The sequence below is a fragment of the Nocardia sp. NPDC050630 genome, assembly GCF_044457245.1.
GTDB lineage: Bacteria > Actinomycetota > Actinomycetes > Mycobacteriales > Mycobacteriaceae > Nocardia.
Genome location: NZ_JBITGN010000017.1, coordinates 57,618 through 115,288, shown reverse-complemented (window position 1 = coordinate 115,288; position 57,671 = coordinate 57,618). Strand labels below are relative to the sequence as shown.

Below are 57,671 nucleotides of genomic sequence, written 5' to 3'. Positions count from 1 at the left end.
CAGCCGACCGAAATGGGTGTCGACCGTAATGCCGGGCACCCCGAACGCATTGCCGAGGATGACATTGGCGGTCTTGCGGCCGATGCCGGGCAACTGCACCAGTTCGTCGAGGGTGTGAGGCAATTCACCATCGAAGCGTTCGACCAGTGCCTGCCCGAGTCCGATGAGCGCACTGGTCTTGTTGCGGAAGAAGCCGGTGGGCCGGATGTATTCCTCCAGCTCCGCGCGGTTTGCCTCGGCGTAGGCGCGGGCGTCGGGGTACTTGGCGAAGACCGCGGGTGTGGTCAGATTCACCCGTTCGTCGGTGCACTGCGCGGAAAGTATTGTCGCCACCGCCAATTCGAGCGGTGTTGTGAAGTCGAGCTCACAGTGCGCGTCCGGAAAGGCCACCGCGAGAGTGCGGTTCATCCGGCGGGCCCTTCGGGTACGACCGAGCTGGGTTTCCGCTTGTCGCGCTCGGGATTTGCGCTTCGGCGCGGGGACCGCGGCAAGTTGCGCATCGGTCGCCTCGACGGCAGGCGCAGGCCCGCTCACGGCAGCATTGGAGGGGGAGACACGCACGCGTCCACCATACGGAACCACCCCACAACGGTGCCCTCCTAGATCTCTTGCCGTGTTCCATCTGAGACCTAGACCGTGTTTACTGCTCGTCATGCAAGGACTCGCTGTGGTGCTCTTCCCAGTGGTGCTGATGTTGTTTGCACTGGGCATGGAGCGGGTCGAGAATCGGCTCCGCAATCTTCTCGAACCCGACGAAGAGGTTCAGCAGTACCTGGACAAGGCAAGCAACGCCGAAGTGAAGGAGCTGACGAAGCTCGGACTGCCCGCTGCGGTGGCACGGATGCGCAGGCGCCGTTCCCGTAGCGAAGAGCTGGACGTCGCACGCGCCAGCTGAATCCCCTACCGACCAGTACCTGGTACGCCGCGCAATCCACTCGTTACGTGGTGTCTGTCACTACGCTGCCGTAATGCCGCGTAGACTGCGCTGTTGGCCGATTCGCTTCGGTCCAGGACAGAGCCATTTCCCATAAGGAGCACATTCGTGGACGAGGCCCTCGCCAGAGCAGGCATCTTCCAAGGCGTAGAGCCCACCGCGGTGGCGGCCCTCGCCAAACAACTGCAGCCCGTGGATTTTCCGCGCGGCCATGTCATCTTCAACGAGGGCGAACCAGGCGACCGGTTGTACATCATCACCTCCGGAAAGGTGAAGATCGGACGGCGTTCCCCGGACGGCAGGGAAAATCTGCTGACCATCATGGGCCCGTCGGACATGTTCGGCGAGCTGTCGATCTTCGACCCCGGTCCGCGCACCTCGACCGCTACCACCGTGACCGAGGTCCGTGCGGTCACCATGGACCGTGACGCCCTCAAGTCCTGGATTGACCAGCGACCCGAGATCGCCGAGCAACTGCTGCGCGTCCTCGCCCGCCGCCTGCGCCGCACCAACAACAACCTGGCCGACCTGATCTTCACCGACGTTCCCGGCCGGGTCGCCAAGGCGTTGCTACAGCTCGCGCAGCGGTTCGGCACCCAGGAGGCCGGTGCGCTGCGGGTCACCCACGACCTCACCCAGGAAGAGATCGCACAGCTGGTCGGCGCCTCCCGCGAGACCGTGAACAAGGCTCTGGCCGACTTCGCGCACCGCGGCTGGCTGCGGCTGGAGGGCAAGAGTGTGCTGATCTCCGACTCCGAGCGGCTGGCCCGCCGCGCGCGTTGACGCTCGAACCCATCGGCGACCGGAGAACCCGGCCGCCGACGAGACGCGGCGCGACAGGCGGACGCCGCGGCATTTGAACGCAAAAGCACGCTGAGTTCAGCTCGAATGAACTCAGCGTGCTTCGGTGTTCGCTAGTTCTGCTCTGCGCGCAGGTACTCCAACTGCGCCTGCACCGAACTACGCGCGGCAGGCCAGAGCCGCTTGTCGACGTCGGCGTAGACCTTGCGCACCACCGACATCGCGCCCGCGTTCGGCCCGAGTACGCGCAACGCCTCCCGTACCTGAGCGAGCCGCTCCTGGCGGTGCGCGATGTAGTACCGCGCGATCGGTTCCAGATCGGGATGATCCGGACCGTGTGCGGGCAGCAGCGCGCGGCCCGCGCCCGCCTCGACCAGCTTGTCCAGCGATGCCAGGTAATCGGCGAGGGCGCCGTCGGTGGAATCGAGCACTGTGGTGCCGAAGCCGAGGATGGTGTCACCGGTAAGCACCGCGTCGTCGAGTACGAAACTCACCGAATCCTTGGTGTGGCCAGGTGTGTCCAGGACGGCGATCCGTAGTCCGGCGGCCTCGATCACCTCACCGTCGACCAGCGGCGCATCGGAATCACGCAGGAATTCGGCGGTCCTGGCCCGCACCGGCGTACCGGTCAGCTCGACCAGCCGATCGATGCCGCCGGTGTGATCGTGGTGCCGGTGGGTGATCAGGGTGAGCGCGATATTGCCATCGGTGGCGCGGGCGATCGCCTCGCTGTGCGCCTTATCCTTCGGTCCCGGATCGATGACGACGTATTCCGAATGTCCCGGCGCGCGCAGCAGCCAGGTGTTGGTGCCCTCCAGCGTCATCTGGCCGGGATTGTCCGCGAGTACGACCGCCGCGGTCGGCGTGACCTGCCGCAGCTGGCCGTATGCGGGATGGGTGAGCGTCATCGAACCTGTCTAGCGCACTTCGGCGATCAGTTCGACTTCGACGGGGGTGTTGCGGGGCAACTCAGCGACGCCGACCGCGGAGCGTGCGTGCACGCCCGCATCACCGAAGACCGCACCGAGCAATTCCGATGCGCCATTGATGACCTGCGGCTGATCGGTGAATCCCGACGCGGAGGCGACGAATCCGACGACCTTGACAATGCGCACCACCGCATCGAGCCCGACCAGATCGTGCACCGCGGCGATCGCGTTCAACGCGCAGAACTTGGCCGCCTCCTTGGCTTGTTCGAGCGAGACCTCCGCGCCGACCTTGCCGGTCGCCGAGAGCTGCCCGTCGACGAACGGCAGCTGGCCGGAGGTGTAGACGAGCGAACCGGTGCGGATCGCCGGAATGTAGGCGGCGACCGGGGCAACGACCGGCGGCAGGGTCAGGCCGAGCTGGGCGAGGTTCTTCTCCCATTGGGTCATAGGTGCAAGTCCCTTCGATTACTTGGGGCGCTTGAGGTAGGCGACGTGCTGCTCACCGGTCGGACCGGGCAGCACGGTCACCAGTTCCCACCCGTCGGCACCCCATTGGTCCAGGATCTGCTTGGTCGCATGCGTCAGCAGCGGAACGGTGGCGTACTCCCACACCTTCGAATCACTCATGAGAGTAACTTTGGCAGCGTCTTCGGCGCTGCGTGTTCGCGGCCCCCTGGTGTCTCTCGTAAAGACTCGCTCCGTGGTGGTCGGTGGAGTAGGCATCTCGCCTTTCGGCAAACTCTGGATCCCGCCGTCTGGGACAGAATCGCTGAAAAATGAGGCGCTGACCATATCGCTGGGACGCGGTCTCAGAACGGGTTATAGGCTCGCGATCGTGGGAGTACCAACAGCAGTGCCTATTTCGGCGGAGCCGGGGCTGGAAACGGGTTGGCCGGAGCGCGCGGATAGGGCCCGCCTGCACTATGTATCCGGCAAAGGGGGAACCGGCAAGTCGACGGTCGCCGCCGCGCTGGCGCTCGCGCTGGCCGCGGGCGGGCGGCGAGTGCTGTTGGTCGAGGTGGAGAGCAGACAATCCATCGCTCAGCTTTTCGATCTTCCTCCGCTGCCGCCGACCGAAACCAGGATCGCCACGGCGGATGGCGGCGGTGAAGTAGTCGCGCTCGCACTGGATATCGAGCACGCCTTTCTCGAATACCTGGATATGTTCTACAACTTGGGCTTCGCCGGGCGGGCGATGCGCCGGGTCGGCGCCATCGAATTCGTCACCACGATCGCACCGGGTCTGCGCGATGTCATCTTGACCGGCAAGATCAAGGAATGCGCTGTCCGAGTGGATAAACAGGGCAAGCACGTATTCGACGAAATCGTGGTCGACGCACCGCCGACCGGCCGCATCGCCAGCTTTCTCGATGTCACCCAGGCCATGGTCGAGGTGGCGAAGGGCGGGCCGATCGCCTCGCAGGCCGAGGGCGTTTCACGGCTGTTGCACTCCGATCAGACCATGATCCATCTGGTCACCCTGCTCGAGGCACTGCCGGTGCAGGAAACCGCCGACGCGGTCGCCGAACTCAGCGCCAATGACCTGCGGATCGGCACCGTCATCGTGAACCGGGCGACCAAGGGCCAACTACCCGCCGACGTGCGAAATAAGGCCGCGCAGGGCGATATCGACCGCGATGCCATTCGCGCCGGACTGACCGAGACCGGAATTTCCCTATCGGACCAGGACTTCCAGGGGCTCATCACCGAAACCGTCGAGCATTCGGCCACTTTGCGGGCACAGGACGACAGCGCCGCCGAACTCGCGAAAGTGGATGTATCGCGGATGTATCTGCCCGCACTCGCCGACGGCATGGATCTCGGTGGCATCTATGAACTTGCCGAACATCTGAGCAAGCAGGGGGTCCGATGAGTACCGCCGCGCCACTGGATATTTCGAGCATTATCGCCGACCGCACCGCGCGCGTGGTGGTCTGCTGCGGGTCCGGCGGCGTCGGCAAGACGACCACCGCGGCGGCCATCGCATTGCGCGCGGCCGAACAGGGGCGCAAGGTTGTGGTGCTCACCATCGATCCGGCACGTCGGCTGGCCCAGTCACTCGGCGTCGCCGATCTGGACAACACTCCGCAGCGGGTGGCGCTCGGTCCGGAGGTCAAAGGCGAGCTACACGCCATGATGCTCAATATGCGGCGCACCTTCGACGATATGGTGCTCGAGCACACCAGTCCGGAGAAGGCGGAGCAGATTTTCGCCAACCCCTTCTATCAGACGGTCGCCTCCTCCTTCGGCGGTACGCAGGAGTACATGGCGATGGAGAAGCTCGGTCAGTTGGCCGGGCACAAGGAGTGGGACCTGATCGTGGTCGACACTCCGCCGTCGCGCAATGCCCTCGATTTCCTCGATGCGCCGAAGCGGCTCGGAAACTTCTTGAACGGCAGGATGATTCGGGTCATCATGGCTCCCGGTCGCGGCGTCACCCGATTGGTGACCGGAGCGATGAGCCTGGCCGTGCGCGGTGTTTCGACCATTGTCGGTGGCCAGATGCTCAAGGACGCGTCGAATTTCCTGCAGTCGCTGGAGTCGCTGTTCGGTGGGTTCCAGGATCGCGCGGACCGCACCTACGGCATGCTGTCGAAGCCGGGCACGCACTTCCTGGTAGTCGCGGCCGCCGAACCGGATGCGCTGCGCGAGGCATCGTTCTTCGTCGACCGGCTCAGCACCGAGCGCATGCCGCTGGCCGGACTGATCTTGAACCGAACCCATCCGGTGCTCAGTTCACTATCGGCCGATCACGCGGTGACCGCCGCCGATCAACTGGCCGATTCCGATCCACTGACCGCCGCGGTGCTGCGCATCCACGCCCAGCGGGTCGCCACCGCCAAGCGCGAGCAGCATCTGCTGCACCGGTTCACCGGTGCGCATCCGCGGGTGCCGATCACCTCGGTGACCGCGCTGCCCTTCGAGGTCTCCGATCTCGAGGCGCTGCGTGCCGTCGGTGCACAGCTCGCCGATGCGCACGAGGTCGAGGTGACCGCCTGAGCCGAAATCGACTGAGCGACGGTGTCATTCTGATGTCGGTTTGATATAGAGCCATTAACGAAGCCGAGCCCGCAATCGCGGGCTCGGCTTCATTTCCAGGGTTAGATTGCGATTTGATGCTGACGCTGGGCCTGGAAAAAGTCCGCCCAGGAGGTCACCTCCGGGTGCTGCTTGAGCAACGCACGACGCTGCCGTTCGGTCATACCACCCCACACGCCGAATTCGACTCGATTGTCGAGCGCATCGGCCCCGCACTGCATCAGCACCGGGCAGTGCCTGCAGATCGTCGCCGCCTTGCGCTGCGCCGCGCCGCGGACGAACAGTTGATCAGGGTCTACTTCCTTGCATCGGGCCTGGGCTACCCAGGCGATCCTTGCTTCGGCCTGCTCTACGTCCAATCGAGCGATGGGGGTTGTCATTTGCATTTGGTGTGCCCCTTTGCAGTCCGAACACCGGGTCAACGGCGCTCCAGAATCGCGTGTCAGTGTCGCAGCAACCCAAACCCCGCTGCGAACTGCACCACATTCCACTTTGAGTGTTAGCTCTATCACACTGGGTTCTCAATCTAGGTAAAGGTATGGCCTCTGCGCAAGACCGTCCCGAGACTTTTTGGTACGTCCGTCCCTGCAACCGTGATCCAGAACCGGGCGGTCGACTCCACCCGCGGCCCGCCCCCCTCGCGACACGCCGGAATCCGTCCCGCGACACGCCCAATCGGGCCGGGCTGCCCCTCGCTGCTGCTCGGCTCCGCCATCTCCTGCGGGGCGGTGTCCATTGCTGACTCGCTCGAGAACTCCAGGATCCGGGCTCCTCGCAAACACACCCGAAAGCGCGGAATCGGCACCCCGTAGTCTGGGGCTCGTGCCGATCACACATACGCTCGCGAGGCTGGCCGGCAGCTGCGCGCTGGCCGCCGTGCTCGTCGCCGGGTTGTTGTTCCCTCTCGCAGGCGGTTTCGGGTTCGTCTCCAACCGCGCCGCCGACGCCGTCGACAATGTGTCCGCGGAGTTGGTGGAGGGCACCGTCCCCGCCGTCTCGACCATGGTCGACGCGAACGGAACGCCCATCGCCTGGTTGTACGAGCAGCGCCGCTTCGAGGTCCCCAGCGACAAGATCTCCAACGATATGAAGTTGGCGATCGTCTCCATCGAGGATCGGCGCTTCGCCGAGCACGCGGGTGTCGACTGGACAGGCACCATGCGCGCCTTCGTCACCAATACCAGCAGCGGCGAGGTGCAGCAGGGTGCGTCCACCCTCGATCAGCAGTATGTGAAGAACTTCCAGTTACTTGTCGTCGCGAAGACCGACGCCGAGCGCCGGGCCGCCATCGAGACAACGCCCGCGCGCAAACTGCGCGAGATCCGGATGGCGCTCACCCTGGACCGGGAGCTGACCAAGGACGAGATCCTCACCCGATACCTCAATCTCGTCCCGTTCGGTAACTCCTCCTATGGCATCCAGGACGCGGCGCAGACCTACTTCGGCATCGATGCCGCGAATCTGAATGTGCCGCAGTCGGCGATGCTGGCGGGCATGGTGCAGTCCAGCTCGAAGCTGAATCCCTACACCAATCCCGAGGGTGTGCTGCAGCGGCGCAATACCGTGTTGGACACGCTGATCCAGAACATCCCCAGCCGCGCCGAGGAATTCCGCAAGGCGAAGTCCGAACCGCTCGGCGTACTGCCCGAGCCGAAGGGGCTGCCGCGCGGCTGCATCGCCGCCAACGATCGCGGCTTTTTCTGCGACTACGCGCTGCAGTATCTGGCCAATGCCGGTATCAGCCGCGAACAAATCAACACCGGCGGCTACACGATCAAAACCACGCTCGATCCTGCCCTGCAGGATTCGGTGAAGCGTTCGGTCACCGAGGCCGCCAACCCGAACCTGGACGACATCGCCCAGGTGATGTCGGTGGTCGGTCCGGGACAGGATTCGCATCCGCTGCTCGCCATGGCCAGCAGTCGAACATACGGCCTGAACCGCGATGCCAACGAAACGGTGCAGCCACAGCCGTATTCGATGGTCGGTGACGGCGCGGGCTCGATTTTCAAGATCTTCACCACGGCCGCGGCCATGGAAAAGGGCCTCGGCATCAACGCCCAACTCGATGTGCCGGGCCGATTCGAGGCCAAGGGCATGGGTAACGGTGGTGCGCGCGGCTGCCCGCCCGCCACCTACTGTGTGCAGAACGCGGGTAACTACAAGTCGCCGATGTCGGTGACCGAGGCGCTGGCCACCTCGCCGAATACCGCGTTCGTCAAGCTGATCCAGGCCGTCGGGGTGACCCCGACCGTCGATATGGCGGTGCGCCTCGGCATGCGCTCCTACACCGAGGCGGGCAGCTCGGGTCACGGCAACCAGAGCCTGGCCGACATGATCAAGGAGCAGAACCTCGGCTCGTTCACCCTGGGCCCGGTCGCGATCAACCCGCTCGAACTGTCCAATGTGGCCGCCACCTTGGGTTCCGGCGGCCGATGGTGCCCGCCCTCGCCGATCAAGGAGGTAGTCGACCGCTACGGTAAGACGGTGCCGCTGACCCAGCAGGCATGTGAGCAGGTCGTCGATCCCGGGCTGGCGAACACCCTGGCCAACGCCCTCAGTAAGGACGATGTCAGCGGTACCGCGGCCGGTGCGGCACAGGCCACCGGCTGGAATCTGCCGCTGTCGGCCAAGACGGGCACCACCGAAAGTCACCGTTCCTCGGCGTTCCTCGGCTTCACCAATTCGCTTGCGGCCGCCGCTTACATCTACGGCGACAGTCCGACACCCGGTGAGATCTGCTCTTTCCCGCTGCGCAGCTGCGGCGACGGCAATCTGTTCGGTGGTAATGAACCTGCTCGCACCTGGTTCAACGCGGTCAAACCGGTGATCGGCAACTATCCACCGCCCGGACTGCCACCGCTGGACGACAAATATGTGCGTGGCTCCAATCAGGCCCAGGTCCCCGATGTCGCGGGCATGACGCAAGGTCAGGCGACGGCCGCGCTGGTGGCCGCGGGCTTCCAGGTCTCGCCGGTGAACGGCGTCGGCGCGCCGCCGAAGGGGACGGTAATGGGGACAGCACCCAATGGGTCGGCGATACCAGGGTCGGTGATCACGATCTATATCAGCGATGGGACCGAACGGGCACCCGCACCGGCACCTGGACCGGCACCGGCGCCCGGACTTCCGATTCCGGGCATACCCGGCATACCGGGATTGCCGAGTATTCCGGGATTCCCCGCACCTCGATAGCGCTCCGACAATGCGAAAGCCGCCGACCCGGATCCCGGATCGGCGGCTTTCGTATATGTATGGCTACAGCCGCGCCTTAACGGCGGCCGAGATCCGGGAGCCGTCGGCCTTACCGGCGGCGATCGCGGTGGCGGCCTTCATGACCTGACCCATTTGGCGCATCCCCGGCCGTTCGCCGAGTTCCTGAGCGACCTGCGCGATCGCGGTATCGGCGACATCGGCGACCTCGGCGTCGGTCAGCTGCGTCGGCAGATATTCATCGATGACGCGCGCCTCGGCGTGTTCGTTGGCGGCCAGGTCGCCACGCCCGGCCTGGGTGTAGACCTCGGCCGACTCGTTGCGCTTCTTCGCCTCTTTCTGCAGTACGGCGATGACCTCGGCGTCGGAGAGCTCACGCGCCTGCGTCCCCGCGACCTCCGCGGTCTGGATCGCGGCGAGCAGCATCCTGAGGGTGGCGAGGCGCAGCGTGTCCTTGGCTTTCATCGCGGCGGTCATATCCGCACGCAGCTGCGATTTGAGTTCCGACATGTGCCACACGGTAGCCGTTTCCCGGTTCCCGGCCCACTACATTCGGCGCTCGTCCCGAATTCCCCGCACTCCCCGTAGTGACTGCTCGCAGGTCGCTCGAAACGGCCAGCCGACCGCTTGTGCGGAAACACACTCGGCGATCCGGACCGAGGTCACCTATGCTGGGCAAATGCCCGTAATCTCGACCTCCGCCATCCGACGAACCGCGTTGGGAGCCGCCGGGGCCGCGGTGGCCGGTATCGGCTACGCCTCGCTGATCGAACGAAATGCCTACGTACTGCGCGAGGCCACGATGCCCGTCCTAGCGCCGGGCTCGTCGTCACTACGGGTGCTTCACATCAGCGATCTACACATGATGCCTGGTCAGAAGCTCAAGCAGCAGTGGCTGCGGGAGCTGGACCGGCTGGAGCCGGATCTGGTCGTCAATACCGGGGACAATCTTTCACACCAGAAGTCGGTGCCTGCGGTGGTGCAGGCCCTCGGCGGATTGCTTTCCCGCCCGGGCCTTTTCGTTTTCGGCAGCAATGACTATTTCGCGCCGGTGCCGAAGAATCCGGCGAAATACTTCAAGAAGGATCACCGCCGGGTGTACGGCGCGCCGCTGCCGTGGAAGGATCTGCGCGCGGCATTCACCGAGCGCGGCTGGCTCGATCTGACCCACGTCCGCCGTGATGTCGAGGTCGCGGGCATTCGCATCGCGAGCGCCGGCGTCGACGACCCGCACCTGCAGCGCGATCGGTACGACACCGTCGCGGGTGCGCCGAATCCGCTCGCCGTGCTGAGCATCGGACTGACCCACTCCCCCGAACCCAGGGTGCTGGACCGTTTCGCCGAGGACGGCTACGACCTGGTCATGGCCGGACATACCCACGGCGGCCAACTGTGCCTGCCCGGATACGGTGCGCTGGTCACCAACTGCGGTATCGATCGCTCGCGGGTGAAGGGCTCGTCCAAGTGGGGCGCGCATACCCAACTGCACGTCTCCGCGGGTCTGGGCACCTCGCCGTGGGCGCCGTATCGGTTCTGCTGCCGCCCCGAGGCGACGCTGCTGACCCTGGTCGCCGCACCGCCGAAGCGTCCCAATGCGGAGAGCGGACAGGGCGTCTCACCCTCGGAAGCCATCGCTCGCTGAGTTCCGCTGAGAGTGCATCTCAGAACTCTGTCGGTGGCCTATGGCAGTTCGATCTCCTTCGGACGCAGAGCACTACAGTCCCGGGTCCGGAAGCGCGAGCTCCGGTGATCAATGCCCGTGGATCGGGAGGGCTCTGGCTGCATCCCGGTGTGGGTGAAACAACCCGAGTGAAGCGGGACATCCGAAAAGGATGGCGCCGGGAACCATCGATAAGTGGTTTCCAGACACGCTGTAAGGTCCTTTGCCGAGACTGACGTCAGGCAGGGGACAGTGTGAGTGATTCCGACGACCGGCGCGAAACCGGTACGCCGTATCGGCAACAGCCTTATGGCGCAGACCAATTCGGCCCTGCGCTAGGACTGCCCGGATCCGGGCAGTCCGCTCCCACCCAGTCGGGGGCCGACGCGTCGCACAGCACATTCGGCGCGCCGGTCCAGCTCGATCCGGCCGTGCTGTCGCCGTTCGGCCCCGAGCCCACAGCTACACCGTGGAACGGCGGCGTCGCACCGGCGCTGCCAACGCCTTGGCAGCCCGAGCAGGAAACCTCAAGTGCCCCTGGCCAATTCGACCCACCCCTGCAGTGGGCGCCGCAGTCGACTCCGACATGGCACGCGGGGTCGGCGACGCAATTCCAGCCCGCTGCAACACCATCCGGACCGTTTGGCGGGATGCAAATACCCCAAGGCCCGGGCCCGAATGCGCTTTTCGGCGACCGATTCGTCTCGGACTTCGCCGCCGCGTCGAGCAGGAATCAACCGAGCCGCGCCACCTGGATCGCCGCGGCGGTCGCGACGCTCGTGGTGGCGGGCGGGGCGACGGCGGCGATCGTGACCGCCAACCACGGATCCGACGACACCACGGCACAGAATCCGGTTCCGTCGATGGTGAGTGCACTCACCCCCACGGGTTCGCATACCTCGACCCAGCCGACCACCACCAAGCACGCTCCGGCCAATAACGAGACCCCGGTGGTGCCCGGTTACCAGGTGGTGGTGGCCTCGGATCTCGGAGCCGCCTACGACGTGCCCGCCGACTGGACGGTGGCCCCCGACGGCAAAGTCGGCGGCTTCGGCGAACCGCCCAACGCCGTCACCGGTAAAGGCCTGGCCACCGAGGGTAAGAGCTACTGCCCCGGCTCGACCCGCACCGTAGCCTTCCTGACCGGCTCCAAGGACACCGATTCGGCAGCCGCCGCAACCGAACTCGGCACCAGAACCGCCAAGATCGCATACACCAGCTCACCGGGCGGCACACCCGGCGCCGCACAGCCGCTGCGCTCGCTCGACGGCTCCCAGCAGGGCATGTTCGTCGAGACCAAGGGCACCGCGACCGAGGCCAATCCGGGCTGCGCCACGGAGTATTCGATCTACACCTTCGCGACCCCGACCGATACCGGCAACTTCGTCATGGTGATCGCGGCCGACACCGGCGTCCCCAACGCCGTCGACACGGCCACCGCGATGCGCATCTTCACCAGCATTCGACCTCATGGAGGCTGATTGACCTGCCGGTTTAACGTCTGGACCTGAGCTGTTGTAAGCTACTGCAGGTTCGCTCCACGGGGTGTGGCGCAGCTTGGTAGCGCGCTTCGTTCGGGACGAAGAGGTCGCAGGTTCAAATCCTGTCACCCCGACTCGTGGTTGAGACGAATGGTTCCGCCCCCGGCCCGCACAGGTCGGGGGCGGAGCTGTTTACGCTGGTTGGCTCGGCGGTCCGGGGTCGGCCACCACACCGCGCAGGCAATGACCGCTAGTAGCCCGCAGACCAGGGCGAGCAAGCCAACGATCACGAACGCATCCATCCATACCTCCCGAGACTTCTCGTAGGTGCACCCGGCGTCGCGACGGATCGGCACCGACCAGCGGCACGCAAGTGCCGGGCTGTCATCAGCCTGCGGGGACAATGTGTCCTGCGGTAGTGCGGCGACGTTGCCAAGTGTTGCTGTCTGCTCCCCCTCACTGTGCACCGCCGGTGCGAAATTCCGGAAGGCGGCGCGCCGATGGAATGCGCGACGGTTCCGATATGTCCCCGGTCGTCCCATATGGGCGGTGAGCAGACTCTTACCGCTTGCTAACTTACGGTCATCTCGACGAAATGCGAGGTCCATAGCGTATACACGCATGTCGACACGGGTGGCCACACTGGCGGATGCGGCGGGGCGGCCGCTGCGGGACGTTGTTTATACGACTTTGCGCGGCGAGTTGATGAACGGTGATATCCGATTCGGTGAGCGGCTGACCGAGCCCAAGCTGTCCACCCGGTTCGGTATCTCACGGACACCGGTCCGGGAGGCGCTGACCATGCTGTGCTCGGACGGGCTTTTGCAGCGGGAGGAATACGGTTTCACTCCGGTGCGGCCGAGCATTCCGTTGATCCGGGACCTGTACGAGCTGCGAATTACCTTGGAGCTCAGCGGAATTCAGCGCGCGATCGATAATCCGGCGGTCGTGCACGATCATGCGTTGCTGGCGGCCGAACGGGAGGCCTGGCTGGCCCTGCGGGCGGATCCGCCCGAGCAGGAGCCCGGCTTCGTGGTGCGTGACGAGGAGTTCCACGTCACCCTGCTGACGGCGGCGGGCAATGCCGAGCTGGTGCGTTCGCTGAAGGCGGTGAATTCGCGGATCCGGCATGTGCGGATGTACGACTTCATGGTCAACAACCGGATCGAGACCACCATTGCCGAGCATCTGGGAATTCTGGATGCCGTGCTGGCACAGAATCTTCCGCTGGCATATCGACTGCTGCACACCCACATCGGCGAATCGCTCGATGTCGTTCTCGATCGGGTCACGCGGGCCATTGCCGCGATGTCCTTGGCAACTGAATAGGGAGTTTCTCGGTGACACTGGAATTCGATACGGTTCTGGTCGCCAATCGCGGCGAAATCGCCTGCCGGATCATGCGAACGGCACGTGCGCTCGGACTGAAGACCGTCGCCGTGTACTCCGACGCCGATGTCGGTGCGGCGCATGTCGAAATCGCCGATGTCGCAGTACATCTGGGGCCGAGCCTGGCCGCGGAGTCGTACCTGCGCGCGGACCGGGTGATCGAGGCCGCGCTCTCGACGGGTGCGGGCGCGATTCATCCCGGATACGGATTCCTTTCGGAGAATGCGGATTTCGCCGAGGCGGTGACAAATGCCGGGATCGCCTTCGTTGGGCCGACGCCGGAGCAATTGCGCATCTTCGGCGATAAGCACACTGCGCGCGAAACGGCCGAAACCGTCGGGGTGCCACTGCTTCCGGGTACCGGGCTACTCGAATCGGCCGAGCACGCGGCTGCCGAGGCCGGGCGCATCGGTTATCCAGTAATGCTCAAGGCCGTCGGTGGTGGCGGCGGTATCGGCATGCAGGCCTGCGAAAATGCCGATGAACTGCGGTCGGCGTATGCGCGGGTGCAGCGTTTGGCCGCGACGAATTTCTCCTCGACCGGTGTCTTCCTGGAGCGGTTCGTGGCGCGGGCCAGGCATATCGAGGTGCAGTTGTTCGGTGCCGGTGACGGACGTGTGGTGAGCTTCGGCACCAGGGATTGTTCGCTGCAGCGGCGCAATCAGAAGGTGCTGGAGGAAGCGCCCGCACCCGGACTCGCACCGGAGCTGTCGGAGCGGTTGCTCGCGGCATCGCGGGAGTTGGCCAGGTCGGTCGGGTACCGATCGGCGGGCACGGTGGAATTCGTCTACGACCTCGAGCGCGGTGCGGCCTCGTTCCTGGAAATGAATACCCGGTTGCAGGTCGAGCATCCGGTGACCGAGGCGATCACCCGGATCGACTTGGTCGAGTGGATGCTGCGGCTGGCGGGTGGAGACAGCTCGATGGTCGACGCACTGCCGGAGACCGGACCGGTGATCAGCGGATGGGCCGTGGAGGCGCGGGTCTATGCCGAGGACCCGGGACACGATTACCGACCGAGCGCCGGCCTGATCACTTCGGCTACGTTTCCGGTGGACACTGCGGTTCGGGTCGATACCTGGGTCGCAACGGGCACCGAGGTCAGTCCGTATTACGACCCGCTGCTCGCGAAGGTGATCGCGGCGGGGACCACCCGGGAGGCCGCCTTCGCGGGATTGAGCGATGCGCTGGCCGCGACCAGGATCTACGGGGTCCAAACCAATCTTGCACAGTTACGTGCGGCGAGCGCCGATTCCATAGTGCTCGATGCGGACCATGTCACGACCACGCTTGCCGACATCCGCCCTGCCAGCCATCGCATCGATGTGCTGCGCGGTGGCACGATGACAACGATCCAGGATCATCCCGGTCGAATCGGGTTGTGGCAGGTCGGAATTCCGCCGTCGGGTCCGATGGATGATCTGTCTTTCACGCTGGCCAATATCGCCGTCGGCAACCCATCCGGTGTACCCGCGCTGGAATGCACGCTCCAGGGTCCCCTGCTGCGTTTCGCCGATCCGACCGTGGTTTGCGTGACGGGTGCTTCGACGCCGGTCACCGTGGATGGACAGCCGGTCCCGATGTGGCAGCCGGTGACCATCCCGGCCGAGTCGGTACTCGATATCGGCGCACCGTCGGACGCCGGACTGCGCACCTACCTCGCGGTGCGCGGCGGCATCGATGCGCCGCTCTATCACGGCAGTGCCGCTACCTTCACGCTCGGCGGTTTCGGCGGCAGCACCGGTAAAGCCATTGTCGCGGGAGATGTGCTCGGAATCGTCAGGGATCGGCCCGAACTCGCTGAGCCGCACGATGTTCCGCTCGACGAACGACCCGAGTTCACGCACGTCTGGCAACTCGCCGTCGGCATCGGACCGCAAACCGCGCCCGCCTATTTCACCGATGCGGATATGGATCAATTCTATTCGCACCCTTGGCGAGTCGGCAGTCACGCCAATCGCACCGGTATCCGGCTGGAGGGGCCCAAGCCGACCTGGTCGCGCACCGACGGCGGCGATGCGGGCCTGCATCCGTCGAATCTGCACGACAACCCGTACAGCATCGGAACATTGAATGTCTCCGGTGACACCCCGATCCTGCTCGGTCCGGACGGTCCGAGCCTCGGCGGCTTCGCCTGCCCGCTCACCGTCATCTCGGCGCATCGTTGGAAGCTCGGCCAGTTGCGTCCCGGCGATACCGTCCGCTTCGTCCCCGTCGACGATGACCGGGCCACGGTGCTGCGGCGTTCGAATGCCGCTCGCGCCAAGGCCGACGCCCCAACTACGGTGTTCGCCGGTTCCCGCGCGCCGGTCGGGCTGGATGATCGCGGCGTCCTCGGCACCGTCGTGGCGGGCGCGGATCGTCCGCGAGTCGCCTATTTGCGCGGCGGCGATGACAATATCCTGGTCGAATACGGCGAGATGGTGCTGGATCTCGGTCTGCGCATGCGGGTGCACGCGCTCGCCGAGGCATTGGCGGACAGCAGTCTGCCCGGCATCGTCGATGTGACGCCGGGTGTGCGATCACTGCATATCCATTTCGATCCCGAGGTGCTGCCGCAGCATCGGCTGCTCGGCACGCTGACCGATCTGGAATCCGAATTGCCCGCAACCCATGACCTCGTGGTGCCCAGTCGCACGATTCGATTGCCGCTCTCGTTCGATGATCCCTCGATCACCGAGGCCATTGATCGATATCGCAGCGGGGTCCGCGATACCGCGCCGTGGTTGCCCTCGAATACCGAATTCATCCGCCGCATCAATGGACTCGACAGCGTCGCGGATGTGCGTGCCGCGGTGTTCGATGCCGAATACCTGGTGCTCGGCCTGGGTGACGTCTATCTTGGTGCGCCGCTTGCTGTTCCGCTCGATCCGCGACATCGCTTGGTCACCACCAAGTACAACCCGGCACGCACCTGGACGCCATCGGATGCGGTCGGGATCGGCGGCAAGTACCTCTGCGTATACGGCATGGCATCACCGGGCGGTTACCAGTTGATCGGCCGGACGGTGCCGATCTGGTCCAGCTACCGGCAATCCGCGCCGTTCGAAACAGGCACTCCATGGCTGTTCCGATTCTTCGACCGCATCGTCTGGGAGCCGGTGACACCCGAGCAGTTGCTCGAACAGCGCGCCGCCGCCGCTGCGGGCCGTTTCGACGCCGAGGTCAGCGATGGCACCTTCGCACTTGCCGACCATCTGCGCCTGCTCGCCGAAAATGCGGAAGCCATCACGGAATTCGAGACAAGGCAGGCCATCGCCTTCGAGGCGGAAAAGCAAGCCTGGCGCGCCGCAGGGGAATTCGAGCAGAGTGCGACCGTCGAGAGCGCGCCGGAACCAGTGACCGACCCGCTGGCCGGATTACCGCCGGATGCGACGGTGGTCACCGCACCGATGATCGGCAATGTCTGGCGGGTGGAAGTCGAGGTGGGCCAGCGCCTCGGCGCAGGCGATCCGGTGGCCATCCTGGAGGCGATGAAACTCGAACTGCCGGTGCACAGCCCGGGCGCCGGCACGGTACTGAAAGTGCTGACAACACCAGGCGCGAAAGTGGAACCGGGAACCCCGCTAGCAGTGATCGGAGCCACCGAATGACCTCAGGCGTCCTAGGCAATACCGAAGTCCATGGCACCCCCACCGCACGCGTCGCCGCCGCGTATCGGCGGATCGTCGAGGTCGATCGGCCCGAGGTGTGGATCACGCTGCGCGCCGAGGCCGAGGTCGCCGCCGAGGCCGCGACCGTCGAGCAACGGGTCGCTGCGGGTGAATCCTTGCCACTGGCAGGGGTATTGGTCGCGGTCAAGGACAATATTGATGTCGCGGGACTGCCTACCACCGCGGCCTGTCCCGAATTCGCCTACACCGCCGAGGTCACCGCGGCAGCGGTCGAGCGCCTGGTCGCGGCGGGGGCAGTGGTTCTCGGCAAGACGAATCTGGATCAGTTCGCAACCGGGCTCGTCGGTACCCGCAGCCCATACGGCGCGGTTCGCCACGCGCACGATCCGAAATTGGTCTCCGGCGGGTCCAGTTCCGGATCGGCGGTCGCCGTAGCGTTGGGTATTGCGGATATCGGAATCGGAACGGACACAGCGGGTTCCGGACGCGTTCCGGCGGCGCTGCACGGAATCGTCGGTATCAAGGCCACTTTGGGGATCATTCCCGCGCACGGTGTGGTCCCCGCGTGTGCGGACTACGACGCCGTGACGGTCTTCGCCACGGACCTCGACCGCGCGGTCGCGGCAGCCGCAATCATGGCCGGACCGGAGCCGCGGGATCCGCGCAGCCGGTCCTGGCCCGCCGATGTACCGCTGTCGGCGCCGCAGACCATTCGGCTGGCCGTCCCGCGCGCCGCGGATCTCGACGCGCTCAGCGATTTGTACCGAGATGCGTTTGCCCGCACCGTATCCGCGATGCAGGGTGCCGGGATCACGACCGAAGAGGTCGATATCTCCGGAATGCTCGACGCCGCACTCCTGCTCTACGACGGCGCGATCGTCGCGCAACGCTATGCGGCCGTCGGTGCGTTCCTCGAAACCGCACCGGCGAGTGCCGATCCCACCGTGACGGCGATCATCAATGCCGCGCGAGCCACGACCGGCCCCGGATTCGCAGCCGATCTGGATACCCTCGCAAAGGCGAAGACCGCGGCAACCGAGACGTTGCGGGGATTTGCCGGACTGCTGTTGCCGACGACCACCGAACATCCGAGTATTGCTGCGATACAAGCGGATCCGTTCGGTATCAACCGCCGAATGGGCACGTTCACGAACTTCTGCAACTTGCTGGATATGGCGGCCGTCGCCGTCCCCGGCCTACCAACCACGACCGGCGCAACGTTCGGCGTGATGGTCGTGACGCCCGCTTTCACCGATCAGGTCGCCGTCGATATCGCCGCCCGCATCCTCGGCGCCGACAACGCTCCGACGCTCGTCGAAGACGGTGTCGAACTGGCCGTCTTCGGCGCGCACCTGCGCGGCCAGCCGCTGCATTGGCAGCTGGAGCAGATCGGCGCGCGGTTCACCGGCGAGATCCGCACCACCGACGCCTACCGCCTGACCGCACTGGACACCACACCCCCGAAACCGGGACTGGTGCGCCACGGCGCGGGACTCGGTGCGCCGATATTCGGCGAGCTCTTCCGGGTATCGGCGGCGGGACTCGGTCGCTTCCTCGCCGCGCTGCCCGCGCCGATGGCACTGACCAGTATCGAATTATCCGACGGACGCGCGGTTATCGGCTTCGCCTGCACCTACGACGCCGCACTATCCGCCACCGACATCACCTCTCACGGCGGCTGGAAGGCCTATCTGCAGAACCAGAACTGACTCAAACGTCTTACACATTTGTACTAGACAAACGTGCAAACAGTTTGTTAGACATATGTGCAAGACATTCGAGCCAGTGAGGAACAGATCATGAGCAACACCAACCCGGCCACCAACCGCCCGCGGGTGCTCGTCTGCGGCGGCGGCATCGGCGGCAATGCCGTTGCCCTGCAACTGCTCCGGGCCGGAATCCGGGCCACCGTGGTCGAGCGGGCGGTCGCCCCGCGCCCCGGCGGCCAGGCCGTGGACCTGCGTGGTCCGAGCGTCGAGGTGGCGCGGCGAATGGGGCTCATGCCGGGCATCCGCAAATCCCAATTGGATGAGCGTGGCATGGTTTTCGTGGACAGCGAGGGCAAGGAACTGCTGCGCATGGCCGCGGAGGTCTTCGAGGGTAAGGGAGCGGTCGCCGAGATCGAGATCACCCGTGGCGATCTGAACCGGGTACTGCTGGATCTGCTCGACGAGGCGGGCGGCGTCGACTACCGCTACGGCGAATGGTGTACCGAGATCGATCAGGACGGCGAGGGCGCGGATGTCACCTTCGCCTCCGGCGGCACCGAGCGATTCGACATCGTGATCGGCGCGGACGGCCTGCATTCCGCCACCCGCCGCCTGGTCTTCGGGCCGGAGGAAGATTTCTCCACCTACCTCGGCGGCTACATGTCCTTCTTCACCCTGCCGACGCCCGACTATGCCGAACCGCACTGGTTCGCGATGAATTCCCTGGTCGGCGCGACCGGTGTGGGATTGCGTCCGGATGCCGATCCAGCCACCTGCAAGGCACTGGTCGTCATTCGCGACGCCGCAAATCCGGTGCTGCGTCGTGATGTCGCGGCACAGCAGCGGCTCATCCGCGAGCGACTGGCCGACGGCGGCACGATCGCGAGCACGGTCCGCGATGCCATGGCCACCGCCGAGGACTTCTACTTCGACGAATTGGCCCGCATCGACGTGCCGAACTGGTCCCAGGGCCGCGTGGTGCTGCTCGGCGACGCGGGCTACTGCGGTTCGCCGCTCACCGGACAGGGCACCGCGATGGCACTGGTCGGCGCGTACGTACTGGCCGGTGAAATCGCCTCGCACGCAACCGATCCCGAGAAGGCGCTGAGCCGCTACGAAGAGGTGCTGCGGCCGTTCGTCGCCACCGCACAGGAACTGCCGCCGGGTGGCCTGCGGTCGATGACGCCCAAATCGCGCTTCGGGATCCGCGCGGGTCTGTTCGTCAGCAGGCTGATGACCACCGAGGTCATGAAACCGCTCATGATGAAGATGCTCACCAAGACCCAGAGCTACGAACTGCCCGACTATTCGCTCCAGCCGGTCGGCTGACCGCTCGAGGCCCGGCCGGGCCGGTCACCCCTCGTGAACCGGCCCGGCCATATACACCCTTGGATGGGATCGTCGGCGCGCACCGAATGGTTACCTTCGGCAGCGGCGACTCGATGCGCCGATCAGCTCCGGGAAGAGCCATCCGAAGTGGTTGCCCCCGATAAAAGCGCCAGCCGGGACGGTCACCCCTCGTGGACCGGCCCGGCTGGCACTACCCCCGAAACGCGACCTGTTACCCCTCGTGAACAGGTCGAGTCCGGTTCCCCACCCCCGGTGGTGGCTTGTGTTGCGGTGTTGACACAAACAATGCCGTCGCGGGCTTGTTGGGCACTTAAGAAGACCTTGCAGGAGAAAATCCGCAGGTAGTCGCGTTATTTGTGGAAGATCCCGACAAGTTTGCGGCGCGTTGGCACGAATCGGCGGATGATGGAGGATGAGGGGCGCCAAGGAGGATGGGAGCGGCGATGGAAACCGTGGTTGTCTGGATGCTGGCCTGCCTGCTCTATTGGTGGGGCCTGTTGTAGTTCCGAGCCATGAGGCCCGTGGGTTTCCCATAACGAAAAGCTCCGCCTCCGACCGAAATGGTCAGGGGCGGAGTTGTTTTCGGACCTGAGTTATCAGCCGTCCAGTCCGGCGCGGACACCCTTCCTCGACGCGCTTGCCGAGTTCGGCGTCCACGTTCCTCCAGTATTCGAAGACGCGCGACAGCACCGGCTCACGCACACCCCGAGCACGTAGCCAACGACATTGGCCACCAGACGATCTCGCTGCGCGTCGTCGTAGACCTCACGGACCAGGGTGCCCGCCTGGGCGAAGTCGCCGTCCTCGGCGTGCTCGATATAGTCCGCGCGTACAGCGCTCACCCACCCCGTCGGCTCAGGCGACTGCCGTCCCGCCGCCGTCGGCTCGAACTCCCAGACGCCACCATCAGGTGCGCGCTCCGGATCGGCATGCGGGCCGTCGAACGAATTGGGCGCGTAGATAGGCACATTCGCATCGTTGTAGTCGTAGCGCATCGCGCCCTCCTTGGCATAGGAGTTCACCTGCGCGGCCCGTGCGCGGTTCGGCGGCAGCTGCGCGCAGTTGGTGCCGATGCGGTAACGGTGCGCGTCCGCGTAGGCGAATACCCGACCGAGCTACATCTTGTCGGGCGAATGATCGGAGTCAGGGCCTGCCGTAGATGACGATCGGGCCATCTCCCGCGCCATTACCCTCGGGATGAGTTGGCCCGTTCTCGGACCGACCGGAGGAGAACGCCAGGGCGCTTTCGTAGTGCGCATCACATCCGAGTCCGTGGAATAGATCCGGGCGGCGGACCGTTGACCACTTCTGTCGGCGTCCGGACAGCCCCGGGCCTCACCCCATTCGTCGCTACGAGCGACCACTCGCCGAGAGGCGCTTGTGGGACGTCGGCACTCGAGTCGTGACGCTGGCGTGGCGTCCGGCGACTCAGCGCCGCCAGGTTTACCACCTGGCGGCGTTTTCAGTTCCGGACCGCTCGAGTCGTCGTCGAGGGCGGCGTGGTCGATGATGCAGTCATGGCAACGCACGGCGACGCGCTGCGGCGCAGGCTCGGACTCACCGACTCCGTGGTCATCGGGCTCGGATCAATGGTGGGTGCGGGCATCTTCGCCGCGCTCACTCCCGCAGCGGGCGCGGCGGGTCGTTGGCTGCTGCTCGCCTTGGCGGTGGCCGCACTGCTCGCATACTGCAATGCGACCTCCTCGGCGCGGCTAGCGGCGCGATATCCGGTATCGGGCGGGACGTATGTGTATGGACGCGAGCGCCTCGGTGCGTTCTGGGGATATCTGGCCGGGTGGGGTTTCGTCGCGGGTAAGACCGCATCGTGTGCCGCGATGGCGCTGACCGTGGGCGGCTATGCGTGGCCGGAACATTCGCGAGTCGTCGCGGTCGCGGCGGTTGTCGCGATCACCGCGATCAATTACACGGGCGTGCAGAAATCGGCGCTGACCACCCGGATCATCGTGGCGGCGGTACTGGCCGTGCTGGCGCTGGTCGTCGGGGTGGGATTTTTCGGAAACCACTCCGCCGCAATGGCTCTGCCGGACCGGATCGGCCCGCGCGGGGTCTTGCAGGCCGCGGGATTGCTGTTCTTCGCCTTCGCGGGATACGCCCGCATCGCCACCCTCGGCGAGGAGGTGCGCGATCCGCGACGCACGATTCCACGAGCCATCATGATCGCGCTCGGGCTCGCGCTGGCGGTCTACGCGCTGGTGGCAATGGCCGCGCTCGAGGTACTCGGGTCGGCGGGGCTCGCGCATGCGATCGATCCGCTGGCCAGGGTCGTCTCGACGGCGGGGGTCTCCGGGTTGGCCCCGATGATCCGGGTGGGCGCGGTGTTGGCGGCGGCCGGATCGCTGCTCGCGCTGATACTCGGGGTGTCGCGGACGGTGCTTGCGATGGCGCGGGACAGATATCTGCCTGGTGCGCTGGCCGCGCGGTGCATGCGCGCTACGGAGTGCCGCATCGCGCCGAGTTGGCGGTCGGTGCGGTGGTCGCGGTGATCGCGGCGAGCTTCGATCTGCGTGCGGCCATCGGGTTTTCCTCGTTCACGGTGCTGGTGTATTACCTGATCGCCAATGTTTCGGCGGCGACGCTCACCGAGGATCGTCCGCCACGCTGGGTGCCGTACGTCGGCGCGGTCGGGTGCGTGGTTATCGGGCTGTCACTGCCGCTCGGTTCGGTGTTGACCGGACTGGCAGTCCTGGGTGTGGGCGCGGGGTGGTTCGCGGTGCGGACACCTCGCTGACCTCGTCCGAAGCCGAACGGAATCGCAGCCAACACCGCGGGCGCGAGTTGATTCGCGGTGCGCTCACCGACCCCGCACGAACTGACCGGCATCGCAACCCTCGCCCACGGACGCAAACTGGTCCGCCGTGCGGACGCGCTATTGACGTCATCCCAGAAGCAGCCCCGTGCCGATCGAATGGGGTGTGTGGCGCGCGACCGATGTGTCACGACGATGATCGGTGCGCCGAGTTGGCAATTGACCCCAGACGCATTCAGCCTGTTGCCCGGTCTGGCGTGGTCTGGCGCGATAGCCTCATGCGCATGGGGCGCATCTACGGATTCCTGGCGGGAATCGCAGCGGTATCGCTGGTTGTGGGAAGCGTTTTCGCCGGAGATGCGCACGCCGCGCATACCGAGCAGCTGTCATGTGGCGTGTCGTCCGGGCGGGAGCCGGAACGGGCGGCGCCGGAACAAGTTGGACTGGATTCGAGACGGCTCACCGACGCAATGGAGTTCGCGAGCGGGCGTAATCGGTTGAATGTGCAGGTGTTCCGGCACAACTGCCTGATCGGCGAGGGGCCAACGAACGACCAGACCGGCAATGTCGCCTGGAATATCTGGAGTGCGACGAAGAGCGTTGTTTCCCTGCTCGCCGGGATAGCCTGGGACCAGAGGAAACTCGATATCACAGCACCGATCGATCGATATCTGCCGCCCGGACTCGGCGATGAGCAGCATCGGTCGATCACCGTGGAGAATCTGCTGACCGAATCCTCCGGCATGAAGGTGGGCGTACTCACCGAGGGTGCCACCGGGGTGATTCCACTCGATCCGAATAGTGCCGTGCAGGCGCTCGGGGTGCCGTTGGACAATCCGCCCGGCGCGGCATTCAGCTACAGCCAGCGCAATGTCGATCTGCTCGCCTATGTCATCGAATTGGCCGTCGGGAAACCGCTGCAGCAGTTCGCGCAGCGCGAGCTTTTCGATCCGCTCGGTATCGAACGCGGCGATTATTACTGGGCGCGCGATCGCGCCGGGCACACCTACGGATACGCGCATCTGATGATCCCGCCGAACGATTTCGCCAAACTCGGGCTGCTGGTGAGCAATAACGGGAGCTGGGGCGGGCAGCAGATCGTTTCGCGGACGTACCTGCGCAAGGCACGCCAACCGTCCGCGACGAACGAGTGCTACGGCTATCTGTTCTGGATCGGACCGGGATGCGCCGAAACCGCCGACTACCTGCCCGCCGACATCTACTCGATGTCGGGACTCGGCTTGCAGAATGTCTTCATCATTCCGAGCCTGGATTTGACGGTGGTGTGGACCGGATTCTTCGGAAATGTCAGCAACGAGGGTATTTCGGGAGTTGTGCAGAACACCGCGGAGCTGCCGTACGAATTCTTCCGTCGGCTGTTCGCGGCCTTCGAAGTCCGTCCGGTGCCGGATCCCGGTCCGTATGTGGAGCCGCCGCTGCGTCTGGATCCGAGGCGGTTCGTGGATACGAATCTGCTGCTCGCGGTCTTCGGCGTCGGACCTGCCGCATATCCGGGCTGCAATGTCTTCAGCTGCCTGAACTATCCGTTGGCGCCGCCCTTCGCCGATACCGCACCCGGATGCGTCATTCTGGTGTGCCTCGGCCCGGATCCGCGCACACCGGGCATCCACTGAATCACACACCGAAGAAAGGGATATCGCCTTCCTGCGCACCCTGCGCGACGAAGTGGTCCGGTGAGACCGCGATGAACAGGGCATTGCCCTCGGCTATGAGTTCACCATCGTGTTCCAGGCGAGCGTGGATATGCAATTTGCGCTCGCCTTCGCGCCGATCGAGGATCGCGGTCACGATCATCGGTCGGTGCAGCGGCGCCGGACGCACATAGTTCACCTCGAGCTTGGCGGTAACCGCTGGCACGCACATGGCGGTCGGCACCGTGCCGGATGCCTCGTCGAGTATCGCGGCGATGACACCGCCGTGCGCGACACCTGGAGCGCCCTGGTGGCGCTCGTCGAGGGTGCAATGGCCGATTATGCGGTCGTTTTCGAGGTTCAGTGCGATGCCGACCGACGCCGGATTCCGTGGTCCGCAGCCGAAGCAGCCGTCCACATGCGGCGGTAGTGGGCCGTCGGACATCGGGCTGGTCAAAGGGTTCGGCTGGCACACAATGCTTTTCCTGCACACTCGTTGCGAGCGCTGTCTTTATCGCACATCGAATACTGGGCGCTCACCCGCATTACGAGCGGCCCGCCTACCGACAGTCTGAGCTCGTCCCTCATGTTGCCGCCTGTCGAATGTTGGACATGATCTGCTCTTTTCGGCGTATCGCGACAACACGCGTGATGGTGCGTATCGGCGGTGGCAGTATGCGGTCGAGGCAGCGGATCACTATGGCATAGCGGCGCAACCAGCGCTCGTCGTGCGCGGTCCAGCCGAGGCCGAGTCGCTCGCGCAGCATCGGCGGCAGCACACCGGTATTCACCCAAACCGCCAGCGGCCCGACCATTCGCCACATCACGAGCTTCCACAGCCATGCCGGAATTGGTGCTTGCACCGGCGGTCGCGACATGGTCTCCAGCACGTCGTCGACGCTTGGATGATGTTCGAGTCGTTCGCGCACGATCCATTCGAACCATGCCTCGAAGGTGGAAAGATCCTTGGGCACAGCACGTTCCGGAAGTCCGGCCAATAGCGCGGTATGCCGCCAGCCGTCGTACAGGTCGGCGCGCTGCGACTCGGTGAGTCCGGATCCGAACCGCGTGGCGACGATTTCTGTGGCCCAGTGCGCGGTAGCGAGGACGAAGAAATAGGCCTCCGGCTCCCAGGCGTGATAGCGCCGACCGACGTGATCGATTCCTCCGATGCCCTTGTGCATGGCGCGGATATCACGGCCGTAGGCGGCGGAGTCATCGCCGTAGAAGGCCAGGGCGAGGGTGGGCCAGTACGACCGGTCGAAGCGGCCGATCGGGTCGGATTCGAAGATCGAGTGCTCGGCCACGCCCGAGCCGATTACCGGGTGCGCTACCTGAAGTAACAGTGCGCTCGGGGCGAGCATGATCAGTCGCCAGTCCGCGGCGAGGCGAGCGGTCAGCGAGTTCTTGCTCAAGCCGGGTAGGTCGGCGTGCGACGCATTCGGATCGGACGCTTCGGCGGGTCCGGTCATGCTCACCCCCCAATTAGGAATCAGTTGTCTCTCGAATCAAGCTAGATTCAGGAAACAAATGTGTCAAGATTGATGGATGGCATCCACGGCGCGCACATACGGCGGAGTATCGGCTGACCAGCGGCGCGCGACCCGTCGCGACCAGCTCCTGGAGGCCGCGTTCGAGGTGATGGCGACCGAGGGCGCGGGCGGATTGACCATCCGCACGGTCGCGAAGGCCGCCGGACTGTCCACCCGGTTCGTGTACGAGAGTTTCACTGATCTCGACGATCTGATCGGGGCCGCATTCGAGCTGGCTTTTCGCCAGTTTTCCAGCGCGGTCGGTTCGGCGGCCGAGAGCGCGCCTACGGATAGTCGGGCGCAGGTCACCGCTGTGGTCGAGGCGATGGTGGAATTCTTCCTGGCCGCACCTGCCAAAGGAAAAATTCTGTCCACCAAGGCATATGGACATCCGGCCGTAGCCGAGCGGCGGCTTGCGCGCTCGGAGGATGTGTCGCGCGCGTTCCGCGGGATCCTGTCGGCTCTAGTTCCCGACCGCGCACCGAACGATCCCGCCATCGACCTCACCGCGCGCTTCCTGGTCGGCGCCTTCGGTGACACAGTCACGGCCTGGATCCAGCAGGCGCTGCCATACCCTCGGGACAAATTCGTGCACGACAACGTAGAACTATTCCTCGGCACCCTCGCAGCCCTCGAGCGCTTGTGACGCGCAGCCGCACAGGGACGAACACGTCGCACAACGCGTGCCAACTTCGCACGCCGTAGACGTTGTGCGAGGTGGTCACGGCATATGCGTGCGCGGAGATCACCACGAGCCGTCTCGAAGCGAAGGGAATCCACTCCGTCGCGATAGATGGGCGCATCGTAGACCAGACGACCACCTCGCACACCGTAGACGTTGTGCGAGGCGGTCACGGCTTGTGCGTCAGAGCAGGGTGAGCCAGTTGTGGTGGGTGTCGGTGCGCAGGGCTGCGGCGTGGCGTTTGCGGAGGGTTTGGGTGAGGGGGCCGGGGCGACCGTCGGCGATCAGGCGGCCGTCGACTTCGGCGACCGGGGAGGTGCCCGATGAGGTGCCCGTGACGAAGACTTCGTCGGCAATGTAGAGCTCGGTCAGGTCGATGGTGCGTTCGACGATCGGGATGCCGTCTTCGGCGGCGAGGGTGAGGATGGTTCGGCGGTTGATGCCGTCGAGGATGTCGCACGACACATCGGGGGTGATCAGAGTGTCGTTGCGGACGAGGAAGATATTGGCCGCGCTGAGTTCGCAGACATGACCGTTGCCGTCGAGGAAAATACAGTCGTCGTAGCCGCTGTCGATGGCATCCTGTTTGGCGAGCACCGAATTGACGTATGCGCCGTTGACTTTCGCGCGCGATGGAATCGCATTGTCCGGAATGCGCCGCCACGGACTGGATTTCAGCCGCATGCCATCCTGCGGCACGATCGGCACCGCGTCGTAGACGAAAATGCTGACCTGGATGGCGCAGCCGCGGACCCGCGTGCCCGGAATCGATTCGACGACATGCACTGTCGCGCGGACGAATACATCCTCGGTCGGCACATTGGCCGCGATCAGGTCGGTGACCGCCGTGCGGAATCGGGCGAAGTCCCATTCGGCGGCGAACCGGTCGATGCCGATGATCTTGCAGGATTCCTCGAGTCGCCGGAAATGGTCGTCGAGCCGAAATGCCGTGCGTGCCGATTCATCCACAAGCACCGGGAAAACTGTGTACACACTCAGGCCGTACAGCACCGCCGACGATGCGACAGCGACCGACGCCCGTTCCGCATCGATGAGCCGGTCCCCGAAGTACACCTGTGGATAAGGATTCGCCATCGGCGCAGGCTAGCAGTCGGCATCCGGGCGGAGCGACGGATTTTCGGACCGCCCGGGCCGGACTGGTCAGTTATCCACAAGCCGAGTGAAGCGCGCCGTATCCATGTAGTCGCGGAACAGCGTGACCTTGCCGTCGCGGACCCGAACGACATTGACGGAGGTACGAACTCGCGCCCGCTCCGCGCCGGGCACCGTCATATCCACCTCGTTCTCCACGAAAACCACCTCGGGATCGGCTGTTTCGTACACCTGTGGATAAATCCCGTGCACCTCGATACCCGAAATCCCGGACCAACGCTGCGCGAGATGCGCCCGGATCTCCTCCCGCCCGACCAGCCGGGTCGGCATCCCGGGGATGACGAAGGGAATCTCGAATACCGCATCCGGGGCAAGCAGCTCGACGAATGCGTCGGCATCGCGAGCGGGCAGCTCGCGAAACATCCGTTCGACGAGCTCACGAGGGCTTTCCACTGAAGTCTCCACCACGAAAACACCTGCTTCAATTAAGCGGAACGTTGACCCCGTTTATCATCCGGAACGATCGCCCCGCTTGTCAATGCCTCCAGTAAACTCAGCCCTCATGACAAACCGCGAGGAAACGCGCCCGCTGCGCGCCGACGCGCGCCGCAATCGCGACCGCGTACTCGCCGCCGCCCAAGAGGCCTTCGCCGCCGAGGGCATCTCGGTCCCGCTCGACGAAATCGCCCGCCGCGCCGGCGTCGGCGCGGGCACCGTCTACCGCCACTTCCCCACCAAGGAAGCGCTCTTCGAAGCCGCGATCGTGGACCGCGTCGAGCGCATGATCACCTACGCTCGTGGACTGTCCAGCGCCGCCGACCCGGGCAAAGCCTTCTTCGACTTCCTCGACCGCATGGTCGCCGAGGGCACCGTCAAACGCGACCTAGCCGAAGCCGTAGGCGCCGACACCCCCGAATACCGCAAACCCGCCTATGCTCTGAACGCCGCCATCGCCGAATTACTGACCCGCGCACAAGAATCCGGCGCAGTGCGCCGCGATATCGATATCGACGACCTCATGCGTGTCGTGAAGGGCACCTTCCTGGCCGCCAACACCACGAATACCACCGCGGAGCAACGCCGCCGCACGTTCGCGATCGTCTTCGACGGGCTACGGCCACACTGACCGAACCGGGCCGCCCGACGCGGCCTCGGGAACCCCGGGCCGTATAGATCGACCGCGATGACACCAGTGCCTTCGGTGCGAGTGTCTCCACTTCGCCCCCTGGGTCCGAGACCATTGACCGAGCTGAGCCCGATCGAGGATGGCGTGCCGGGCAGTCGATTCGGGGTGGCACACCGTTCGATATCGACCGAATCCCGAGTTCGGTCCGCTACACCGGCCGGCCCGCGGGCAGGCAAACCGGCGCCTGTTCGACGGTTACCACCCTCGCCTGCCCCGCGGGCCTCTGCGCCCGAGAAGCGTTAGCGGCTCGAGTTGCGCCGGTCGGCGGTCACGGCGGGCCGACCGTGGCGCGGAGCGCGGCAGGCGTCGACGATGATCTTGCGGGCCGCGCGACCTTCGGGGCTTGGCATGAGTGCGTAGTTGTGGGGCAGCCCTGGGCCCTCGTGGTAGTCGACCGGTACGCCTGCGGCTTCGGCGCGGCTGGTCAGGGCTCTGGCGTCGGCCAAGACCATTTCGTGGGTGCCCGAGAAGACGGTCAGGGGCGGCAGTCCTTCGATAGCACCGAATAGGGGGCTGACACGGGGGTCGCGGAGGTCGAGGCCGTCGGCGTACAGTCGCGCGATCTCGGCCATTCCGGGTCGCTGATGCAGCGGATCGACCTGTTCGAGCGCGGCGAGTGCCGGGTCGGACAGCGTGGCATCGAGCCAGGCGGAGATCAGCACGACCTGCGCTGGTTGCGGCCCACCCTGATCGCGCACGGCATGTGCTGCCGCCAGCGCCAGCAGACCGCCTGCCGAATTTCCCATGACCACGGTCTTTCCGGAGCCGCACTGCTCGATCGTGCGGGTGACTATCGCGGCGGTGGTGGCCACCATATTCGCGGCGCTGCCATGTGGGATCAGCGGATAGATCGGTACCACGACCTGCGCCGGAATCGCGGCGCTGAGTTCGCGGACGAAACTCCAGTGCGGGCGCACGATCTCGGCGAAGAAACCGCCGCCGTGCAGGAAAACCACACTGACGTCGGTGGGACCGGCGGTCGGCGTTATCCGGAATACGGGCCAACCGTCGAGATCATCCCGGGTGACGGTCGCCGTCTTGCGTAGAAAGGCCGGGGCCCGAACTTCTTTGATGCGCCGGTCGCGCTTTTGCACCGCCGCTTGCACCCCTTCCGCGCTGCCGAGCATCCGCTTCTGGCCGCGCGATGCCAACAGTGCGGTGATGGCTCTGGTCTGCCAGCTCGGCTTCGCGGCAGCTCCCTCGGTTGTCATATCCGTTCATCTTCCTGTCGTCGCGGCTCGCACCGGCTGATTGCGCCGGTCACCGATTAGCCTGACGAATATGACCGGTACCGCGCTTTCACAAACCTGCGGTGCGCCGGTGGTATGGACGCGGCCGGGCCATGTCGGATATCTCGGCCCGGAACTGGGCGTCGGGATGCATGCCACGTCGATCGCATATCTCGGCCTCAGCCTGGACGGACCGTTCGCCGTGGAGACAGCGGCGGATGTGGCGATCATCACCCGCAGCGTATTCATACCGGCTCGGGTGCCAGCCCGGATTGTCTCGGAGGGCCGGATCGCATTGCTGTTCGTCGAACCCGGCAGCGCGATGATCGCCGGGGTCACTACCGGGTCGGGTAGCAACGTCGAATCCGCAGCTGTCGATCCGAGCGCCGAAGCCGTCCTCATCACCGCCGCCCGCGCCGGTGTCGCCGAACTGGAGCGCCTGATATCGGTTCCGCGGTCGGCCATCGACCCTCGCATCGAGGCGATCGTGCGCGACATGCGTGACGACCCGACCACGCACATCCGCGCCGAAGCCGCCGCCGAAGCCGCCGGGATGTCGGAAACCCACTTCCTACGAACCTTCGTCGCGCACACCGGCACCACATTCCGCCGCTACCGCCAATGGGCCCGGCTGCGAATGGTTTTCGCGAGTCTGTCCGCCGGACACGATCTCACCCGCTGCGCCGCCGATGCCGGATTCGCCTCGCCGTCACATCTGAGTGAAACGTTCCGACGCACGTTCGGCCTGTCGCTGACCGAACTACTCAGCTCATCGGTGACATTCGATATTCGATGACCGAAAACCGAACGGGCCATCCGGATCTCGCGATCGAAACAGCCCGTTCAGGTCAGCGCTGAGCCAACAGGACTTCGGCGATTTGAATGGTGTTGAGGGCAGCACCTTTTCGGAGATTGTCACCTGAGATGAACAACGCCAGACCGCGACCTTCCGGAACGCCTGGGTCCTGGCGGATGCGGCCGACGAGAGAGTCGTCCTTACCGGCGGCGGCCAACGGAGTCGGCACGTCGGTGAGCTGGACGCCGGGAGCCTTGGCGAGGATTTCCTTGGCGCGCTCGACCGAAATCGGTTCGGCGAATTCGGCATTCACCGACAGCGAGTGGCCGGTGAAGACCGGGACACGCACGCAGGTGCCGCTGACCAGCAACTCGGGCAGACCGAGGATCTTGCGGCTCTCGTTGCGCAGCTTCTGGTCTTCATCGGTTTCGAAGGAGCCGTCCTCGACCAGCGAACCGGCGAGCGGGATCACATCGAAGGCGATCGGCGCGACGTACTTGTTCGGGGCGGGGAACTGCACCGCACTGCCGTCGTGCACCAGCTTTTCGGCATCGTCGACCACAGCGCGCACCTGGGAGGCCAGCTCCTCGACACCGGCCAGGCCGCTGCCCGAGACCGCCTGGTAGCTCGAAACGATCAGGCGCTGCAGACCAGCCGCATCGTGCAGCGGCTTGAGCACCGGCATCGCGGCCATGGTCGTGCAATTCGGGTTTGCGATGATGCCCTTGACCAGATTGCGGGTCTGCTCCGGGTTCACCTCGCTGACGACCAGCGGGACCTCGGGATCCTTTCGCCAGGCCGACGAATTATCGATCACGGTGACACCGGCCGCCGCGAAACGTGGGGCCTGCACGCGCGACATGGTGGCGCCAGCGGAGAACAACGCGATGTCCAGGCCGGTCGGGTCGGCGGTCTCGGTGTCCTCGACGATGATCTCTCCGCCGCGCCACGGCAGGGTCTTACCGGCCGAGCGGGCCGAGGCGAAGAAACGCACCTCATCGACCGGGAAATCGCGCTCTTCCAGCAGTTTTCGCATGACGGCTCCGACCTGTCCGGTCGCGCCGACGACTCCTACGCGTACACCCATGACTGTGCCCCTTTCGACTCGACCGGTAGCGCTGCGTGGGTACGCTGCGCTACCGCCTCCGCGCTCGACCCGGCCAAGTCAGCGTCCTGTTCCCGCGTGGACGACGGCGACCTCGTCGCCGCCCAGATCGAAGGCCTTGTGCAGCACCTGCACGGCCTCGTCCAGTTCGGTGTCCTTGACCAGCACCGAGATCCGGATCTCGGAGGTGGAGATGAGGTCGATATTCACGCCCGCGTTCGCCAGCGCTTCACAGAAGGTGGCGGTGACGCCCGGATGGCTCTTCATACCCGCACCGACGAGGGAAACCTTGCCGATGTGGTCGTCGTAGAGCACCTGCGAGAAACCTATTTCGGCCTGACGCTTGGTCAGCATCTCCACCGCACGCGCGCCCTCGGTCTTGGGCAGGGTGAAGGTGATATCGGTCTTGCCCGTCTCGACCTTGGAAATGTTCTGCAGAACCATATCGATATTGATCTCCGCGTCGGCGATCGCGCGGAAAACCTTGGCGGCGTAGCCAGGTTCGTCCGGCAGTGCGACCACGGTCACCTTGGCCTCGCTGCGGTCGTGCGCGACGCCCGTGAGGATTGCTTGCTCCAAGGGGATGTCCTCCATCGATCCGTAGACGTAGGTGCCGGGCTTGTCGGTGTAGGACGAGCGCACATGCACCGGAACGTTGTAGCGGCGCGCGTATTCCACGCAGCGCAGCATGAGTACCTTCGCGCCGCAGGCCGCGAGCTCGAGCATCTCCTCATAGGAGACCTGCTGGAGCTGCTGGGCGTCGGGCACGATCCGCGGGTCGGCGGTGAAGACGCCGTCCACATCGGTGTAGATCTCGCAGACGTCGGCCTCCAGCGCCGCGGCCAGTGCTACCGCGGTGGTGTCGGAACCGCCGCGTCCGAGCGTGGTGACGTCGCGACTGTCCTGACTGACGCCCTGGAAGCCAGCGACCAGCACGACCAGACCTTCGTCCAGCGCCGCGCGCACACGGCCCGGGGTGACGTCGATGATCTTGGCGTTACCGTGCGATCCGGTGGTGATCACACCCGCCTGCGAGCCGGTGAACGAGCGAGCCTGGGCGCCGAGCGAATGGATGGCCATGGCGACCAGCGCATTGGAGATGCGCTCACCCGAGGTGAGCAACATGTCCATTTCCCGCGCCGGCGGCGCCGGCGCCACCTGCTGCGCCAGGTCCAGCAGCTCGTCGGTGGTATCGCCCATGGCCGAGCAGACGACCACCACGTCGTGGCCCTGCTTCTTCGTCTCGACGATCCGTTCAGCGACGCGCCGGATACGCTCGGCGGTTGCCACCGAGGATCCTCCGTACTTCTGAACCACGAGAGCCACGACAGGGTCCTCCAAGATCGACAATCAGCTGCTAACAGCACCCCAGCGTACCGGCCGCGGTCCAGCGGATTTGTTCCTACCTCCTCCGCCCGCCAGTACCGCAGGGGCCCTTCGGTACTCGAACTGAGCCGAATCTGCTAGCTGACTTCGGCGGTTCTCATCATCCGGGAGGGGGCGACGCTGCCTGTGTTGATACATCAACCATGTTAACTCGACCCGCAATCGCGCACCCGTGCTCGATCGACGCCATCCGAGCCCGCGTCAGGTCCGCAAATCGCCTCGAATACCGCGGGACGAGGTGCTTGCGCAGTGGTTCCGGGCAGTATCGTTCAACCGGCTCGACGAAAGATCCGTGCGCGGGCGCAGCACACCGGCTGAGCGCGAGGAGGACGATGTAGCTCATGAAGAGCACGGTGATCGAGGTGACCACGGGACGGTCCGAGGTTGTGTACGACATCACCCCACAGTGCGCGTCGTTCGCGCGCGAGGCGGGCGAGGACGGATTGCTGCACATCTTCGTGCCGCACGCCACAGCCGGGATCGCGATTATGGAGCTCGGGGCGCGCAGCGACGACGACCTGCTCGCCGCATTGCGCGATCTGCTCCCCGCCGATGATCGCTGGCGGCACGCCCATGGCTCACGCGGGCACGGCCGCTCCCACGTGATGCCCGCACTGATCCCGCCCTATGCCACCGTGCCGGTCATCGGCGGTGCGCTGACCTTGGGTACCTGGCAGTCGATCGCGATGGTCGATCTCAATGTGGACAACCCGGATCGGCAAGTGCGCCTGTCGTTTCTGCGCGGTTAGTCCGGCGCTAGGCGGGCGAGTTCGGTGCGATTGGCGATCCCGAGTTTGGCGTAAACATGGGCCAGGTGCGTTTTCACGGTGCCACGACTGATGAACAGGCGGGCGGCGATCTCCGGATTAGTCAAACCGGAGGCGGCGAGTTCGACCACGGAACGTTCAGTGGGCGTGAGGCTTTCCCAGCCGGAATCGGGACGGGTGCGTTTACCTCGGGCGCGGGTGATGTAGCCGATCGTCTCGCGCAACGACGTGGTGCGGCCGTGCTCGAGGTATTCCAGCAGCCGCGGGTCGTCGGGAATATCCACGCGGACAACCGATCCGGCGTCCGCGCGGGCCCGCTCGGCCGCGCCGAACAGCAGGCCCGCCGTCTCGAACGACTCACGTCGCAGCGCCACAGCCGCTAGGGCCACCAGACTGTCCGCACATGCGAGCACCAGGCCGTGCTCGTCTCGAATCCGCAATGCCTCGTGGTGCATCCGCATTTCCTGCTCGGTATCCGGAGCCAGCAATGCCCGCTGCTCGAGGACAGCGGCGTGCAGGGACGGCAGGGCCCTGGTCAGCGGTGTGGCCGATAACCGGTCCAGCAGATCGGCCGAATCCGCCGCCGCCGCCGATTCACGCAGCGCACGGGCGAGTACCAGCCGCGTCCACGGAGTCAGTTGATCATCGGAAGGCGGCTGCCGCCAACGCCCTTCACGCCGACACCAGGACACCGCTTCGACCGGCCGTCCGGCGTCGAGTTCGAGCAGGGCGTGCACCCGCTCCCAGCCGGGGACGAACGGCGGCGTCTGCGCTCCCTCGACAAGTCGATCGATCGGGGCGAGCGCCGCGCGAGCCGCCTCGGATCTGCCTGCCCACAGCAGGATTTCGGCGAGTGCGGTGCGGGCCAGTGCGATGCGATGGAAGTCGCGCAGCGGTGTCGCGGTGCTCACCGCCTGTTCCGCGAGCTCGATGGCGCGTCCCAGCGCGCCGGAGTACGCGGTCGCCAGTGCGAGCCAGCCGAGTGCGGAGGAGGCGATGGCGCGGTCGCCGCGCCGGAGCAGACCCGTTACCGCGGGCTCCAGCTGTTCGATCGCCTCGCGGTGTTCGTCGCGCAGCAGGTGGACCAGGCCGATCAGTGCTCGGGTGGCATCGGTGACGAAGCCGTCCCCGGCCCGTTGCGCGTCCGCGTGCACCGCCGACGCTTCGATGCGAGTGCGGTCCAGGTCGAATCCGATAGTGCCGATGGCGATGAGGGTGCGGGCCAGCAGGTCGACGTCGACAAGGCCCAACTCTTCAGCGAGTTTCGCTGCGGTGCAGGCCTTTTCATAACTGGTCGGTCCGGCTAGCGCGGTATCCGCGACAAGCGCCTGGGCCAGCAACACGCGCGCATGCGTCTCGTCACGGGCGCCATTCCCTTGCACCGCGGCATGTTCCAGCAGTCGAACGCCATCGGCGGCATGCGTGCCCAGATGCCACAGCCAGGCAACCGCGGCAGCGAGTCGACGTCCCTTGGGCTCGGCTCGATCCAAACCCCATTCGATGGCGGCACGCACATTCGGGTATTCGGCGGTGAGCCTTGTGCGCCACTCGTCTTTATCCGAATCCAGCAGCGGCGCGAGGTTTTCCACCAGCGCGAGCATCAGTTCCAGATGCAGACCACGCAGCACCGCCGTCTCCTGCGCTTCCTCGAGCCGAAGCAGCGCGTAATCGCGCACCACACCGAGCATTCGGTAGCGCGCGACCGGACCTGTCGTATCCGCCGAAACCAGCGACTTGGCGATCAGGCCCCGCAGTGCGCGCAGATAACGCTGGACCGGCACGTCCATTCTTTCGGCCAAACCGGTAATCGCCTGTGCGGCGAATCCGGGCTCGAAAACACCGAGACGCCGGAACAACTCGCGCTCATCCTGATCCAGTAGGTCGTGACTCCAGCGCATCGATGCGGTCAGCGTGGCCTGCCGGAAGGGGGTGCGTCCGGTGTCATCGTCGAGCAATGCGAACGGATCTCGCAACGAATCCGCCAGCTGCGCCATCGAAAGCGTGCCAGCCCAACCCGCGGCGAGTTCGAGGGCCAGCGGCAGCCGATCCAGGCGGTCGCAGACCCGTCGCGCCGCGGCCAGCGCATCCGCGCCGACATTCTCGCTGCCCGCACGGTCCAAGAAGAGCTCCAGCGCATCGGCGAGGTTGAGCGCCGACAAGCGATGCACCCGCTCACCGGGCAGGTCCAGCGGCACCCGACTGGTGGCGAGCACACCGACACCAGGGCAGCGGGCCAGGATGGCCGACACGATCCCGGCTATCGGTTCGCGCAGGTGCTCGCAGTTGTCGATCACCAACAGGATGTTCCGCGATATCAGCTCCTGAGCCAGCATGTACACCGAATCCACGGGCAGTGGTAGGCCGAGCGCCGATGCGATCGCCCTGGTGACATCGTCGGCGTCGCGTTCGTCCGCCAAACCGATCCAGCGAATGCCATCGGGCCAGGAATCGGCGAGCGCGGCGCACGCCCGCAGGGCCAACCGGGTCTTACCGCAGCCACCCGGGCCGACCAGGGACAGCACCCGTCCGGGTGTGACCGCTGCGGTGAGCGTGGCCAGTTCCTCGGCACGGCCGACGAACGATGACAGCTCGGGCGGAAAGTGCTGGTCGGGGTCGATCATCGCGACTCGGAGTCTGCCACGACCAGCCGCATCCGACCACCGGGCATCTACCACCGTGTCCGCCCGAATATCGGCCAGCTGGCAGATGTTCGCGGGTGGCTGTGCCGGAAGTATTCATCGCAACGGCGCACGAAGCGCCACCGAAACGAAGGAACCGATCATGACCGAGACCAACACCCGCCGCGTCATCGCCAATATCTCGCTCTCGCTCGACGGCCGGACCAATGGCAGCGGCGGCGACTACGACATGAGCTGGATCGTGCCGCACGCCGTAAGCGACGCCTCCCGCGATCAGATGGTCAAGTTGACCACCACCGCGACGACGGCCCTGCTCGGCCGCAAGAACTACGAGGGCTTCGGCGGCTACTGGCCGACCGTCGCCGGTGACGAGAACGCCGAGCCGCGCGACAAGGCCTTCGCTAGCTGGCTCGATGCGGTGGACAAGGTGGTCTTCTCGCACTCCCTGACCGAGACGCCGTGGCCGAACTCGCGCATTGCCGAGGCCGATCCGGCAGCGACGGTCAAGCAGCTGCGCGCCGAATCCGGCGGCGACATCGTGGTACTTGCCTCCAGCAGCGTGATCAAGAACCTGCTGGCGGCGGGCGAACTGGATCGGCTGATCATTACGCTGTGCCCCGAACTCGTCGGTGGCGGCGCGCGGCTGTTCGAGGACGGCGTGCCCGCGACCAGCTGGTCGCTCGCCGATCTGTCCACCACCGATTCCGGTGCGATCGTGCTGGTCTACGACCGGATCGGGTGAAGGTGCCCGGTGCCGTGGCGGCACACCGCCGCCACGGCACCGGTCCTCAGGCCCTGGTCAGCCAGGTGACCTGCGTGCCGTTGCCGAATTCGGTGCGTTTGGTGGGTGCGAACAAGGTCGGGGTGAACTCACCCGCGAGGGCCGGGGTTCCGGTCCCTGCCACCACTGGATAACTCTTGATGACCAGCTCATCGATCTCGCCGAGCAGTTGTGCGGCGAGCTTGCCGCCACCGGCGAGCCAAATATCCATGCCGTCCTCCTGCTTCAGACGGTGCACCAGGCCGACCGGATCGCGGTCGACCAGTTCGACCGTCGGGTCATCGATGCGGCCGATGGAACTCGAGACGACGTACTGCCGCATATGCGCATACGGGCTGGTCAAGCCGATATTCAGGCCCGGATCGTAGGTTCCGCGGCCCATGATCAGGGTGTCGAACTTCCGATTCGGCGCATCGACCGCCAGACCGATATGCGGCCGGATATGGGTCGGGAGCGTCTCGGGATACTCTGCCTTCAGCCAGTCCCACATATCGTCCCCGACCGGATAGAAGCTGATGTCGTCATTGGGCCCCGCGATGTAGCCGTCGAGGGATATGCCGACGAAGTAGACGAGTTTTCGCATAGGACTACCTCTTTCGTGGTGCTGGATCGTCAGGTCCGGGAGAACCAGGTGACCTGGGCGCCGTTGCCGAACTCGCGGCGCTGGGTCGGTGTGAACAGGGTCGGATTGAACGCACCCGAGAAGGCGGAGATGCCGCCGCCCGCGACCACGGGATAGCTCTTGACGATCATTTCGTCGAGTTCGTCGAGCAGCGCCCCGGCCAGCTTGCCGCCGCCGCACAACCAGATATCGCCGCCCGGCTCGGCCTTCAGTCGCCGCACCAAGCCGACCGGATCGCTCGCGACCACTTCGATCTGCGGATCATCGACCGTGGCGAGGGTGCTCGAAATGACGTACTGCCGCATATGCGCATACGGGCTGGTGACGCCCTCGGAGAGCGCGGGCTCGTAGCTCCCGCGGCCCATCAGCACGGTGTCGAACCGCTTACTCGCTTCATCCGCCGCCATCCCGACGTGGGGCCGCACGTGAGTCGGTACGAAGTCCGGGTACTGGGCCGTGATCCACGCCGTCATCTCGGCGTCGAGCGGATAGAAGTCGTACTCCCCGGCCGGACCCGCGATGTAGCCGTCGAGCGAGACGGCTACGTAGTAAACGAGTTTTCGCATTGCATACCGCCTGAACCGTTGTACTCTAAGTGAAGTGGTTTGAAGATAGTACTACAGATGGAGTGGTGTCAAGTGCGGACGAATCCGGAGCGGCGGCAAGCGCTGCTCGATGCGGCGCTAGAGGTTTTGGCCAAGGAGGGCGCGCGTGGGCTCACCTTCCGCGCGGTGGACAAGGAGGCCGGGGTGCCCGCGGGTACGGCGTCGAATTACTTCACCAACCGCGATGACCTGCTGACCCAGGCCGGCGGGCGATTCTACGAACGCCTGACACCGAGCGCGGCAACCATGGCCGACCTCGCGACGGGCCCGAAGACGCGGGCGCACATCACCGAGCTGATGCGGGAGACGGTCGGTCGCATCGAGGCGTTCCGCACCGGCTACCTAGCCATGCTCGAGCTGCGCCTGGAGGCGACGCGGCGACCGGAACTGCGTGCGGTCATGACCGAGGCCGTGCGCGCGGATCTCGACTTCAACGTGCGCAACCATCTCGAGGCCGGACTGCCCGGCGACGAAAAATCGGTGATGCTGTTGTATCTGGCACTGAATTGGCTGATCGTGGATCGGCTCACGCTGCCGGGAATCTTCACCGAGGCGCAGAGCCAGGAACTGATCGAGACCGCGGTCGATCGACTGGTCGGCTCCGAGCGAAACGCCGTGTCGTACGGGGAACCCTTGTGACGCACGTCACCGCCATTCGATAATGGGACGATGATGGCGAATGTCGGAGACCGGCTCCTCGTGCACGGCCACGTTGTGGGACAGAGCGATCGCCATGGCGAAATCGTCGAAGTCCGCGGGCCTCAGGGCGCACCACCGTATGTGGTGCGGTTCGATGACGGGCACGAATCGCTCGTTTACCCAGGTCCGGACGCGATCATCGAACCAACGCCGCACTGAACCCCGGCACCGAGCGGGCCCGCTCGCCGCGGGCCCGTTACCTCCTGCCCAGCTGCGGACGCGAACACCTTGCGCACGATCGACTTACGCTCCCGACGCTCCGACGGTAAGTCCACTGGATCCGCCGAAATCGCGGTTCGTTCGAAAATACTGAACCGTAACTTGTTCGCGCCGTACATAATCGACCGTGATACCCCCGAGATATGCGGCCGATGTGGCTTCGGGCACTGCCCGCTCAGTTGACTTGCGAATGTGTCGCTGGGCACAATTTGCCGATGTAGTTGGGCGGGGGCGGAGGTATGGAATGCGTACAAAGACCGATATCCGTTTCGTCGTCGACGCCGATCCCCAGCGGGTAATGGATGCGCTGGCCGCGGTCGAGATGCTCCCGGAGTGGTCGACCTCCTACAGCGACGCCCGGGTCGCCAGCCGCGACGACGAGCTGCGACCGCGTCGGGTATTCGTCAAAGCCGAACTCATGGGCCGGTCGGATCTGCAGGTCCTGGAGTACGAATGGACCGAGACGCGCTCCTCCTGGGAAGTCACCGACAGCACCGAAGGGGTGAAGGGCGGCGGCTGGTTCGAGGTCACCGAGGGTGAGGATGGCACCGATGTCTGGTACCACGTCGAGCTCTACATCCCGATCCCCATTCCGGGCATGCTGGTGAAACGGACCATGCGCCGCTCGAACGAGGCCGTCGTACAGAACTTCATCGAGTTCGCCGAGGGCTTCACCGAAAACGAAAACTATCAGGCCGTGTAGAACGCACCTGTCGCATCCGGATGCGACGATGTGAACATGATCGGTTCCAAACGGGCACGCCTGCTGCCAACGGCCGAAGATGCGTCGGTAACGCAACTCGAATTGTTCTTCGACCTGGTGCTCGTCTTCGCGTTCACCATGGTCACCGGCCTGGTCGCACACGACACCAGCGCCAAGAACATGCTGCGCGCAGTGCTGGTACTCGCCGTCATGTGGTGGCTGTGGATCGCCTACTCCTGGCTGGGCAATGTGGTGCGCGCGGACGAGGGCATCGCACGGGTGGCCATGTTCGTCGCGATGGGCGGCGGTTTCCTGGCTGCGCTCACCATTCCGGAGGCCTTCGACGATGCGCCCGGTGGCTGGTACGGTCCGCTGGTCTTCGCGATTGCGTATCTGATTGTGCGGCTGGTACATCTGGCCATGTTCGTGCTGGCCAGCGCCGAGGATTCGCAACTGCGCAACCAGGTGCTGCGCTGGAGTCTCGGTTCCATCACCATCGGAACCACCCTGCTGGTGATCGCCGCCATGACAGACGGGACGGCGCAGATCGTGCTGTGGATCGCCGCGATCGTCGGCGATATGGGCTGGACCCTGCTGGCGGGCGAGGACTGGCGATTGAACTCGGCCAGCCATTTCTCCGAACGCTACGGGCTGATCACCATTGTGGCGCTGGGTGAATCGATCGTCTCGATCGGCATCGGCGTTGCCGGACTGCCGATATCGTGGCCGATCGCGGTCGGATCCCTACTCGGACTCGCGGTTTCGGGCCTGCTGTGGTGGGCGTACTTCGATGTGGCGGCGCTGTCGGTGGAGCACGAGCTGCAGCGGGCCCAGGGCGAGCGGCAGATCAAGATCGCCCGAAACTCCTACACCTTCTGGCATTTCCCGCTGATCGCTGGCGTCATCGGACTCTCTCTCGGACTGAAGAAGGTGCTCTATTATGTCGGCGACGCATCGGCGCACAACCTGAAAGACGCACTGTCCGGGATACCACTGTTCGCGCTTTACGGCGGTGTGGTGCTGTATCTGATCGCCTTGGTCGGGTTCAAGCAGTACGCGACCGGGAGCATCACGGTGCCGCGACTGGTGACCGCGGTAGTGCTGCTCGCACTGATCCCGGCCGCCTGCGCACTGCCCGCGCTGGCGTCACTGGGGCTGCTGTGCGGCGTGTTGGTACTGCTGATCGTCTGGGAGACAATGCGTTACGCGCAGCCGCGCGATGAGATCAGGCACGCGGCACACGGTTGAGGTGGTAACGCACTGTCTGTTCGTGCGGCGTCGGGCCTACATGTGAGGGCCCGACGCGCACTCCGGCGTGTACCGCGTCCCGGATCTGATCCACGTTCTCACGGATCATGTCCGAGACCAGTTCATCGGTGCGGGGATCGGCCAGCACCTGGAAGAAGATGCGAAATGTGGTGTCGGCGACGAGCCGGATGATCTCGTCGTGGAATGGGATGTAGCGGACCCGTCCGGCCTGTGGATCGTTCTTGATGAGTTCGAGGATCATCTCGTCCATTTCGGCGCGGTTCTCCTCCAGCGCCGCCGCGATATTGCGGGTGTAGTGGCCGGCGCGCAGTACATGCGCGACCTCATCCAGAATCGCGATCGTCATGGGGCGCTTGATGACTTCGACGATGGTCGTCACGAAGCGGTTCACCACCGCGGCCGTCACCCGATCGCCCAGCGCCCGGTCGGCCACCCGGCCGACGCGCACCGCGATCACCACGATCCGCAGCAAGCGGAACCCGCGGAAGAACGGGCTGGTCACCGGGATCATGCCGAGCACTTCGTACCAGTAGATGAACGGGAACGTCCACGGCCAGCCCGCACGGCGCCAGCGCCACAGGAATTCGACGGCGAATATCGCGCATACCGAGTAGTCGATCACCACGATCACGCGGTAGGTGTGCGCGGGTACATCGAAGAAGGTGACCCAGGTGACCAGCACGACCGAGACGACGGCCAGCGCCAGCATCACCAAATCCGACCACAGCGCCGGCGGCTTGCGCGGAAAATCCAGCTTCGGCCCTTCGTCTAGGCCGGGCGTGGTCGGCCGGGTTGGAGTTGCCACGTAAGGATCCCTTCGACGCCGAACGGTCCCGCCGACAGTAATACGCGCCGCGACGGGCTACTTCCCAGCGCGGATGATGGCCTCGATATTGCGCTCGGCCAGCGCGGTGATCGTGAGCGACGGGTTCACCGTGCCGGTGCTGCCCGGGATGGCCGCACCGTCCATCACGTACAGGCCCGGATGACCGTGCACGCGACCGTTGCCGTCGGTGGCCCGACCGAGCACCGCACCGCCGAGCGGATGCGCGGTGAACAGTGCGTTCGCGTCGTAGCCGAGTGCGCTGTATTCGACGAGAGCATTGGAGCGTTCGGCGATCCGGTGATCGACCGCGCGGGCGGCCGCCACGATATCGTCACGGTTCTTGGTCGACCAGGACAGCCCGACCGCATTGCGGGCGCGGTCGTAGCCGAAGCGTGCGCGGGCCGGATCGAGCACCATGCCCAATGAGGCGAGCGCGCCGGTCTCGAACGGAATGCCTGGGATGTACCAATTTTCGAGCGTTAGCGGCACCGCGGATTCGTCGAGGATTCGGCTCGCGCTCGGCACACCCTGACCGAAACCGGCCAACTCGCTGGCACCGCGAGCCAGCACCACATCACCGTTGGTGCCCCAGCCATCGCCGATGTGCTCGTTGAGGTTCGACAGTACCCCGGTCGCCTGGGCCCGCACCAGTAGCTCCGAGGTGCCGATCGAACCCGCACCGAGGAACAGGCGATCGCAGGTGATGGTGCGGGTGCAGATCACTTCGCCGGTCGGCGAAAGTTTAGTGACGGTCACCGAATAGCGGCCGCCGGATTCCTGCGCGATGGCGTCGACGCGGTGCCCAGGATAGATGGTGGACTTGCCGGTGCCCTCGGCGTAGCGCAAATAGTTCTGGTTGAGGTCGAACTTCGCACCGTTGGAGTTGCCGAGATTACTGCGCGCCACCGTCGCGGAAGGCCTTGTAGTGCCGGCGATTTCGCCGCGCAGCACATCCCAGTTGAAGATCGAGTCATTGGCGAGCGGCTGATAGCCCGCCCTGCGTACCTGTTCGTCCCAGGCCCGGGAATGCGCGAACGGCGAAGCGGCGTATAGATCCGCCGGAATTGGGCTGAGCCGCAACATCTCTCGGACGCGCGGATAATAGATGCTCGCCATTTCGCCGTAATCGACTGTGCCGCCGAAGACGTGGTCGAAGAAGCGGCGCTCGGGTGCGACCATGGCACCGGAGAAGATGACCGAGCCGCCACCGACAGCAGCGGCCCGCCATACGTCGATGCCCGGATACTCGGTGCAATCGAGCACCCCGCCGAAGCTGGCGAAATGCATCGGCACCTTGGTGACGCCGGTGAAGTTGGTGCGATGCCAGAAACCGCGGCCATCGGGCAGATCGTCACCGGTGAAAATTTCCCGCCACGGATCGTTCGGCCAGCGCGAACCGCGCTCCAGCACAGTATTGGCGATGCCGGCTTCAGCCAAGCGCAGTGCGGTGACCGAGGCGCCGAAGCCGGAGCCGATCACGATCGCGGGCGAATGCTCGGGCGGATCGGGAAGTGGCGCAAAGATTTCCGGGACCCACATGCGGAAAAAATTGTCCCAGATCGGGTCTGCGGCCTCGGCCGTCGCCCTACCCAGTGCGGTACTCGCGACACCCAACATCGCGGCCGCACCGGCTGCCTTGAAAAAGGCACGTCTGTGCACCCTGGCCACCTCCCTCATCACGCATGGCCGAGCGCAGACTACCGGGATTCCGGAGTCCTGAACAGTGGCAGCCGAAGGAATGCGGACGATCTTGGTCGAGCGGTTCCCGGTACTGGCGTTTCAGTCGGTGAACGGCGCGCTGTCCGGCTTACAGGTAGCACCGGGCGCGGGGAGTTGCAGGTCCACAAGGTAGTGCTCCTGCAGACGAGCAGCGCAGTCACTCACCACCAGGTGCCCGTAACCGCCCTCGACGATCACCAGCCTGGCATTGACCAACTCCTGATGGGCCCGGCGGGCGCCGGTCAGCGGCGTGACCGGGTCGAAGCGGTTGTTGAACAGCAGGGCGGGTTTATCCGAGCGCAGAATCCACGGACCGGTGATGCGCTGCGGATAACCGTTCCCTGGTACGGGCCAAGCACCGCAAGCCTGTCGCAAATACAGCCACATAGGACCGTAATGGGGTGCGGCACTGGCGAGTTCGGCAGCCATCGCGGGCCATTGCTCGGGCTCGTGACCGAAGTTGTTGTCTGCACACGAGATTGCGGTGAAGGCGTCGAGGAAGTCCTCGGTGAAGCCACCAGCGTCCAGAATCTCTTGTATGACATCGGGATTGCCCGCCGCACCCAGCTCCAATTCGGTGAGCAGTTCGGCCAGCGCGGGCCAGCCCTGCTTCGTGTCGTAGAGCAGGGTGGCGTGTGCGGGCAGTACCTCGGTGAGGGTTACCGCACGGGTGCGCGCACCATGACCGACCACGATGGGTCCCTGCCGCAGCCGGTCCAGTACGGCGTCGTTGCGGGTGCGCAGGGCCGCGGCATCGGTTTTGGTCGGGCCCGCGAAGACGCAATGCGGTTGTCCCGCTTCGGCACACAGTCGCAGGAACTCCGCGAGTACCTCCTCGGTGCCCGTCGCGGAGTCGGCGATCTGCGCGCGCGAATCGTTGGTGTAGGCATCCGGGTCGATCATCGAGCCGAGTTGTAGTGCGCGGACCCGGTCACCGAAGAGCGCACCGTACACCTCGCCCAAATAGCTCGCGTAGGACCCGCCCGTGTAGGTCATGGTCGTCTCGCCGACCGCGCGGCGCAGCAGATCCAGGTCGCGGGCGGCATCGACGGTGGTCAGGTGCGCGAGCAACTCCGGGCTGTGCGCGGCGCAACCGGCGGCCAGTTCGCGGGCATTGCGGGCGGCCGCGGCCTCCTGTTCGGCATTCGTCGGCGGCAGCAGGAAACCGGACCAGAAGCGGTGCCGCTCTTCGGCATTCGCGAAACAGCGCACCTGACCGCTGCGGCCGATTCCGCGCTGATCGAAGGTGATCACATCGAATCGCCTGGCCACCTCACCGGAGAACAGCGCACCGTGACTCGCCCATTTGAAGCCCGAACCGCCGGGTCCGCCGACCGCGCTGAACAGGGTGCCGATGCGCCGGTCCGGATCGGTGGCGGGCTGTTTGATGACAGCCAGCGACAGCGTCGGACCGTTGGATTGCGTGTAGTCGATCGGGACCGCGGCCGTCGCGCACTGATACTTACTCAACTCCGATTCGGGACACGGGACCCAATCGAGTTTCGGAGTCGGCGCCGCATCGGCCTGCGCAACCAGTTCGGCGACCTGCGAGACCGCTTCGCTCTGCCGGAAGCACGAGACCGATGCCGACACCAATACGGCCCCCAACACCAACCCGACGATCTTCCACCCGCGCATACCGATCATCCTGCGTTGCGGACCGGTCCGGCGTCGTCCTCCTTTGGGACCAATCCGCTACAAGCACGACCGCACTGGGGGTTTCGCATCTCGACTGCCACGTACTTCCTCCGTATGCGGTCGAACCGCGCTGTTCGACAAGACTATTGCGGCTAGGTCATCAGCAATCGGACAACCGCGATGCTGCCTACTACGACGATCACCGCGCGCAGTGCGGTTGGCGGCATCCGCCTGCCCATCTTCGCGCCGAGTACGCCGCCGATGATCGAGCCGACCGCGATCAGCCCGGCGACCCGCCAGTCGACATCGGCGATCATCGTGAACACGACCGCCGACACGGCGTTCACCAGCAGACCGAGCACATTCTTGACCCCGTTGAGCCGCTGGATGTCCTCGTGCACGAACACCCCGAGCAAACCGATCAACAACACGCCCTGGGCCGCGCCGAAATAGCCGCCGTAGATGCCGCAGAGAAATATCGCGACGTACAGGATCAGGCCACCGTGTTCGGGCGCCGGACCAGTGTCGGCCGCACGACGCTCCTTCACCCAGCGCGCCAACCGTGGCTGAACCACGACCAGGATCAATGCCGCGATGATCAGCACCGGCACGATCGCCTTGAAGGCCGCGGCGGGCAGGACGAGCAGCAGGATCGCGCCGGTGGTGCCGCCGAGCAGCGACGCGCTGCCGAGTCGGACCAGTCTGGCCCGCTGTCCCTCGAGTTCGCGCCGATAGCCGTATGCCCCGCTGACCCCACCGGGAACCAGACCGATGGTGTTCGACACATTCGCCGTGACCGGCGGAATTCCGAAGGCGAGCAGTACCGGGAAGGTGATCAGGGTGCCCGATCCCACAATGGTGTTGATGCCGCCCGCCGCGATGCCCGCGCCGAAGACCGCCAGTTGTTCCAGCCAAGTCATATGAACCTACCTCCAGCCGGTCGGAACGCTAATCGTTACGTCGGATGACCGGACGATGGGGACCGGGCTTTCGGCGACGCGGCGGGGCACGGTAAACTCGCCGGCATCATGCAGCGGGCACTTCTTCTCGGCCGCCGCGACGGGGTTTGACCGGACTGGCCTCCCGTCGCGGGGTTCTGCCGCGCCGGTCGACCCGATAACTGGGATCCACCACACCCTGGAGAAACCGCATGTCCCCCGCTGACGCCTTCGTATCCGGCTCGCGCACCATTACGGCTCCGAGCAAGCCCGCCCCTGCCGACCAGCCCGCCTGGAATCGGCAGCGGAACTCCTCCATGCCGACTTTCCGCTACCGGCCCTTCGCCGAGGAGGTCGAGCCAATCGAGCTGCCCGACCGCACCTGGCCGGACAAGATCATCGACCGCGCCCCAGGCTGGTGCGCCGTCGACCTGCGCGACGGCAACCAAGCCCTGATCGACCCGATGAGCCCGGCCCGCAAGCGCCGCATGTTCGACCTGCTGGTGCGGATGGGTTACAAGGAGATCGAGGTCGGCTTCCCCTCGGCCAGCCAGACCGATTTCGACTTCGTCCGCGAGATCATCGAGGACGGGGCGATTCCCGATGATGTCACCATCCAGGTACTGACCCAGTGTCGCGCCGAACTGATCGAGCGCACCTTCGAGGCGTGCGCCGGTGCGACCAATGTGATCGTGCACTTCTACAACTCGACCTCGGTCCTGCAGCGGCGTGTGGTGTTCCGCGCGGACCAGGCGACGGTGAAGAAGATCGCGACCGATGCCGCGAAGCTGTGCCTGGAGGTCGAGAAGCGCTACCCGGACACCAACTGGCGCTACGAGTACAGCCCGGAGTCCTACACCGGCACCGAACTGTCCTACGCCAAGGAGGTGTGCGATGCGGTCACCGAGATCATCGCGCCCACCCCCGCCAAGCCGATGATCATCAATCTGCCCGCGACCGTCGAGATGGCGACTCCGAACGTGTACGCCGATTCGATCGAGTGGATGAGCCGCAACCTGGCCCGCCGCGATTCGATCGTGCTGTCACTGCATCCGCACAACGACCGGGGCACCGCGGTGGCCGCCGCCGAACTGGGCTACCAGGCCGGTGCAGATCGCATCGAGGGGTGCCTGTTCGGCAACGGTGAGCGCACCGGCAATGTCTGCCTGGTGACGCTGGGGATGAATTTGTTCTCCCGCGGCGTGGATCCGCAGATCAACTTCTCCGATATCGACGAGATCCGTCGCACCGTCGAATACTGCAACCAGCTGCCGGTACACGAGCGCCACCCCTACGGCGGCGATCTGGTCTACACCGCGTTCTCCGGTTCGCATCAGGACGCGATCAACAAGGGTCTGGATGCGATGAAGGCCGCGGCCGACGCCGCCGAGTCCGATGTGGACGACATCGTCTGGGAGGTGCCGTACCTGCCGATCGACCCGAAGGATGTGGGCCGCACCTACGAGGCCGTCATCCGCGTCAACTCGCAGTCCGGTAAGGGCGGCGTCGCCTACATCATGAAGACCGATCACGGGCTGGTGCTGCCGCGCCGGCTGCAGATCGAGTTCTCCCAGGCGATCCAGAAGATCACCGACGGTGAGGGCGGTGAGGTTTCGCCCAAGGAGATGTGGGATGTCTTCGCCGAGGAATACCTGAGCCCGATCCGTCCGCTGGAGCGGATGCGGCAGAAGGTAACCGCCTCCGAGACCGACGGCGGCGTGGACTCGATCACCGCGGTGGTGAAGGTCGACGGCGTCGAGCAGGAAGTCACCGGCGCTGGCAATGGACCGCTCGCCGCATTCGTCGATGCGATCGCGACGGTCGGATTCGATGTGCGCGTATTGGACTACTCCGAGCACGCGATGTCCGCGGGTGACGATGCGCAGGCCGCGGCGTATGTGGAGTGCGCCATCGGCGACAAGGTTGTGTGGGGTGTCGGCATCGCCACCTCGATTACGACCGCGTCGCTGCGGGCCGTGGTGTCGGCGGTGAACCGGACGCACTGACGCGGGGCGGTTGGTTTCGGCGGGCCGGGGTTCGGGGGCTCGGCCGGGCGGGCTCGGCCAGGCAGAATTATCGGGCCGGGCTCGTTCCAGCGCCGGCTCGTTCAGAGCCCCGGCTCGTTCAGAACCCGCTCGTCCAGAACCAGGCTCGTTCAGAACCCGCTCGTCCAGAACCAGGCTCGTCCAGAATCGGACTCATCCAGAACCAGGCTCGTTCGCGACCAGGCACTTCAGACCCAGCTTGTCCAGGACCAGACTCCTTCAGAACCGGGCTCGTTCGGGGCCGGACTCGTTCGCGACTAGGCTCTTCAGGACCGTATTCGTTCGCGACCAGGCTCGTTCAGGGCCGGCCCGCTCAGTGCCCGGCTCGTTCCGGACCCGGCTCGTTCAGTGCCAGACCCGTCCGCGACCAGGCTCTTCAGACCGGATCCGTTGAGCCGGATCTGTTTGGAGCTCACCCAGAGCCGGACTCGAAAGCCGGACTCGTTCAGTGCCAGAATCATTCGCGACCAGTCTCGTTCAAGACCGGATTCGTTCGCGACCAGGCTGTTCAGGACCAGGCTCGTTCAGTGCCGGAGCCGTTCGGTGCCCGGCTCGTCCAGAGCCGGGCTCGTCCAAAACCGGACTCGTTCAGGGGCCAGAATCGTTCGCAACCAGGCTCTTCAAGAGCGGATTCGTTCGCGACCAGGCTCGTTCAGGGCCGGCCCGCTCAGTGCCCGGCTCGTTCCGGACCCAGGCCTTCCAGAGCCGGACTCGTCCAGGACCGGACTCCTTCAGAACCAGATTCCTTCAGGGCCGGGCTCGTTCCGGACCCGGCTCGTTCAGGGCTGGAGCCGTTCACTGCCCGCCTCGTTCAGGCTGGAGCCGTTCACTGCCCGCCTCGTTCAGGGCTGGAGCCGTTCCGTGCCCGGCTCGTTCAGGCTGGAGCCGTTCAGTGCCCGGCTCGTCGGGAACCGGGCTCGTCCAGGACCAGACTCGTTCGCGACCAGGGTCGTTCATGGCCCGGCTCGTTCAGTGCCCGACCCGTTCGCGACCAGGCTCTTCAGGACCGGATCGTTGAGCCGGATCTGTTTGGGAGCCGTGGTCGTTCGGGTCGGTCCGAGCGATCTGGCACCTCGACTGAGACCGCGGAGTACGGTGAGAACAGGACGCCCATTGGCGACGAATTGTCGCCGACTGGGCGTTTGATTCTCGAATTTGCTGTTGGACAGTGTTTTCGAGTTGCGGCTGGTCGCGGTGTTCAACGCGGCGCGACGGCCGTGTATACCACGGCGCGGGGCCAAGTACCCCGTGCTAGCGTTGATTCGCATTCAAGCGCCGAGCTCTCTGCTCGAATTCCCGAGCAGATGGGGGAACTGTGACAACTAACGACCACAACCCGACTTCTCCGCCCTGGCTGCAGAGTCATTCGGTGGACACGGCCGAGGTCACCACCGACTCCTCGGCGCCGGATGAAGCGGCCGAGTCCGCATCCGTCGACGCGGAGCCCGCAACCGACGAGCACGGGGCCGCCGAGGTTGCCGAACAGCCCGATGAGTCCGACCAGTCGGAGTTCACCGGATACCCGGGCGGGCCAACGGATCAGACCACCACGTACCCGCAGGCGGGAGTGCCGCAGCAGCAGTACGGACCGCCCGAGGTTTACGCGCCGCCCGGAACGCCTTACAGCGCCGGTCAATTCGCGCAGCCGCATCAGCCGGGACCCAGCCAGAGCGGAAACCATCCGGTGCAGCCCGAACCGTCCTACGGCGAGTACCGGCAGGAGATCGGTCCCGATGGGCTGGTTCGACGGGTTCCGGCGGAAAGTCAGGTCGAGCCGCCGATCTACAGTTGGGCACCGCCACCGCCGGTGCAGCAGCCGCCGATGTATCAGCAGCCGCCCATGGGACAACAGCCCCCGATGGGACAGCCGCCCGTCGGCCAGCAACCACACACCGGGCAGTTGCCGTACGCCGAGCAGGGGCCCGGCACCGGCCTGATGCCGTACGGCGAACAAGGGCCTGGCACCGGCATGGTTCCATACACCGAACAGGGCCCGCCGCCAGGATGGCAGGGCGGCCCGCCGAGTACGCAGCAGCCGTTCCAGCCACAGCATGTGCCGCAGCCCGGCCAGCCGGGACATTCGGTCAATGACCTGAACCTGCTCAAGCGGGCGCGCAAAGCGCCGCGCAGTGGCTGGCGCCGGGCGGTGCACAAGGCCTCCGGCGGCATGATCAATCCCGGTGAATCCGCGGCCGATATCGTCTACCGCGATCTCGTCGACCGGGTGAATCAGCCGGTGCGCGGGGACTATCGGATCGCCATCCTCTCGCTCAAGGGCGGCGTAGGCAAGACCACGACCACGGTCGGGCTCGGATCGACGTTCTCCTCGCTGCGCGGCGACCGGGTCATCGCGATCGACGCCAATCCCGACCTCGGCACCCTGGCGCATCGCGTACCGCGCCAGACCCGCTCCACCGTGCGCAATCTGCTCGAGGATCAGCACATCAGCAGGTACTCCGATGTCCGAGCACACACCTCCCAGGCGCCGAGCCGACTGGAAGTGCTTGCCAGTGAACAAGATCCGGCGGTTTCCGAAGCCTTCAGTGAGGCCGATTACCGCCAGGCCATCAGCATCCTGCAGTCGTTCTACAACATCATCCTCACCGACTGCGGCACCGGTCTGATGCATTCGGCCATGGCCGGTGTGCTCGATATGGCCAGCTCACTGGTGCTGGTGACCTCACCCGCCATCGACGGCGCCCGCAGCGCCTCGGCCACCCTGGACTGGCTGGACCACCACGGCTACAGCAAGTTGGTCGAGCGAACGGTGGTGGTGGTCAACGCATCTCGCCGCGGTGCCTCCACCGTCGACTTGGACCAGCTACGCAAACTGTTTCTCGACCGCACCCGCGCGGTTCAGGTGGTGCCCTTCGACGACCACCTCGCCGAGGGTGCGGAAATCGACCTGGAATTGGTGAGCAAGCCGACCCGGCGTGCACTCCTGGAACTGGCCGCCATGGTGGCCGATGATTTCGGCTACATCGGCAACCAGCAGTACCGCCCCGGCCCGCCCAGGCACTACTAGACCGTTGCGGCCCGAGCAGGTTGTCCGAGCGACAGCCTCGCCTCGGGCCCGCCCAAGCACTAGACCGTTGCGGTCCAGCCAGATTGTCCGAGCGACAGCCTCGCCTCGGGCGCGCCCAAGCACTAGACCGTTGCGGTCCAGCCAGATTGTCCGAGCGACAGCCTCGCCTCGGGCCCGCCCAAGCACTAGACCGTTGCGGTCCAGCCAGGTTGTCCGAGCGACAGCCTCGCCCAAGCTTGAGCAGTGGCCGGATCGCCAGCACAGCGGGCACGAACTGCTCGATTTCGGCGATCGACTCCTTGGATCCGGTGTAGCCGCTCAACTGTGCCGCGAGCCGGGCCCGGGCATCGTCGAGCGCGGCAACCGTATTACGTTCCGCCACAACGCCGTTCGGGGGCTGGCCGACGACCGCTCCGGCAACTCGATGCGGACCACTAACTCGGTTCGGTGCGGGCCCGAACTGCAATCGATCAGGGTCCGGCTCTTCGATGCAGTTCGCCGGGGGTCGTGTCGGCCGCGGGGTCGACACGCGCCCGCATCCCCGTCTCGGCGCTGCGGGTGCGGAGATGCTGCGTCTGCGCCGCCTCGTCGGGCCCCGCCCAAGACCTAGACGGTTGCGGCCGAGCAGGCTATCGGAGCGACAGCCTCGCCTCGGCCCGCCCAAACACCAGTAGACCGTTGCGGCCGAGCAGGCTATCCGAGCGACAGCCTCGCCTCGACAACCAACGGATTGCGGCCAAGATTCGGGCGCTCGCCCGGTCGGCTGGGCGTCGAAGCCCATCGCCACGTCGCAGCGCATAGGTAGTGGGTGCGGCGCAAAGCGGCAGCAGCCTCAGCGACAGCCTCCACGGTATGCGCACCGGATTCCACCGCGCGGCATGGCAGTCACTGGCGCCGTGACCAGCGGACATGCCCGAGATTCGGTTGGCACACATGTGCGAGAGAAGGCGCATAGGGTGCCGTCGCGGCGAATGCACCACATGGTTATGCGCCCATCGAATCCACCGCACGGGCACGGCAATCGCCAGCGCGTGAACGGCAGGCGTACCCGGCACATCCAAGATAGGTGGACGCACAAGTAGGGAGTGCCGGAAATGTGGTGTGCACCGTGCGACAGCGCCACACGGCGTGTGCCAGCCGACCTCGCCGCGGGCACGACAATCGCCACCACCGTAATCGCGAGCGTGCCCGGATTCGGCTGACGTGCAGGCAGTAAGCATGGCGCACAGGTTGCCGCCGCCGCGAAAGCGCCACACGATGTGCGAAGCGGATTCATGGGCGCGACAGTCGCCAGCACCACGGTCGCCGCGCGCACCCACATACCCGAGCCTCGACTGATGCAGAGGTAGTGAGCTCCGCGCATAAGACGCAGTGGCTGTTGCCGAATTTGCCGCCGGGCGGTTATTCCGTCACATCATCGTCACACTCGGGGGATCAAATCACTTCCTGCTCAGCATGATTGCGCGGCAGCCGACGAAATAGCGACGTGATTGTGTCACAGCCAAATACGCCACAATTCGGCAACAGGCACCGCAGCCGCTGCGAGGCGGACAATGCCTCTGCGACAGCAAAATCCGCCACAAGCACAACACCACCAGCACCAGAGTCGCCGGTCACACCCCCACACCCGAGACTCGGCTGACACACAAGTAGTGACCACCGCACATAAGGTGCAGCCCCTGCGAGGCGGACAATGCTTCTGCGGCAGCAAATTCCGCCGCGAGCACAAGACCGCCGGCACCGGGGTCGGCGGTCGCACCCCCACTTACCCGAGACTCGGCTGACGCAGAAGTAGTGAGCACCGCACAGAAGGTGCAGGGCCTGTTGCCGAATGCGCCGCCGGGCGGCTGTTCCGTCACATCAATGTCACACTCGCCGGGTCAAATCACTTCCAGCTCAGCGTGATTGCCGGGCAACCGCCGAAATAGGGACATGCCCTGCATCATGGCCAAATTCGCAACAATTCGGCAACAGGCACTGAGGCCCTGCGAAGCGGTCAACTCGTCTGCGGCAAAAGATTCCGCCCCGAGCACAACATCGCCAGCACCGCGGCCCGCGCGCCCCACATACCCGAGACTCGACTAACGCAGAGGTAGTGAGCACCGCGCATAAGTTGCGGCATCTGCGAGGTGGTGAATGGGTGTGCGGCAGCAGGCTGGTGCGGTGGGGCTATTCGGCGGCGACCTGGGCTGCGGCGGTGCGGAAGGCTTGTAGGACGGTGGCTATGGCGGGGCGCGTTGTGGCGTGGGGGCGGGTGGCCAGTTCGTAGAGGCGGGCGGCGCGGACGCCGGACAGGCGTAGGACGGCGAGGTCCGGATGGGCCACGGCCCAGCGGGGCATGAGGGCTACGCCATAGTTCGCGGCGACAAGGGTTTCGATGACGCGGAAGTCGTTGAGGCGCTGGGCAATACGAGGTTGGACGCCGGTCATGGTGGCGATAGAGCGCAGCACGTCGTCGACCGGGAAGCCGCCGCGCACGCTGAGCCAGGTCTCTTCGGCGAGTTCGGCCGGGGTCACCTCGGTGCGAGTCGCGAGCGGATGGGTCGGTGCGACAACGACATCGGTGGGTTCGCGCATGATGACCGTGGTGCTGACACGAGGGCCCGCGATACCCGGCGAACGCTCATCGCGGTGGGTGAGGACGATGTCGTAGTCGGCGAGCAGCCGCGGCACCTCACTCGGCGGCAGATCCTCGTCACGGGCGACGACCTCGACACCGCTGTCGGCCAGCGCGGGCAGCACCCGCGGCAGCAGCAGCGCCGCGCCGGACGGGAACAGCGCGACCCGGACCCGACCGCGCGCGGACCCGCGATAGTGCGCCATCTCCGCCACCGCACGATCCATCGCGGCAAGCACCTCATCAGCACGCACCACAAGCGCGTGCCCCGCATCGGTGAGCCGGACCCGCCGCCCATCCGGCTCGAGCAACGCAACGCCCGCCTCCTTCGCAAGCACCTTGAGCTGCTGCGATACCGCGGACGGGGTCATCGAAAGCGCTTCGGCCACAGCCGCAATAGTCCCGCGATCCGCGAATTCCCGCAGTACCCGCAGCCGCTCGACCGCCATCGGCGGCCCGCCCCGTACGTCCTCAGGCGGCTGTGACACGCGCCGCTCCTACCGCCAGCAGCAAAGCGGGCGTCGCTGGTGTTCCTGTACCGCCCAATAGCGCCCCGGCACATGCCGATACGGCAGCCAACGACATTGCGACCCCAGCCATAGCCGAACCGTGCACTACTCCAACGACCGATAGTGAAGCCACTGACATTTCTGCCCCGCCTCTATGCGCCCCCACCACACCCAGCGACGATGCGCCGTCAGCCCTATCCGACGCGCGCGCCGCTCTTGCTACCGGTAGTGAATCCGCTGACATTTCTGCGCCGCCCGCATCCATCGCCACAGCAACCGACGACGCCGCGACATCAGTTCCAACCAACGCGCGCGCTACTCCAGCGACCGGTGGTGAAGCCGCTGATACTTCCGCCCCGCCCGTATCCGCCGTCACAACACCAAGCGACCCGGCGACCTCGGCCACAGCCGACACGTGCACTACTCCAGCACCTGGTGGTGAAGCCGCTGACATTTCTACGCCGCCCGCATCCGTCCCCACAGCAACTGACGACGCCGCGACATCAGTTCCAACCAACGCGCGCGCTACTCCAGCTACCAGTGGCGAAGCCGCTGATACTTCCGCCCCGCCCGCATACACCGTCACAACACCCCACGCCCTGCGAGCTCAGCCACAGCCGACGCGCGCGCCGCTGCAGCAACCGGTAGTGAATCCGCTGACATTTCTGCGCCGCCCGCATCCATCGCCACAGCAACCGACGACGCCGCGACATCAGTTCCAACCGACGCGCGCGCTACTCCAGCTACCGGTGGTGAAGCCGCTGATACTTCCGCCCCGCCCGCATCCATCGCCACAGCAACCGACGACGCCGCGACATCAGTTCCAACCAACGCGCGCGCTACTCCAGCTACCGGTGGTGAAGCCGCTGATACTTCCGCCCCGCCCGCATACACCGTCACAACACCCAACGCCCCTGCGACATCAGCCCTAGCCGAACCGTGCGCTACTCCGGCGACCGAGAGTGAAGCCGCGACCACTGGTATTTCTGCCCCGCCCGCATCCGCCGCCACAACACCAAGCGACCCGGCGACCTCAGCCACAGCCGACGCGTGCACTACTCCAGCACCCGGTAGTGGATCCGCTGACATTTCTACGCCGCCCGCGTACGCCGCCGGGGCGACGGGCGGCGCGGCGACCAGTGCCGCTGGTCTCGGGACGTCCTGGCATGCGCCGGTGTCGTGCACCGATTGCCAGGCGCTGGGAGCCGAGGTGTGAGAACCCGAAATCATTAAGCCATGCTACATCGATAGTGCATATTTATTCGATTGTTCTTATCGGTTTCATTATCGACGATAAGGAACGTGACTAATCGTGACCGCATACTCGGGCTTACCGTTGTCCTGCTCTGGGGGCTGAACTTCATTGCTATTCGGGTGGGGCTGGACCACTTTCCGCCGTTCTTTTTCGCTGCGCTGCGGTTCGCGGTGATCGCGGTGCCGGTGTTGGTCTTCGTGCCTCGACCGAAGGTGCGGTTGCGGTGGTTGCTGCTGTATGGGATCGGATTCGGGATTTTGCAGTTCGCCTTTCTGTTCACGGCGATGCGTGCGGGCATGCCGACCGGTTTGTCCTCGCTGGTGCTGCAATCCTCCGCGCCATTCACGGTCGTCCTGGGTGCACTGTTTCTGCGGGAACGGCTGCGGGGGACTCAGTTGCTCGGCATCGGCATCGCGGTGGCGGGCATTGTGGTGATCGGGCTCGATCGCGCGCAGCAGGCGGCGCTGTTGCCGGTGCTGCTGACGCTGGCGGGTGGTCTGGGTTGGGCCTTCGGCAACATCGGTTCGCGCTTGGCCACCGCGTCCGGCGACGTCAACCCGCTGCACTTGACGCTGTGGATGACGGTCGTGCCGCCGATCCCGATGTTCGCGCTGTCCGCGTTCATCGAAGGACCGACTACCGGCCTGCATGCCTTGACCGACGTCACCTCCCCCGGCGGCTGGCACGCGCTGCTCGGCCTCGCCTACATCGTCGCGCTCGGCACCATCGCGGGCTCGGGCCTGTGGACCTACCTGATGAGCCGGTACCCGGCCAGCACGGTCGCCCCCATGTCCTTGCTGGTCCCGGTGGTCGGCATCCTCGCCGCCTGGGCCGTCTTCGGCGAGGACCCGACGCCGCTGTCGCTGCTCGGCGGAGCCATCGTGATCGCAGGCGCGTTCGCGGCGACGAAGTCGGGCCGCCGCGATGCGAATACCCCAGCGGCGGAACCAGTTTCGACCCTACCCCCGGTATCGGAACCGGGCCTGGATACGCAATGCCGATTGGTGCAGGCCTGAGCCGAACATTCATGCGAACGCCCCAGCAATAAAACCGGATTCGAACCCACCCCGATATCGAACCGGCCCCAAGTGAGCAACCCCGATCGGCGCAAACCCGAACCGAACACTCCCGCGAACGCCCCAGCAATAAAACCGGATTCGAACCCACCCCGATATCGAACCGGCCCCAAGTGAGCAACCCCGATCGGCGCAAACCCGAACCGAACACT

The 57,671-nt window shown here is 65.4% G+C and carries 45 protein-coding genes, 1 tRNA gene and 2 pseudogenes (1 of these 48 only partly in view); 26 read left to right on the top strand and 22 right to left on the bottom strand.

Translation table 11 applies throughout. From position 1 onward, the window contains the following. On the bottom strand, nt 1–534 hold the 5' portion of the coding sequence (nth, locus tag ACIBG0_RS32170) for an endonuclease III (RefSeq protein ID WP_397037652.1). 273 nt of this gene lie to the left of the window's left edge; the window shows 534 of its 807 coding nt (coding positions 1–534); it begins with the start codon at nt 532–534; the stop codon falls past the left edge of the window. A gap of 118 nt (nt 535–652) precedes the next feature. Between nth and ACIBG0_RS32165 the strand changes: the two genes are divergently transcribed. Both ACIBG0_RS32165 and ACIBG0_RS32160 read left to right on the top strand, forming a co-directional pair. Further along, nucleotides 653–895 (top strand): hypothetical protein, encoded by a 243-nt coding sequence (locus ACIBG0_RS32165; protein WP_397037650.1) that lies wholly within the window; start codon nt 653–655, stop codon nt 893–895. Between the two features lie 147 nt (nt 896–1,042). After that, the gene (locus ACIBG0_RS32160) at nt 1,043–1,717 is read left to right on the top strand and encodes a Crp/Fnr family transcriptional regulator (protein ID WP_011206875.1); all 675 of its coding nucleotides are present in this window, start codon (nt 1,043–1,045) and stop codon (nt 1,715–1,717) included. A 131-nt stretch (nt 1,718–1,848) separates the two neighbouring features. Here ACIBG0_RS32160 and ACIBG0_RS32155 read toward each other — a convergent pair whose 3' ends face one another. From ACIBG0_RS32155 to ACIBG0_RS32145, 3 genes are read right to left on the bottom strand one after another with little or no spacing between them, the layout of a single operon-like run. Then, the gene (locus ACIBG0_RS32155) at nt 1,849–2,643 is read right to left on the bottom strand and encodes an MBL fold metallo-hydrolase (RefSeq protein WP_397037648.1); all 795 of its coding nucleotides are present in this window, start codon (nt 2,641–2,643) and stop codon (nt 1,849–1,851) included. A 9-nt stretch (nt 2,644–2,652) separates the two neighbouring features. Further along, nucleotides 2,653–3,111 carry a RidA family protein gene (locus ACIBG0_RS32150; protein ID WP_397037647.1) on the bottom strand — a complete coding sequence of 153 codons (459 nt, stop codon included), beginning with the start codon at nt 3,109–3,111 and terminating at the stop codon, nt 2,653–2,655. An 18-nt stretch (nt 3,112–3,129) separates the two neighbouring features. Beyond that, on the bottom strand, nt 3,130–3,291 hold the full coding sequence (locus tag ACIBG0_RS32145; protein ID WP_085998464.1) for a DUF4177 domain-containing protein: 162 nt from the start codon (nt 3,289–3,291) through the stop codon (nt 3,130–3,132). A gap of 226 nt (nt 3,292–3,517) precedes the next feature. On the opposite strand from ACIBG0_RS32145, the gene ACIBG0_RS32140 reads away from it, so the two are divergent. Next, complete coding sequence (locus tag ACIBG0_RS32140) at nt 3,518–4,537, top strand: ArsA-related P-loop ATPase (RefSeq protein ID WP_397037773.1); 1,020 nt, start codon at nt 3,518–3,520, stop codon at nt 4,535–4,537. Then, on the top strand, nt 4,534–5,664 hold the full coding sequence (locus tag ACIBG0_RS32135; RefSeq protein WP_397037645.1) for an ArsA family ATPase: 1,131 nt from the start codon (nt 4,534–4,536) through the stop codon (nt 5,662–5,664). The genes ACIBG0_RS32140 and ACIBG0_RS32135 overlap by 4 nt, the downstream gene beginning before the upstream one ends. 101 nt (nt 5,665–5,765) lie before the next feature. On the opposite strand, the gene ACIBG0_RS32130 is transcribed toward ACIBG0_RS32135, so the two are convergent. Further along, complete coding sequence (locus ACIBG0_RS32130) at nt 5,766–6,089, bottom strand: WhiB family transcriptional regulator (RefSeq protein ID WP_397037643.1); 324 nt, start codon at nt 6,087–6,089, stop codon at nt 5,766–5,768. A 436-nt stretch (nt 6,090–6,525) separates the two neighbouring features. On the opposite strand from ACIBG0_RS32130, the gene ACIBG0_RS32125 reads away from it, so the two are divergent. After that, on the top strand, nt 6,526–8,898 hold the full coding sequence (locus ACIBG0_RS32125) for a penicillin-binding protein (RefSeq protein ID WP_397037641.1): 2,373 nt from the start codon (nt 6,526–6,528) through the stop codon (nt 8,896–8,898). A 63-nt stretch (nt 8,899–8,961) separates the two neighbouring features. Here ACIBG0_RS32125 and ACIBG0_RS32120 read toward each other — a convergent pair whose 3' ends face one another. Then, a complete protein-coding gene (locus ACIBG0_RS32120; protein WP_397037640.1) occupies nt 8,962–9,426 on the bottom strand; it encodes a GatB/YqeY domain-containing protein in 465 nt (154 codons plus the stop codon). 169 nt (nt 9,427–9,595) lie between these two features. Here ACIBG0_RS32120 and ACIBG0_RS32115 point away from each other — a divergent pair, with 169 nt between their 5' ends. The 7 genes from ACIBG0_RS32115 (at nt 9,596) to ACIBG0_RS32085 (ending at nt 20,098) form a co-directional block, all read left to right on the top strand. Beyond that, on the top strand, nt 9,596–10,558 hold the full coding sequence (locus ACIBG0_RS32115; RefSeq protein WP_397037638.1) for a metallophosphoesterase: 963 nt from the start codon (nt 9,596–9,598) through the stop codon (nt 10,556–10,558). Between the two features lie 668 nt (nt 10,559–11,226). Beyond that, a complete protein-coding gene (locus ACIBG0_RS32110) occupies nt 11,227–12,057 on the top strand; it encodes a hypothetical protein (RefSeq protein WP_397037636.1) in 831 nt (276 codons plus the stop codon). A 60-nt stretch (nt 12,058–12,117) separates the two neighbouring features. Next, nucleotides 12,118–12,191: transfer RNA gene (locus ACIBG0_RS32105), tRNA-Pro, on the top strand. 487 nt (nt 12,192–12,678) lie between these two features. Beyond that, nucleotides 12,679–13,386 (top strand): GntR family transcriptional regulator, encoded by a 708-nt coding sequence (locus tag ACIBG0_RS32100; RefSeq protein ID WP_397037634.1) that lies wholly within the window; start codon nt 12,679–12,681, stop codon nt 13,384–13,386. 11 nt (nt 13,387–13,397) lie between these two features. After that, a complete protein-coding gene (gene uca / locus ACIBG0_RS32095; protein WP_397037632.1) occupies nt 13,398–17,039 on the top strand; it encodes an urea carboxylase in 3,642 nt (1,213 codons plus the stop codon). Continuing rightward, nucleotides 17,036–18,769 carry an allophanate hydrolase gene (gene atzF / locus ACIBG0_RS32090; RefSeq protein ID WP_397037630.1) on the top strand — a complete coding sequence of 578 codons (1,734 nt, stop codon included), beginning with the start codon at nt 17,036–17,038 and terminating at the stop codon, nt 18,767–18,769. Before uca ends, atzF begins: the two co-directional genes overlap by 4 nt. Nucleotides 18,770–18,859: 90 nt before the next feature. Continuing rightward, entirely contained in the window at nt 18,860–20,098 is a 1,239-nt protein-coding gene (locus tag ACIBG0_RS32085) for an FAD-dependent monooxygenase (protein ID WP_397037628.1), read from the top strand. Nucleotides 20,099–20,715: 617 nt separating this feature from the next. Here ACIBG0_RS32085 and ACIBG0_RS32080 read toward each other — a convergent pair. Further along, a pseudogene (locus ACIBG0_RS32080) lies at nt 20,716–21,258 on the bottom strand (catalase); the annotation flags it as partial. A 378-nt stretch (nt 21,259–21,636) separates the two neighbouring features. Here ACIBG0_RS32080 and ACIBG0_RS32075 point away from each other — a divergent pair. Beyond that, nucleotides 21,637–22,868, top strand: a pseudogene (locus tag ACIBG0_RS32075) (APC family permease). Between the two features lie 302 nt (nt 22,869–23,170). Further along, nucleotides 23,171–24,520, top strand: coding sequence for a serine hydrolase domain-containing protein (locus ACIBG0_RS32070; RefSeq protein ID WP_397037627.1), 1,350 nt, complete (start codon nt 23,171–23,173; stop codon nt 24,518–24,520). A gap of 1 nt (nt 24,521) precedes the next feature. On the opposite strand, the gene ACIBG0_RS32065 is transcribed toward ACIBG0_RS32070, so the two are convergent. Both ACIBG0_RS32065 and ACIBG0_RS32060 read right to left on the bottom strand, forming a co-directional pair. Next, a complete protein-coding gene (locus tag ACIBG0_RS32065; RefSeq protein WP_397037625.1) occupies nt 24,522–24,983 on the bottom strand; it encodes a PaaI family thioesterase in 462 nt (153 codons plus the stop codon). 139 nt (nt 24,984–25,122) lie between these two features. Beyond that, nucleotides 25,123–26,010, bottom strand: a complete 888-nt coding sequence (locus ACIBG0_RS32060; RefSeq protein ID WP_397037623.1) for an oxygenase MpaB family protein — start codon at nt 26,008–26,010, stop codon at nt 25,123–25,125. Nucleotides 26,011–26,086: 76 nt separating this feature from the next. On the opposite strand from ACIBG0_RS32060, the gene ACIBG0_RS32055 reads away from it, so the two are divergent. Then, nucleotides 26,087–26,716 carry a TetR/AcrR family transcriptional regulator gene (locus ACIBG0_RS32055; protein ID WP_397037621.1) on the top strand — a complete coding sequence of 210 codons (630 nt, stop codon included), beginning with the start codon at nt 26,087–26,089 and terminating at the stop codon, nt 26,714–26,716. Nucleotides 26,717–26,935: 219 nt separating this feature from the next. Here the strand turns inward: ACIBG0_RS32055 and ACIBG0_RS32050 are convergent, their stop codons facing one another. Beyond that, nucleotides 26,936–27,847: an aminotransferase class IV gene (locus ACIBG0_RS32050; protein ID WP_397037620.1), complete on the bottom strand. Its 912-nt coding sequence runs from the start codon at nt 27,845–27,847 to the stop codon at nt 26,936–26,938. Between the two features lie 66 nt (nt 27,848–27,913). Continuing rightward, nucleotides 27,914–28,333 carry a nuclear transport factor 2 family protein gene (locus ACIBG0_RS32045; protein ID WP_397037618.1) on the bottom strand — a complete coding sequence of 140 codons (420 nt, stop codon included), beginning with the start codon at nt 28,331–28,333 and terminating at the stop codon, nt 27,914–27,916. Between the two features lie 94 nt (nt 28,334–28,427). Here ACIBG0_RS32045 and ACIBG0_RS32040 point away from each other — a divergent pair, with 94 nt between their 5' ends. Further along, nucleotides 28,428–28,991: a TetR/AcrR family transcriptional regulator gene (locus tag ACIBG0_RS32040; RefSeq protein ID WP_397037617.1), complete on the top strand. Its 564-nt coding sequence runs from the start codon at nt 28,428–28,430 to the stop codon at nt 28,989–28,991. 299 nt (nt 28,992–29,290) lie between these two features. Here the strand turns inward: ACIBG0_RS32040 and ACIBG0_RS32035 are convergent, their stop codons facing one another. Continuing rightward, complete coding sequence (locus tag ACIBG0_RS32035) at nt 29,291–30,262, bottom strand: alpha/beta fold hydrolase (RefSeq protein ID WP_397037615.1); 972 nt, start codon at nt 30,260–30,262, stop codon at nt 29,291–29,293. 70 nt (nt 30,263–30,332) lie between these two features. Between ACIBG0_RS32035 and ACIBG0_RS32030 the strand changes: the two genes are divergently transcribed. Continuing rightward, on the top strand, nt 30,333–31,076 hold the full coding sequence (locus ACIBG0_RS32030; RefSeq protein ID WP_397037613.1) for a helix-turn-helix domain-containing protein: 744 nt from the start codon (nt 30,333–30,335) through the stop codon (nt 31,074–31,076). Nucleotides 31,077–31,128: 52 nt separating this feature from the next. On the opposite strand, the gene ACIBG0_RS32025 is transcribed toward ACIBG0_RS32030, so the two are convergent. Together ACIBG0_RS32025 and ACIBG0_RS32020 are read right to left on the bottom strand one after the other, a co-directional pair. After that, nucleotides 31,129–32,163, bottom strand: a complete 1,035-nt coding sequence (locus ACIBG0_RS32025) for an aspartate-semialdehyde dehydrogenase (protein WP_397037611.1) — start codon at nt 32,161–32,163, stop codon at nt 31,129–31,131. Nucleotides 32,164–32,241: 78 nt separating this feature from the next. Further along, nucleotides 32,242–33,507 (bottom strand): aspartate kinase, encoded by a 1,266-nt coding sequence (locus ACIBG0_RS32020; protein ID WP_397037609.1) that lies wholly within the window; start codon nt 33,505–33,507, stop codon nt 32,242–32,244. A 401-nt stretch (nt 33,508–33,908) separates the two neighbouring features. Here ACIBG0_RS32020 and ACIBG0_RS32015 point away from each other — a divergent pair, with 401 nt between their 5' ends. Continuing rightward, nucleotides 33,909–34,316 carry a secondary thiamine-phosphate synthase enzyme YjbQ gene (locus ACIBG0_RS32015; RefSeq protein ID WP_387294141.1) on the top strand — a complete coding sequence of 136 codons (408 nt, stop codon included), beginning with the start codon at nt 33,909–33,911 and terminating at the stop codon, nt 34,314–34,316. On the opposite strand, the gene ACIBG0_RS32010 is transcribed toward ACIBG0_RS32015, so the two are convergent. Then, nucleotides 34,313–36,955: a LuxR C-terminal-related transcriptional regulator gene (locus tag ACIBG0_RS32010; RefSeq protein ID WP_397037607.1), complete on the bottom strand. Its 2,643-nt coding sequence runs from the start codon at nt 36,953–36,955 to the stop codon at nt 34,313–34,315. The genes ACIBG0_RS32015 and ACIBG0_RS32010 overlap by 4 nt on opposite strands. A 160-nt stretch (nt 36,956–37,115) precedes the next feature. On the opposite strand from ACIBG0_RS32010, the gene ACIBG0_RS32005 reads away from it, so the two are divergent. After that, nucleotides 37,116–37,715, top strand: coding sequence for a dihydrofolate reductase family protein (locus ACIBG0_RS32005; protein ID WP_397037605.1), 600 nt, complete (start codon nt 37,116–37,118; stop codon nt 37,713–37,715). Nucleotides 37,716–37,761: 46 nt separating this feature from the next. On the opposite strand, the gene ACIBG0_RS32000 is transcribed toward ACIBG0_RS32005, so the two are convergent. Further along, the gene (locus ACIBG0_RS32000; RefSeq protein ID WP_397037604.1) at nt 37,762–38,337 is read right to left on the bottom strand and encodes a dihydrofolate reductase family protein; all 576 of its coding nucleotides are present in this window, start codon (nt 38,335–38,337) and stop codon (nt 37,762–37,764) included. A 29-nt stretch (nt 38,338–38,366) separates the two neighbouring features. Next, complete coding sequence (locus tag ACIBG0_RS31995; protein ID WP_397037603.1) at nt 38,367–38,942, bottom strand: dihydrofolate reductase family protein; 576 nt, start codon at nt 38,940–38,942, stop codon at nt 38,367–38,369. A 57-nt stretch (nt 38,943–38,999) separates the two neighbouring features. Here ACIBG0_RS31995 and ACIBG0_RS31990 point away from each other — a divergent pair, with 57 nt between their 5' ends. From ACIBG0_RS31990 to ACIBG0_RS31975, 4 genes are all read left to right on the top strand, one after another. After that, on the top strand, nt 39,000–39,620 hold the full coding sequence (locus ACIBG0_RS31990) for a TetR/AcrR family transcriptional regulator (protein ID WP_397037601.1): 621 nt from the start codon (nt 39,000–39,002) through the stop codon (nt 39,618–39,620). A gap of 30 nt (nt 39,621–39,650) precedes the next feature. Beyond that, nucleotides 39,651–39,839, top strand: a complete 189-nt coding sequence (locus ACIBG0_RS31985; protein WP_040686020.1) for a DUF1918 domain-containing protein — start codon at nt 39,651–39,653, stop codon at nt 39,837–39,839. A gap of 304 nt (nt 39,840–40,143) precedes the next feature. After that, complete coding sequence (locus tag ACIBG0_RS31980) at nt 40,144–40,602, top strand: SRPBCC family protein (RefSeq protein ID WP_397037599.1); 459 nt, start codon at nt 40,144–40,146, stop codon at nt 40,600–40,602. A gap of 36 nt (nt 40,603–40,638) precedes the next feature. Further along, nucleotides 40,639–41,850: a low temperature requirement protein A gene (locus tag ACIBG0_RS31975; RefSeq protein WP_397037598.1), complete on the top strand. Its 1,212-nt coding sequence runs from the start codon at nt 40,639–40,641 to the stop codon at nt 41,848–41,850. Here ACIBG0_RS31975 and ACIBG0_RS31970 read toward each other — a convergent pair. The 4 genes from ACIBG0_RS31970 to ACIBG0_RS31955 form a co-directional block, all read right to left on the bottom strand. Next, nucleotides 41,828–42,676 carry an ion transporter gene (locus ACIBG0_RS31970; protein ID WP_397037596.1) on the bottom strand — a complete coding sequence of 283 codons (849 nt, stop codon included), beginning with the start codon at nt 42,674–42,676 and terminating at the stop codon, nt 41,828–41,830. The genes ACIBG0_RS31975 and ACIBG0_RS31970 overlap by 23 nt on opposite strands. Before the next feature lie 57 nt (nt 42,677–42,733). Further along, nucleotides 42,734–44,356 carry a GMC oxidoreductase gene (locus ACIBG0_RS31965; protein WP_397037594.1) on the bottom strand — a complete coding sequence of 541 codons (1,623 nt, stop codon included), beginning with the start codon at nt 44,354–44,356 and terminating at the stop codon, nt 42,734–42,736. Between the two features lie 120 nt (nt 44,357–44,476). Beyond that, entirely contained in the window at nt 44,477–46,054 is a 1,578-nt protein-coding gene (locus tag ACIBG0_RS31960) for an alpha/beta hydrolase (RefSeq protein ID WP_397037592.1), read from the bottom strand. 152 nt (nt 46,055–46,206) lie between these two features. Next, complete coding sequence (locus ACIBG0_RS31955; protein ID WP_397037590.1) at nt 46,207–46,974, bottom strand: sulfite exporter TauE/SafE family protein; 768 nt, start codon at nt 46,972–46,974, stop codon at nt 46,207–46,209. Between the two features lie 230 nt (nt 46,975–47,204). On the opposite strand from ACIBG0_RS31955, the gene leuA reads away from it, so the two are divergent. Then, entirely contained in the window at nt 47,205–48,998 is a 1,794-nt protein-coding gene (gene leuA / locus ACIBG0_RS31950; RefSeq protein WP_397037588.1) for a 2-isopropylmalate synthase, read from the top strand. Between the two features lie 1,408 nt (nt 48,999–50,406). Next, entirely contained in the window at nt 50,407–52,062 is a 1,656-nt protein-coding gene (locus tag ACIBG0_RS31945) for an AAA family ATPase (RefSeq protein ID WP_397037586.1), read from the top strand. A gap of 2,169 nt (nt 52,063–54,231) precedes the next feature. Here ACIBG0_RS31945 and ACIBG0_RS31940 read toward each other — a convergent pair. Continuing rightward, nucleotides 54,232–55,128 carry a LysR family transcriptional regulator gene (locus ACIBG0_RS31940; RefSeq protein ID WP_397037771.1) on the bottom strand — a complete coding sequence of 299 codons (897 nt, stop codon included), beginning with the start codon at nt 55,126–55,128 and terminating at the stop codon, nt 54,232–54,234. A gap of 1,362 nt (nt 55,129–56,490) precedes the next feature. Between ACIBG0_RS31940 and ACIBG0_RS31935 the strand changes: the two genes are divergently transcribed. Next, entirely contained in the window at nt 56,491–57,459 is a 969-nt protein-coding gene (locus tag ACIBG0_RS31935; RefSeq protein ID WP_397037584.1) for an EamA family transporter, read from the top strand. The last annotated feature ends 212 nt before the right edge of the window (nt 57,460–57,671 follow it).

Bases quoted from the DNA above. Each gene is read 5' to 3' on its own strand.
- ACIBG0_RS32165 (WP_397037650.1), top strand. From the start codon at position 653: ATGCAAGGACTCGCTGTGGTGCTCTTCCCAGTGGTGCTGATGTTGTTT.
- ACIBG0_RS31940 (WP_397037771.1), bottom strand. From the start codon at position 55,128: ATGGCGGTCGAGCGGCTGCGGGTACTGCGGGAATTCGCGGATCGCGGG.
- ACIBG0_RS32155 (WP_397037648.1), bottom strand. From the start codon at position 2,643: ATGACGCTCACCCATCCCGCATACGGCCAGCTGCGGCAGGTCACGCCG.
- ACIBG0_RS32000 (WP_397037604.1), bottom strand. From the start codon at position 38,337: ATGCGAAAACTCGTCTACTTCGTCGGCATATCCCTCGACGGCTACATC.
- ACIBG0_RS32100 (WP_397037634.1), top strand. From the start codon at position 12,679: ATGTCGACACGGGTGGCCACACTGGCGGATGCGGCGGGGCGGCCGCTG.
- ACIBG0_RS31975 (WP_397037598.1), top strand. From the start codon at position 40,639: ATGATCGGTTCCAAACGGGCACGCCTGCTGCCAACGGCCGAAGATGCG.
- ACIBG0_RS32145 (WP_085998464.1), bottom strand. From the start codon at position 3,291: ATGAGTGATTCGAAGGTGTGGGAGTACGCCACCGTTCCGCTGCTGACG.
- ACIBG0_RS32030 (WP_397037613.1), top strand. From the start codon at position 30,333: ATGACCGGTACCGCGCTTTCACAAACCTGCGGTGCGCCGGTGGTATGG.
- ACIBG0_RS32005 (WP_397037605.1), top strand. From the start codon at position 37,116: ATGACCGAGACCAACACCCGCCGCGTCATCGCCAATATCTCGCTCTCG.
- ACIBG0_RS32055 (WP_397037621.1), top strand. From the start codon at position 26,087: ATGGCATCCACGGCGCGCACATACGGCGGAGTATCGGCTGACCAGCGG.
- ACIBG0_RS31955 (WP_397037590.1), bottom strand. From the start codon at position 46,974: ATGACTTGGCTGGAACAACTGGCGGTCTTCGGCGCGGGCATCGCGGCG.
- ACIBG0_RS32025 (WP_397037611.1), bottom strand. From the start codon at position 32,163: ATGGGTGTACGCGTAGGAGTCGTCGGCGCGACCGGACAGGTCGGAGCC.
- ACIBG0_RS32065 (WP_397037625.1), bottom strand. From the start codon at position 24,983: ATGTCCGACGGCCCACTACCGCCGCATGTGGACGGCTGCTTCGGCTGC.
- ACIBG0_RS32150 (WP_397037647.1), bottom strand. From the start codon at position 3,111: ATGACCCAATGGGAGAAGAACCTCGCCCAGCTCGGCCTGACCCTGCCG.
- ACIBG0_RS32130 (WP_397037643.1), bottom strand. From the start codon at position 6,089: ATGCAAATGACAACCCCCATCGCTCGATTGGACGTAGAGCAGGCCGAA.
- ACIBG0_RS31960 (WP_397037592.1), bottom strand. From the start codon at position 46,054: ATGCGCGGGTGGAAGATCGTCGGGTTGGTGTTGGGGGCCGTATTGGTG.
- ACIBG0_RS32050 (WP_397037620.1), bottom strand. From the start codon at position 27,847: ATGGCGAATCCTTATCCACAGGTGTACTTCGGGGACCGGCTCATCGAT.
- atzF (WP_397037630.1), top strand. From the start codon at position 17,036: ATGACCTCAGGCGTCCTAGGCAATACCGAAGTCCATGGCACCCCCACC.
- ACIBG0_RS32120 (WP_397037640.1), bottom strand. From the start codon at position 9,426: ATGTCGGAACTCAAATCGCAGCTGCGTGCGGATATGACCGCCGCGATG.
- ACIBG0_RS31980 (WP_397037599.1), top strand. From the start codon at position 40,144: ATGCGTACAAAGACCGATATCCGTTTCGTCGTCGACGCCGATCCCCAG.
- ACIBG0_RS32035 (WP_397037615.1), bottom strand. From the start codon at position 30,262: ATGACAACCGAGGGAGCTGCCGCGAAGCCGAGCTGGCAGACCAGAGCC.
- ACIBG0_RS31985 (WP_040686020.1), top strand. From the start codon at position 39,651: ATGATGGCGAATGTCGGAGACCGGCTCCTCGTGCACGGCCACGTTGTG.
- ACIBG0_RS32085 (WP_397037628.1), top strand. From the start codon at position 18,860: ATGAGCAACACCAACCCGGCCACCAACCGCCCGCGGGTGCTCGTCTGC.
- ACIBG0_RS32115 (WP_397037638.1), top strand. From the start codon at position 9,596: ATGCCCGTAATCTCGACCTCCGCCATCCGACGAACCGCGTTGGGAGCC.
- leuA (WP_397037588.1), top strand. From the start codon at position 47,205: ATGTCCCCCGCTGACGCCTTCGTATCCGGCTCGCGCACCATTACGGCT.
- ACIBG0_RS32015 (WP_387294141.1), top strand. From the start codon at position 33,909: ATGAAGAGCACGGTGATCGAGGTGACCACGGGACGGTCCGAGGTTGTG.
- ACIBG0_RS32135 (WP_397037645.1), top strand. From the start codon at position 4,534: ATGAGTACCGCCGCGCCACTGGATATTTCGAGCATTATCGCCGACCGC.
- ACIBG0_RS31990 (WP_397037601.1), top strand. From the start codon at position 39,000: ATGGAGTGGTGTCAAGTGCGGACGAATCCGGAGCGGCGGCAAGCGCTG.
- ACIBG0_RS32110 (WP_397037636.1), top strand. From the start codon at position 11,227: ATGCAAATACCCCAAGGCCCGGGCCCGAATGCGCTTTTCGGCGACCGA.
- ACIBG0_RS31995 (WP_397037603.1), bottom strand. From the start codon at position 38,942: ATGCGAAAACTCGTTTACTACGTAGCCGTCTCGCTCGACGGCTACATC.
- ACIBG0_RS32070 (WP_397037627.1), top strand. From the start codon at position 23,171: ATGGGGCGCATCTACGGATTCCTGGCGGGAATCGCAGCGGTATCGCTG.
- ACIBG0_RS32040 (WP_397037617.1), top strand. From the start codon at position 28,428: ATGACAAACCGCGAGGAAACGCGCCCGCTGCGCGCCGACGCGCGCCGC.
- ACIBG0_RS32060 (WP_397037623.1), bottom strand. From the start codon at position 26,010: ATGACCGGACCCGCCGAAGCGTCCGATCCGAATGCGTCGCACGCCGAC.
- ACIBG0_RS32010 (WP_397037607.1), bottom strand. From the start codon at position 36,955: ATGATCGACCCCGACCAGCACTTTCCGCCCGAGCTGTCATCGTTCGTC.